This window comes from Saccharothrix sp. BKS2 (assembly GCF_047689505.1).
In the GTDB taxonomy this organism is placed as follows: Bacteria; Actinomycetota; Actinomycetes; order Mycobacteriales; family Pseudonocardiaceae; genus Actinosynnema; species Actinosynnema lopnurensis.
Genome location: NZ_JAUQOL010000004.1, coordinates 1 through 54,882 on the forward strand (window position 1 = coordinate 1; position 54,882 = coordinate 54,882).

Annotated in this window: 59 protein-coding genes, 4 tRNA genes and 2 pseudogenes (1 of these 65 only partly in view); 27 read left to right on the forward strand and 38 right to left on the reverse strand. The window is 73.4% G+C overall.

The genetic code is table 11. The features are described from left to right. Positions 1-221: pseudogene (locus Q5530_RS08475) on the reverse strand (Crp/Fnr family transcriptional regulator); the annotation flags it as partial. Between the two features lie 342 nt (positions 222-563). On the opposite strand from Q5530_RS08475, the gene Q5530_RS08480 reads away from it, so the two are divergent. Continuing rightward, positions 564-1,628 (forward strand): NADH:flavin oxidoreductase/NADH oxidase, encoded by a 1,065-nt coding sequence (locus Q5530_RS08480; protein ID WP_415361691.1) that lies wholly within the window; start codon positions 564-566, stop codon positions 1,626-1,628. A gap of 78 nt (positions 1,629-1,706) precedes the next feature. On the opposite strand, the gene Q5530_RS08485 is transcribed toward Q5530_RS08480, so the two are convergent. Next, positions 1,707-1,892, reverse strand: coding sequence for a DUF3073 domain-containing protein (locus Q5530_RS08485; RefSeq protein ID WP_415361692.1), 186 nt, complete (start codon positions 1,890-1,892; stop codon positions 1,707-1,709). 162 nt (positions 1,893-2,054) lie between these two features. Here Q5530_RS08485 and Q5530_RS08490 point away from each other — a divergent pair, with 162 nt between their 5' ends. Next, entirely contained in the window at positions 2,055-2,936 is an 882-nt protein-coding gene (locus Q5530_RS08490; protein WP_380643328.1) for a hypothetical protein, read from the forward strand. Here Q5530_RS08490 and Q5530_RS08495 read toward each other — a convergent pair. From Q5530_RS08495 to Q5530_RS08515, 5 genes are all read right to left on the reverse strand, one after another. Then, positions 2,889-4,073: an MFS transporter gene (locus Q5530_RS08495; protein ID WP_415361693.1), complete on the reverse strand. Its 1,185-nt coding sequence runs from the start codon at positions 4,071-4,073 to the stop codon at positions 2,889-2,891. The two genes, Q5530_RS08490 and Q5530_RS08495, sit on opposite strands and share 48 nt — an antisense overlap. Before the next feature lie 46 nt (positions 4,074-4,119). After that, the gene (locus Q5530_RS08500; RefSeq protein WP_380643332.1) at positions 4,120-4,701 is read right to left on the reverse strand and encodes an aerial mycelium formation protein; all 582 of its coding nucleotides are present in this window, start codon (positions 4,699-4,701) and stop codon (positions 4,120-4,122) included. A gap of 60 nt (positions 4,702-4,761) precedes the next feature. Then, positions 4,762-5,610, reverse strand: coding sequence for a 3-keto-5-aminohexanoate cleavage protein (locus tag Q5530_RS08505; RefSeq protein WP_415361694.1), 849 nt, complete (start codon positions 5,608-5,610; stop codon positions 4,762-4,764). 128 nt (positions 5,611-5,738) lie between these two features. Then, positions 5,739-6,863: a YgfZ/GcvT domain-containing protein gene (locus Q5530_RS08510; RefSeq protein WP_415361695.1), complete on the reverse strand. Its 1,125-nt coding sequence runs from the start codon at positions 6,861-6,863 to the stop codon at positions 5,739-5,741. After that, the gene (locus Q5530_RS08515; protein WP_415362077.1) at positions 6,860-7,255 is read right to left on the reverse strand and encodes a Fur family transcriptional regulator; all 396 of its coding nucleotides are present in this window, start codon (positions 7,253-7,255) and stop codon (positions 6,860-6,862) included. Before Q5530_RS08515 ends, Q5530_RS08510 begins: the two co-directional genes overlap by 4 nt. A gap of 87 nt (positions 7,256-7,342) precedes the next feature. Between Q5530_RS08515 and Q5530_RS08520 the strand changes: the two genes are divergently transcribed. Beyond that, positions 7,343-8,185: an aminodeoxychorismate lyase gene (locus Q5530_RS08520; protein ID WP_415361696.1), complete on the forward strand. Its 843-nt coding sequence runs from the start codon at positions 7,343-7,345 to the stop codon at positions 8,183-8,185. A 22-nt stretch (positions 8,186-8,207) separates the two neighbouring features. Here the strand turns inward: Q5530_RS08520 and Q5530_RS08525 are convergent, their stop codons facing one another. From Q5530_RS08525 to Q5530_RS08570, 10 genes are all read right to left on the reverse strand, one after another. Continuing rightward, positions 8,208-9,050, reverse strand: coding sequence for a biotin-dependent carboxyltransferase family protein (locus Q5530_RS08525; RefSeq protein ID WP_415361697.1), 843 nt, complete (start codon positions 9,048-9,050; stop codon positions 8,208-8,210). 86 nt (positions 9,051-9,136) lie between these two features. Beyond that, positions 9,137-9,742, reverse strand: coding sequence for a 5-oxoprolinase subunit PxpB (gene pxpB / locus Q5530_RS08530; protein WP_415361698.1), 606 nt, complete (start codon positions 9,740-9,742; stop codon positions 9,137-9,139). A 236-nt stretch (positions 9,743-9,978) separates the two neighbouring features. Continuing rightward, entirely contained in the window at positions 9,979-10,614 is a 636-nt protein-coding gene (locus Q5530_RS08535; RefSeq protein WP_415361699.1) for an FABP family protein, read from the reverse strand. Positions 10,615-10,799: 185 nt separating this feature from the next. Further along, positions 10,800-11,102, reverse strand: coding sequence for a DUF1416 domain-containing protein (locus Q5530_RS08540; RefSeq protein ID WP_415361700.1), 303 nt, complete (start codon positions 11,100-11,102; stop codon positions 10,800-10,802). A 2-nt stretch (positions 11,103-11,104) separates the two neighbouring features. Then, on the reverse strand, positions 11,105-11,950 hold the full coding sequence (locus Q5530_RS08545) for a sulfurtransferase (RefSeq protein ID WP_415361701.1): 846 nt from the start codon (positions 11,948-11,950) through the stop codon (positions 11,105-11,107). Between the two features lie 24 nt (positions 11,951-11,974). After that, positions 11,975-12,427: a DUF4395 domain-containing protein gene (locus Q5530_RS08550; RefSeq protein WP_415361702.1), complete on the reverse strand. Its 453-nt coding sequence runs from the start codon at positions 12,425-12,427 to the stop codon at positions 11,975-11,977. 105 nt (positions 12,428-12,532) lie between these two features. Next, the gene (locus Q5530_RS08555) at positions 12,533-12,610 is read right to left on the reverse strand and encodes a putative leader peptide (RefSeq protein WP_415362078.1); all 78 of its coding nucleotides are present in this window, start codon (positions 12,608-12,610) and stop codon (positions 12,533-12,535) included. Between the two features lie 66 nt (positions 12,611-12,676). Next, positions 12,677-13,192 (reverse strand): TlpA family protein disulfide reductase, encoded by a 516-nt coding sequence (locus Q5530_RS08560; protein WP_415361703.1) that lies wholly within the window; start codon positions 13,190-13,192, stop codon positions 12,677-12,679. After that, entirely contained in the window at positions 13,192-14,031 is an 840-nt protein-coding gene (locus Q5530_RS08565; protein ID WP_415361704.1) for a DUF2993 domain-containing protein, read from the reverse strand. The genes Q5530_RS08560 and Q5530_RS08565 overlap by 1 nt, the downstream gene beginning before the upstream one ends. Further along, positions 14,028-14,714, reverse strand: coding sequence for an alpha/beta hydrolase family protein (locus Q5530_RS08570; protein WP_415361705.1), 687 nt, complete (start codon positions 14,712-14,714; stop codon positions 14,028-14,030). Before Q5530_RS08570 ends, Q5530_RS08565 begins: the two co-directional genes overlap by 4 nt. Before the next feature lie 228 nt (positions 14,715-14,942). On the opposite strand from Q5530_RS08570, the gene Q5530_RS08575 reads away from it, so the two are divergent. The 10 genes from Q5530_RS08575 to Q5530_RS08620 all read left to right on the forward strand — a co-directional run bounded on the left by Q5530_RS08575 (position 14,943) and on the right by Q5530_RS08620 (position 24,539). Next, a complete protein-coding gene (locus tag Q5530_RS08575) occupies positions 14,943-15,695 on the forward strand; it encodes a winged helix-turn-helix domain-containing protein (RefSeq protein ID WP_380643360.1) in 753 nt (250 codons plus the stop codon). A 63-nt stretch (positions 15,696-15,758) separates the two neighbouring features. Beyond that, positions 15,759-16,637: a mycothiol synthase gene (gene mshD, locus Q5530_RS08580; protein ID WP_415361706.1), complete on the forward strand. Its 879-nt coding sequence runs from the start codon at positions 15,759-15,761 to the stop codon at positions 16,635-16,637. 193 nt (positions 16,638-16,830) lie between these two features. After that, on the forward strand, positions 16,831-17,952 hold the full coding sequence (pstS, locus tag Q5530_RS08585; RefSeq protein WP_415361707.1) for a phosphate ABC transporter substrate-binding protein PstS: 1,122 nt from the start codon (positions 16,831-16,833) through the stop codon (positions 17,950-17,952). 34 nt (positions 17,953-17,986) lie between these two features. Further along, positions 17,987-19,042, forward strand: a complete 1,056-nt coding sequence (gene pstC, locus Q5530_RS08590) for a phosphate ABC transporter permease subunit PstC (protein WP_415361708.1) — start codon at positions 17,987-17,989, stop codon at positions 19,040-19,042. Beyond that, positions 19,039-19,956, forward strand: a complete 918-nt coding sequence (pstA, locus tag Q5530_RS08595; protein ID WP_415361709.1) for a phosphate ABC transporter permease PstA — start codon at positions 19,039-19,041, stop codon at positions 19,954-19,956. Before pstC ends, pstA begins: the two co-directional genes overlap by 4 nt. Positions 19,957-19,966: 10 nt before the next feature. Next, positions 19,967-20,743, forward strand: coding sequence for a phosphate ABC transporter ATP-binding protein PstB (gene pstB, locus Q5530_RS08600; protein ID WP_415361710.1), 777 nt, complete (start codon positions 19,967-19,969; stop codon positions 20,741-20,743). Between the two features lie 311 nt (positions 20,744-21,054). Beyond that, positions 21,055-21,423 carry a hypothetical protein gene (locus Q5530_RS08605; protein WP_415361711.1) on the forward strand — a complete coding sequence of 123 codons (369 nt, stop codon included), beginning with the start codon at positions 21,055-21,057 and terminating at the stop codon, positions 21,421-21,423. Positions 21,424-21,435: 12 nt separating this feature from the next. Continuing rightward, positions 21,436-21,978, forward strand: a complete 543-nt coding sequence (locus tag Q5530_RS08610) for a DUF3558 family protein (RefSeq protein ID WP_415361712.1) — start codon at positions 21,436-21,438, stop codon at positions 21,976-21,978. 162 nt (positions 21,979-22,140) lie between these two features. After that, complete coding sequence (locus tag Q5530_RS08615) at positions 22,141-23,745, forward strand: hypothetical protein (RefSeq protein ID WP_415361713.1); 1,605 nt, start codon at positions 22,141-22,143, stop codon at positions 23,743-23,745. Further along, a complete protein-coding gene (locus tag Q5530_RS08620; protein WP_415361714.1) occupies positions 23,742-24,539 on the forward strand; it encodes an ESX secretion-associated protein EspG in 798 nt (265 codons plus the stop codon). The genes Q5530_RS08615 and Q5530_RS08620 overlap by 4 nt, the downstream gene beginning before the upstream one ends. Before the next feature lie 81 nt (positions 24,540-24,620). On the opposite strand, the gene phoU is transcribed toward Q5530_RS08620, so the two are convergent. The 7 genes from phoU to Q5530_RS08655 all read right to left on the reverse strand — a co-directional run bounded on the left by phoU (position 24,621) and on the right by Q5530_RS08655 (position 33,076). Further along, the gene (gene phoU / locus Q5530_RS08625) at positions 24,621-25,289 is read right to left on the reverse strand and encodes a phosphate signaling complex protein PhoU (RefSeq protein WP_380643222.1); all 669 of its coding nucleotides are present in this window, start codon (positions 25,287-25,289) and stop codon (positions 24,621-24,623) included. Between the two features lie 79 nt (positions 25,290-25,368). Then, positions 25,369-28,062, reverse strand: a complete 2,694-nt coding sequence (locus Q5530_RS08630) for an LCP family protein (protein WP_415361715.1) — start codon at positions 28,060-28,062, stop codon at positions 25,369-25,371. 1,476 nt (positions 28,063-29,538) lie between these two features. Then, positions 29,539-30,402, reverse strand: a complete 864-nt coding sequence (locus Q5530_RS08635) for a GGDEF domain-containing protein (RefSeq protein WP_415361716.1) — start codon at positions 30,400-30,402, stop codon at positions 29,539-29,541. A 179-nt stretch (positions 30,403-30,581) separates the two neighbouring features. Beyond that, positions 30,582-31,040: a hypothetical protein gene (locus Q5530_RS08640; RefSeq protein WP_415361717.1), complete on the reverse strand. Its 459-nt coding sequence runs from the start codon at positions 31,038-31,040 to the stop codon at positions 30,582-30,584. After that, positions 31,033-32,181 (reverse strand): tRNA dihydrouridine synthase DusB, encoded by a 1,149-nt coding sequence (dusB, locus tag Q5530_RS08645; protein WP_415361718.1) that lies wholly within the window; start codon positions 32,179-32,181, stop codon positions 31,033-31,035. The genes Q5530_RS08640 and dusB overlap by 8 nt, the downstream gene beginning before the upstream one ends. 175 nt (positions 32,182-32,356) lie before the next feature. Further along, entirely contained in the window at positions 32,357-32,551 is a 195-nt protein-coding gene (locus Q5530_RS08650) for a hypothetical protein (protein ID WP_415361719.1), read from the reverse strand. Positions 32,552-32,605: 54 nt separating this feature from the next. Then, positions 32,606-33,076: a superoxide dismutase gene (locus tag Q5530_RS08655; protein ID WP_415361720.1), complete on the reverse strand. Its 471-nt coding sequence runs from the start codon at positions 33,074-33,076 to the stop codon at positions 32,606-32,608. 182 nt (positions 33,077-33,258) lie between these two features. Between Q5530_RS08655 and Q5530_RS08660 the strand changes: the two genes are divergently transcribed. Then, positions 33,259-33,334, forward strand: a tRNA-Lys gene (locus Q5530_RS08660). Between the two features lie 174 nt (positions 33,335-33,508). Next, positions 33,509-34,363 carry an exodeoxyribonuclease III gene (locus Q5530_RS08665; RefSeq protein WP_415361721.1) on the forward strand — a complete coding sequence of 285 codons (855 nt, stop codon included), beginning with the start codon at positions 33,509-33,511 and terminating at the stop codon, positions 34,361-34,363. On the opposite strand, the gene Q5530_RS08670 is transcribed toward Q5530_RS08665, so the two are convergent. Further along, the gene (locus Q5530_RS08670; protein WP_415361722.1) at positions 34,360-35,385 is read right to left on the reverse strand and encodes an FAD-dependent monooxygenase; all 1,026 of its coding nucleotides are present in this window, start codon (positions 35,383-35,385) and stop codon (positions 34,360-34,362) included. The genes Q5530_RS08665 and Q5530_RS08670 overlap by 4 nt on opposite strands. 57 nt (positions 35,386-35,442) lie before the next feature. Here Q5530_RS08670 and Q5530_RS08675 point away from each other — a divergent pair, with 57 nt between their 5' ends. Both Q5530_RS08675 and Q5530_RS08680 read left to right on the forward strand, forming a co-directional pair. Then, on the forward strand, positions 35,443-35,988 hold the full coding sequence (locus Q5530_RS08675; protein ID WP_415361723.1) for a TetR/AcrR family transcriptional regulator: 546 nt from the start codon (positions 35,443-35,445) through the stop codon (positions 35,986-35,988). 46 nt (positions 35,989-36,034) lie between these two features. Continuing rightward, positions 36,035-37,255 carry a hypothetical protein gene (locus tag Q5530_RS08680; RefSeq protein WP_415361724.1) on the forward strand — a complete coding sequence of 407 codons (1,221 nt, stop codon included), beginning with the start codon at positions 36,035-36,037 and terminating at the stop codon, positions 37,253-37,255. Positions 37,256-37,432: 177 nt separating this feature from the next. On the opposite strand, the gene Q5530_RS08685 is transcribed toward Q5530_RS08680, so the two are convergent. Then, positions 37,433-37,897, reverse strand: coding sequence for a hypothetical protein (locus Q5530_RS08685; RefSeq protein WP_415361725.1), 465 nt, complete (start codon positions 37,895-37,897; stop codon positions 37,433-37,435). Between the two features lie 138 nt (positions 37,898-38,035). On the opposite strand from Q5530_RS08685, the gene Q5530_RS08690 reads away from it, so the two are divergent. The 3 genes from Q5530_RS08690 (at position 38,036) to Q5530_RS08700 (ending at position 40,288) form a co-directional block, all read left to right on the forward strand. After that, on the forward strand, positions 38,036-38,881 hold the full coding sequence (locus Q5530_RS08690; RefSeq protein ID WP_415361726.1) for an oxygenase MpaB family protein: 846 nt from the start codon (positions 38,036-38,038) through the stop codon (positions 38,879-38,881). 161 nt (positions 38,882-39,042) lie between these two features. Then, the gene (locus Q5530_RS08695; RefSeq protein ID WP_415361727.1) at positions 39,043-39,870 is read left to right on the forward strand and encodes a glutamate ABC transporter substrate-binding protein; all 828 of its coding nucleotides are present in this window, start codon (positions 39,043-39,045) and stop codon (positions 39,868-39,870) included. Between the two features lie 214 nt (positions 39,871-40,084). Beyond that, positions 40,085-40,288, forward strand: a complete 204-nt coding sequence (locus Q5530_RS08700) for a cold-shock protein (RefSeq protein WP_380634580.1) — start codon at positions 40,085-40,087, stop codon at positions 40,286-40,288. A gap of 84 nt (positions 40,289-40,372) precedes the next feature. Here Q5530_RS08700 and Q5530_RS08705 read toward each other — a convergent pair whose 3' ends face one another. From Q5530_RS08705 to Q5530_RS08720, 4 genes and pseudogenes are all read right to left on the reverse strand, one after another. After that, entirely contained in the window at positions 40,373-40,612 is a 240-nt protein-coding gene (locus Q5530_RS08705; RefSeq protein ID WP_380634579.1) for a hypothetical protein, read from the reverse strand. A 270-nt stretch (positions 40,613-40,882) separates the two neighbouring features. Continuing rightward, positions 40,883-41,483: pseudogene (locus tag Q5530_RS08710) on the reverse strand (heavy metal translocating P-type ATPase); the annotation flags it as partial. A 147-nt stretch (positions 41,484-41,630) separates the two neighbouring features. Continuing rightward, positions 41,631-41,837 (reverse strand): heavy-metal-associated domain-containing protein, encoded by a 207-nt coding sequence (locus Q5530_RS08715; RefSeq protein WP_415361728.1) that lies wholly within the window; start codon positions 41,835-41,837, stop codon positions 41,631-41,633. 42 nt (positions 41,838-41,879) lie between these two features. Continuing rightward, on the reverse strand, positions 41,880-42,380 hold the full coding sequence (locus Q5530_RS08720; RefSeq protein WP_415361729.1) for a hypothetical protein: 501 nt from the start codon (positions 42,378-42,380) through the stop codon (positions 41,880-41,882). 163 nt (positions 42,381-42,543) lie between these two features. Here Q5530_RS08720 and Q5530_RS08725 point away from each other — a divergent pair, with 163 nt between their 5' ends. The 4 genes from Q5530_RS08725 to Q5530_RS08740 all read left to right on the forward strand — a co-directional run bounded on the left by Q5530_RS08725 (position 42,544) and on the right by Q5530_RS08740 (position 43,310). After that, the gene (locus tag Q5530_RS08725) at positions 42,544-42,789 is read left to right on the forward strand and encodes a hypothetical protein (RefSeq protein WP_380634572.1); all 246 of its coding nucleotides are present in this window, start codon (positions 42,544-42,546) and stop codon (positions 42,787-42,789) included. A 221-nt stretch (positions 42,790-43,010) separates the two neighbouring features. Beyond that, positions 43,011-43,083: transfer RNA gene (locus Q5530_RS08730), tRNA-Glu, on the forward strand. A gap of 40 nt (positions 43,084-43,123) precedes the next feature. Beyond that, positions 43,124-43,197, forward strand: a tRNA-Asp gene (locus Q5530_RS08735). Between the two features lie 36 nt (positions 43,198-43,233). Then, positions 43,234-43,310 (forward strand) — tRNA-Phe (locus Q5530_RS08740). Positions 43,311-43,353: 43 nt separating this feature from the next. Here Q5530_RS08740 and Q5530_RS08745 read toward each other — a convergent pair. Further along, positions 43,354-44,118, reverse strand: coding sequence for a protein phosphatase 2C domain-containing protein (locus Q5530_RS08745; RefSeq protein WP_415361730.1), 765 nt, complete (start codon positions 44,116-44,118; stop codon positions 43,354-43,356). A 65-nt stretch (positions 44,119-44,183) separates the two neighbouring features. Between Q5530_RS08745 and Q5530_RS08750 the strand changes: the two genes are divergently transcribed. Both Q5530_RS08750 and Q5530_RS08755 read left to right on the forward strand, forming a co-directional pair. Further along, a complete protein-coding gene (locus Q5530_RS08750) occupies positions 44,184-44,396 on the forward strand; it encodes a hypothetical protein (RefSeq protein ID WP_033428438.1) in 213 nt (70 codons plus the stop codon). Beyond that, a complete protein-coding gene (locus tag Q5530_RS08755; protein WP_415361731.1) occupies positions 44,393-44,926 on the forward strand; it encodes a Clp protease N-terminal domain-containing protein in 534 nt (177 codons plus the stop codon). The genes Q5530_RS08750 and Q5530_RS08755 overlap by 4 nt, the downstream gene beginning before the upstream one ends. Here Q5530_RS08755 and Q5530_RS08760 read toward each other — a convergent pair. Further along, the gene (locus Q5530_RS08760) at positions 44,895-45,524 is read right to left on the reverse strand and encodes a YczE/YyaS/YitT family protein (protein ID WP_415361732.1); all 630 of its coding nucleotides are present in this window, start codon (positions 45,522-45,524) and stop codon (positions 44,895-44,897) included. The two genes, Q5530_RS08755 and Q5530_RS08760, sit on opposite strands and share 32 nt — an antisense overlap. Positions 45,525-45,585: 61 nt before the next feature. Here Q5530_RS08760 and Q5530_RS08765 point away from each other — a divergent pair, with 61 nt between their 5' ends. Further along, complete coding sequence (locus Q5530_RS08765; RefSeq protein ID WP_415361733.1) at positions 45,586-47,037, forward strand: PLP-dependent aminotransferase family protein; 1,452 nt, start codon at positions 45,586-45,588, stop codon at positions 47,035-47,037. 798 nt (positions 47,038-47,835) lie between these two features. Here the strand turns inward: Q5530_RS08765 and Q5530_RS08770 are convergent. The 6 genes from Q5530_RS08770 to Q5530_RS08795 all read right to left on the reverse strand — a co-directional run. After that, complete coding sequence (locus Q5530_RS08770) at positions 47,836-48,819, reverse strand: hypothetical protein (RefSeq protein WP_415361734.1); 984 nt, start codon at positions 48,817-48,819, stop codon at positions 47,836-47,838. Positions 48,820-49,227: 408 nt separating this feature from the next. Then, on the reverse strand, positions 49,228-50,835 hold the full coding sequence (locus Q5530_RS08775) for a CHAT domain-containing protein (protein WP_415361735.1): 1,608 nt from the start codon (positions 50,833-50,835) through the stop codon (positions 49,228-49,230). Next, a complete protein-coding gene (locus Q5530_RS08780; RefSeq protein ID WP_415361736.1) occupies positions 50,832-51,458 on the reverse strand; it encodes a hypothetical protein in 627 nt (208 codons plus the stop codon). Before Q5530_RS08780 ends, Q5530_RS08775 begins: the two co-directional genes overlap by 4 nt. After that, positions 51,455-52,000, reverse strand: coding sequence for an RNA polymerase sigma factor (locus Q5530_RS08785; RefSeq protein WP_380634561.1), 546 nt, complete (start codon positions 51,998-52,000; stop codon positions 51,455-51,457). Before Q5530_RS08785 ends, Q5530_RS08780 begins: the two co-directional genes overlap by 4 nt. 87 nt (positions 52,001-52,087) lie before the next feature. After that, the gene (locus Q5530_RS08790) at positions 52,088-54,280 is read right to left on the reverse strand and encodes an FtsX-like permease family protein (protein WP_415361737.1); all 2,193 of its coding nucleotides are present in this window, start codon (positions 54,278-54,280) and stop codon (positions 52,088-52,090) included. Between the two features lie 156 nt (positions 54,281-54,436). Continuing rightward, on the reverse strand, positions 54,437-54,882 hold the final stretch of the coding sequence (locus Q5530_RS08795) for an FtsX-like permease family protein (protein WP_415361738.1). 1,858 nt of this gene lie beyond the right edge of the window; 446 of the gene's 2,304 nt are visible here — the last part of the coding sequence; the start codon falls outside the window, past its right edge; it ends in the stop codon at positions 54,437-54,439.

Consider the following 54,882-nt stretch of genomic DNA (forward strand, 5'->3'; position numbering starts at 1 on the left):
CCCGTCTCGTCCGTGGTCTGCACCTTCACCACACCATCGAGCAACAACAACACATGAGTGTCTTTCGCGTCCTGCTCTATCACCTCGCGGTCGGCGGTGTAGCGCACGACCGTCCCGATGTTCAGCAACTCTTGTCTGGTGTTCTCCCGGAGGCGACCCAGCAGGCTGTTGCTGGGCCACACTGGATCCTGTGTCATCGTCGTGGTCGGCATCGGCAGCATGTGGATCCTGTTACTGTTGTGACCGGCGGGATCTGGCAATGGGCCGACCCGCGTGGGGCGGCAAGTGATGGTCTCCCCGAACGTGTTGCGGACAGTACACCCGAATGGGCGTAACTGGCCCCCTTCTGTTCGGCGTTGTGCGCAGCCGCCCCCTCGTGAAGATCACGTGCTAATGCACGGGCAATACCGAATGGAATGGAATTCCCCAGCTCCCGGGACGTGGGACGTGCGGCACACCGGGAACAACTCGTCCGATCCGGGACCTTGGACCTGTTGACGCGCCGAACGGCCCGTTCCGGCCCCCGGAACGGGCCGGGACCCCCGGAACCACAGGAGACGCACGTGAGCCAGCTGTTCAGCCCGCTGACCACCCGGTCGGTCACCCTTCCCAACCGGATCGCGGTCAGCCCCATGTGCCAGTACTCGGCACGTGACGGCCACCCGGACGAGTGGCACCTCGTGCACCTCGGCTCGCGCGCCGTCGGTGGGGCCGGGCTGGTGTTCACCGAGGCCACCGCCGTGCAGGCGGTGGGTCGCATCTCGCCCGAGGACACCGGCCTCTGGGACGACGCGCACATCGCCTCATGGCGCCCGATCGCGGAGTTCGTCCGGGCCCACGGCGCGGTGGCGGGCGTGCAGCTCGCCCACGCCGGGCGCAAGGCGTCCACCTGGTCGCCGTTCGCCGACGGGCGCGGCGGGGTCGCCGACGCCGACGGCGGCTGGACGCCCGTCGCGCCGAGCGCGGTGGCGTTCCACGACAGCTACCGGACGCCGGACGAGCTGGACCGGGAGGGCATCGCGCGGGTGGTCGCCGACTTCGCCGCCGCGGCGCGCCGCGCGGTCGACGCCAGCTTCCAGGTCGTCGAGGTGCACGCGGCCCACGGCTACCTCCTGCACGAGTTCCTCTCGCCGCTCAGCAACTCCCGCACCGACGCCTACGGCGGCAGCCTGGAGAACCGCACCAGGCTCACGCGCGAGGTCACCGCCGCGGTCCGGGAGGCCGTGGGCGACGACGTGCCCGTGTTCGCGCGCATCTCCGCCACCGACTGGGTCGAGGGCGGCTGGAGCGCCGAGGACAGCGTCGTGCTCGCCCGCGACCTGGCGGAGCTGGGCGTCGACCTGGTCGACGTGTCCACCGGCGGCAACGTGCCCGCGGCGGACATCCCGGTGGGTCCCGGCTACCAGGTGCGGTTCGCCGAGACCGTGCGGCGGAAGGCCGACGTGCCCACCGGGGCCGTCGGCATGATCACCGACGCCCGGCAGGCCGAGCAGGTCCTCGCCGACGGCTCGGCCGACCTGGTGCTGCTGGGGCGCGAGCTGCTGCGCGACCCGTACTGGCCGCTGCACGCGGCACAGCAACTGGGGGTGCGGACCAACCCGCCGAAGCAGTACGCCAGGGCGTTCTAGTAGGACCCGCGCCCAAAGGTCGGGCTGCCGGTGTGAAAACCGGCAGCCCAACCTCCGAGCAGCGGGTGCGTGGACGTATCAGCGACGGTAGTCGTCGTAATCGTCGTCCGACGGGTCGTCGGAGCGCTCGTCGGTACGACGAACACCGCCGCCGCCCTCGCCGGACAGCTCGCGTTGCAAGGCCTCGAAGTCGGTGTTGTGGGAGCTGTACTTGAGCTCCCTCGCCACCTTCGTCTGCTTGGCCTTCGCTCGGCCGCGCCCCATGGCTCGACCCCCTCGCACAGGGACGGGGGCGGCCGGGGGAACGGCGGCCCCACTCGTCTCGACAACTAGTTCCTGGTAACTACCGTACCGTGCCGAAGGGGTTCCTCGCGACGCGGTAGGCGTGAGACGTGCCGTCAAATCCCGGCATGGGAGGATGCACGGGTGCCTCGACCGTTCGTCGCCTACCTCAGGGTGTACGAACCGCTGTCGGCTCTTGACGCACCGTTGGCCGACCAGGTGCGGAAAGCCCTGGAAAACGGGGTGTTGAGCCGCGCGGACGTCGGCGCGCGCGAGCGGGAGCTGTGGTTGCGATCACAGTTGGCCCGACCGCGCCGCCTCCTGCCCGGAGAGCGGTCCGACGGGCGCGTCGCGCCCGACGCGCCGTTCGACGTGATGACCATCAGCCCCGCCGAGGTCCCCGGCGAGGTCGGACCGGGACCACTGGTCTGCCCGCTGGACCTCCGCCCCCGCTCCGCCGCCGCCCTGGTGGGCTTCCTGGCCACGGCCACCGGTCCGCTGCGGGACGAGGCGGTGGCCGTGGGGCCGGAGACCGTCCGGGCCCGCGCGGCGGCGGTGATGGCGGAGCTGACCGGCGGCGCGGTGCACGTCATCTCGACCACCTGGACGGTGCCGCTGCCCTGGTTCGCGCTGGTCGACCCGGACGCGCGGCGCATCGTGCTCGCGCCGAGGGACGACCCCGAGCGGCAGGTGTCCTGGCGGGTGTCCATGGCCGACGCCCGCGCCCGGACCGCACGGGCGCACCGCGTGGTGTCCGGCTCCCTGGGCGAGGACGGGCCCGCCAAGGTGCTCGCGGACACCGGGCGCTGGCTGGACCACTTCGCGCCGGGCTCGGCGGTCGAGCTCGACTACGGCGGGCTGGTGCAGCTGGTCGACGACCAGGACCTGCTGGAGGACACCTCGGCGGCGGACGTGAACGCCATCGTCGACGCGCTGGAGGAGGGCGACGCCGAGGAGGTGGCGCTCCGCTACGAGCGGCTACGGGAGTTCTGGGGCGAGTTCGCGCGCCGGGAACGGCACGGTTAGCAGCAGCCGCGAGGCCACGGCCGCCACCGCGGCCAGCAGCAGGGCGGCGGGCCACCCCAGGGTCACGGCGACCCAGCCCGCCAGCGGCGGCGTGACGGTCGCGCTGAGGTAGTTCGCGGTGTTCTGCATCCCCAGCGCCGTGCCCGTGCGGCCGGGCGGGGCCAGCTCGCCCGCCGCGGTGACGGCCACCCCGTTCCAGCACAGCGCCAGCGCGGCGGTCGGCACCAGCGCGGCCGCCAGCAGCTCCACCGGCGCCCGGTCCAGCGCCGCGCACAGCGCGAACCCGACCGCCACCAGCACGCTCAGCACCTTCAGCGGGCGCACCCGGTCGGGCAGGCGGTCCGACCAGACCCCGACCACCAGCCGCCCCAGGCCACCCATGATCTGCGCGGCGGCGAACAGCCCGGCGGCCACGCCCACCGCGACACCCCGGTGGTCGTGCAGCAGCTCCACCATCAGCGCGGCCGCGGTGAACTGGGGCACGACCAGCAGCCCGCTCGCGGCGCTGAGCCGGATCAGGGCGGGGTCGGACAGCACCACCCCGTGGCCGCGCCGCGACCGCACCGCCCACGGTGGCTCCCGCACCCACAGGGCCACCGCGACCGCGACGAACCCGGTGGACCCGGCCAGCGCGAGGAACACCGCGGGCACCCCGGCGCCCACCGCCACCACCGGCAGCACGACCGCGGCCAGCGCCGCCCCCAGCGGCGTGGCGGTCTGCCGGATGCCCATCGCCAGGCCGCGCCGGTCCGGCGGGAACCAGGTGAGCACCGCCCGCCCGCCGGCCGCGTTCACGCTCGCCCCGAACAGGCCCACGCCGACCAGGGCGACCCCGGCCACCACGGCCCCGTCGAACGCCGCCAGGGCCAGGCACAGCGCCGCCCCGACCCCGCCGGTGGTCATCACCAGCCGCTCACCGCGCCGGTCGGCGGCCGCGCCCCACAGCACCAGGGTGAGCATCGTGCCCAGGTTGACCGCGCCGAGCAGCAGCCCGACCTGCGGCAACGACAGGCCGAAGTGGTCGCGCAGCTGCGGCGTGATCGCGGGCAGGCCGAGGAAGACCGCGGCGTTGGTGCCCTGCGCCACCGCGCCGACGGCCAGCACCACCCAGCGGTACCGCGTCGCTTCTCGGGTCATCAAGCGGCGACGTTAGGCGGCCTGTTCAAATAGCGGGAGTGGAATCCTATTCCTTGGAACGCCCGGGGTTCGTCGGCCACCCTCGCTCGGCCGCCAGCAGCTCGTCCACCGACGCGCTGCCGCTCTGGTAGCGGCCCGCGATCTCGGCGTTGAGCAGGTCGACCACGACCTGCACCTCGCGCCGCCGTCCCGACACCGAAGCCTCCTCGCCCACGAACACCCGCAGGGCCAGGTCCAGCTTGTCGTCGGACAGCGCGCTCACGTCCGACAGGTCGACGTCCGACACCAGCGCCTCGACGTGCCGCCGGTGCGCCTCCGCCCGCGACGGCTCCTGCGTCTGGTAGCGCCCCAGCCCGGTGGCCGGTCCCACCGCGTTCGACGACAGGATGGCCGCCAGCTGGTCCACCACCGCCGACCCGCCCGAGATCCGCCGCTCCTGCTCGGCCCGCACGATGTCGATCCGCGCGTGCAGCAGCCGCCGCAGGTACGACAGGTCGGTCTCCTCCTGCGCCGCCTCGTCGCGCAGGGCGCGCACCTCGGCGAGCGGGAGCCGCTCGACCCCCTCCGCGTAGTCGGGGGCGAGCACCCGGTCGATACGGCGGCGCCCGCCAGGACGCACCTCGATCACGTACTCATCCTGAGGTAGTTCCTGCCCACCCGCCAACACAAACCTGCTTCCAAAGTTGTCTCAAACCTGTACCGGACTGCGCACGCCCAGGAGTGCACGTGCATCCGCGGGTGACAGCGGCGGCCGCTGCGCGATCCGCGCCAACCCGGCCGCCCGCGCGACCAGCTGCGCGTTGTCCCGCACCGGCTGGCCCTTCGCGTAGGACAGGGTGTCCTCCATCCCCACCCGCAGGTGCCCGCCCGAGGCCAGCGCGGTCAGCATCACCGGCAACGTGGCCCGCCCGATCCCGGTCGCCGAGAACGACGCACCCTCCGGCAGCAGCCGCAGCGCCGCCGTGAGCGTCTCGGCGTCCCCGGGCATCCCACCCGGCACGCCCATCACCAGGTCGACGTGCACCTTGCCGCCGGCCGGCAACCCGTGCCGGTCCAGCAGCCGCCGCAACGACGCCAGCTGACCGATGTCGAAGATCTCGTACTCCGGCACGATGCCCCGCTCCCGCATGGCCTCGTGCAGCGCGACGACGAACCCCCACCGGTTCATGAACACGTCGTCACCGAAGTTCACCGTGCCCATCGTGCAGGACGCCGAATCGGGCAGCGCGTCCAGCACCCGGAGCCGGTCGGCCTCGGGATCGGTCACCGCCCCACCGGTGGACAGCTGCACGATCAGCCCCGTCCGCTCCCGGAGGGCCGCGACGGTCTCCTTGAGCAACCCCAGGTCGAGGCTGGGCCGGGCGTCCGCCCCCCGGACGTGCACGTGCACCACGGCCGCCCCGACCTGCTCACAAGCCTCGGCCGTGGCGACCAGCTCCTCCAAGGTGACCGGGAGCTGGGGGACGTCGACCTTGGCGTGCTCGGCCCCGGTGGGGGCAACGGTGAGCAGCGTGCCGTGGGATCCGGGTCGGGACATGCCCCTGATCCTGGCACAGAAGTGGGCTCAAGCCTCAGGCCGGAACCAACGCGAACGGGTAGCAGCGCAGGTGAGGACAGTGCCGACGCCCGGCGGCGAGCGCCGCTCCCAGCCCGTGGACCGAGAACTCAACGCCCCAGGTTGCGGGCAGCCTCACGACCCAACCCGGGCGTGTCCGGCGGCACCGAGTCCGGGTCCACCGAAGCCTGCACCCGCCGCTCCTCGGCCCCCACCGACAACTCCGTCTCCGGCGACACCGACCGCTTGACCAGCGCCAGCACCACCGGCCCCAGCTCGTGGTGCAGCGCCACGCTGCCGACCCGGCCCACCACCCGATCGCCCACCAGCACGGGATCACCGGTCTCCGGCTGCACCTCGCGCGTCCCGTCCAGGTGCAGCAGCAGCATCCGCCGGGGCGGCCGGCCCACGTTGTGGACCTTGGACACCGTCTCCTGCCCCCGGTAGCAGCCCTTGTCCAGGTGCACGGCCGCGCCGATCCAGTTCGCCTCGTGCGGGATCGTCTTCTCGTCCGTGTCGACGCCCAGCCGGGCCCTCAGGGACTCCACCCGCAGCGCCTCGAACGCCCAGCTGCCCGCCGGCCGCGCCCCCGCGTCGGTCAACCGCCGCCACCACCCGACCAGCGAGGCGCGCGGGACCACCAGGTCGACCGCGTCGTGACCGGGCCACGGCACCCGGCGCGCGAACCCGCCGCCGGCGAGCGCGACGACCCCGCCCACCTCACCCGGCAGCGGCGCGCCCACCCGCTCGAACACCCCCGCCAGCTCGGGCCCGACCGCCGTCAGCACCGCCAACTCGGCCGAGGCGTCCCGGGGCTCGACCTTCGACCAGAACACCATCCTGGTCAGGTAGCCCAGCAGGTCGGCCGCCCGCCCGGCCTCGGTGTCCAGGTACACGACCCCGCCGACGTTCGCCACCACCGCGTGGTGCTCGACCCGCCCCTGCACGTCCAGGATCAACGCCTCGGTGCCCCGCCCCTCGCCCAGCGAGGTGAAGTGCTGGCTGGTCAACGAGTGCAACCAGGTGAGCCGGTCGTCGCCGGGCACCGCCACGACCGCCCGGTGGGACCGGTCGAACACCGCGACCGACCGCGAGGCGGACCGCTGCTCGGCGAACGGGTCGCCGAAGTGCCACGGGACGCCCTGGTCCGGGTTGCCGTCGAACGGCGCGACCGCCCCGGGCTCGGACAGCAGCGGCGAGTTCTCGGGGACCGGGTTCTCCAGCGGTGAGTTCACTCGGACTCCTCATCGGCACTTCGGGCGAGGCAGTCGCGGCACGTGCCGGACAGCGCGAGGTGGCTCGCGTCCAGTTCGAACCCGTGCTCGGCCGCCAGTGTTCCCCCCAGGGGTGAGAGGAGCTCGCACGGCACCTCCTCCACGTGCCCGCAGCGGTGGCACACCAGGTGCACGTGGTCGTGCGGGTCCATCGAGTAGTTCGGCGCGCCGTGCCCGAGGTGGGTGTGCCGGACCATGCCGAGCCGGTCCAGCAGGTCGAGCGTCCGGTAGACGGTGGTGATGTTGACCGTCGGCGCGGTGCGCTGGACGTGCTTGCAGATCTGCTCCGGGGTGGCGTGGCCGAGTTCGCGCACCGCGTCCAGCACGAGCTGGCGCTGGGGCGTCATCCGCATCCCCCGGTCGTGCAGCGTCTTGCGCAGGGCCTTCGGTCCGGCGACGGTGTCCACCTCGTCGATGGTAGACGTGAGTAGTCTCACCCCATGCGCGTGCTCGTACTCCTCGACGGAACCCTGGCCGACCCCGACGTCCCGCTGATCCGGGTCGACGACCTGGGCCTCCTGCGCGGTGACGGCGTCTTCGAGACGATCCTGGTCGTCGACGGCGAGCCCCGCGAGCTGGGTCCGCACCTGGACCGCCTGGCCCGGTCGGCGGCGATGCTGGACCTGCCCGAGCCGGACCGCGCGGCGTTCGAGCGCACCGTCGACGTGGTGCTCGACAGGTGGGCCGGCGGCACGGAGATCGCGCTCAAGCTCGTCCACACGCGCGGCGTGGAGGGCGGCGACGGCACGCCCACCGGGTTCGCGCTGGCCACGGACATCTCGCCCAAGGTGCTGGCCCAGCGCGCCGAGGGCATCGCCGCGGTCACCCTCGACCGGGGCATCGAACCGGGCCTGGCGGAACGCGCGCCGTGGCTGCTGCTGGGCGCCAAGTCGCTGTCCTACGCGGTGAACATGGCCGCGGTGCGCGAGGCCGAGCGCCGGGGCGCCGCCGAGGTCGTGTTCACCACGTCCTCCGGCTCGGTCCTGGAGGGCCCGACGTCCACGCTGATCACGGCGCGGGGCAGGCACCTGACCACGCCGCCGGCGGAGCTGGGCATCCTGCCCGGCACCACGCAGGCCGCGCTGTTCCGGGCCGCCGAGCGCGAGGGCTGGACCACCGAGGTGGCGCCGATCGACGTGGCGGACCTGTACTCGGCCGACGGCGTGTTCCTGGTGTCGAGCGTCCGCAAGATCACCCGCGTGCACACGCTGGACGGCAAGGCGCTGCCCGACTCGGCCGAGCTGCACGCACGGCTCGACGCGCTGTACGAGTCGGAGTACTAGGAGCAACAGCTCACCCCGCGGCTCACCCCCGCGGCGCGAACCTCAACCGGGTCCCCGGCGGAGCCTGGCCGAGCAGCGGCAACGCACCCCCGTCGACCACCCCCACCACCGGGTACCCCCCGGTGGTGGGGTGGTCGGCGAGGAACACCACGGGCAACCCGTCGGGCGGGACCTGCACCGCCCCCGTGACCAGCCCCTCGCTCGGCAACTCGCACCCCACCCGCGCCGGCACGCGCTCCAGCGCGGTCCCGTCCAGCCTGATCCCCACCCGGTTGCCGCGGTCGGACACCGTCCACCGCCCCGCGCGCAGCTGCCCGACCGCCCCGGCGAACCAGTCGTCGCGGGGTCCCGGCAGGACCGGCACCACCAGCTCGTCCGGCACCAGCACCGGCACCAGCACGTCCACCCCGACCGGTACCCCCACCGGCACGCCCAGCGGCAGCTCGTCACCCGCCGCCAGCGGCGCGGGCCCCAGGCCGGAGAGCACGTCGGCTGCCCGACTGCCCAGTTCGGCGGGCACGTCGACCCCGCCCGACACCGCGACGTAGGCGCGCAGCCCGCCGCTGGGCGTCCCCAGGGCCAGCACGTCACCGGCGGCGAGGTGACGGGGGAAGTCGCACACCACGCCGTTGACGCGCGCGGGCGTGTGGGGACCGGTCACCGCCACCGTGCACGAGGCGTTGGCGCGCAGCACCAGCCCGCCCATCAGCACCTCCAGGCCGGCCGCGCCCTCGGGGTTGCCGACCAGCCGGTTGGCGAGCCTGAGCGACGGGGCGTCGAGGGCGCCGGAGGGCGGCACGCCGAGGTGCGCGTGACCCGGCCGGCCCAGGTCCTGGACCAGGGTCTGCGGGCCGGTGCTCACCACGGTCAGGGCGCGCGAACGTGCGACTCGGGGGGTCTGGGCGTACGACTCGTGACCGCTGGGCGTACGACTCGCGACGTCCGGGGGGGTCACGGGGTGGCCTCGAAGCGGACGCGGTGGCCGGGGGCCAGCAGGGCGGGGGTCGGGCGGCGCGGGTTGAACAGGGGCGCGTCGGTGCGGCCGATCAGCCGCCAGCCGCCCGGGGTGGCCCGGGGGTAGGCCGCGGTGAACTCGCCCGCCACGCCCACCGAGCCGGCGGGGACCCTCGTGCGCGGGGAGTCCAGGCGGGGTTGGCGCAGCGGCTCGGGCAGGCCGGTGAGGTAGGCGAAGCCGGGGGCGAAGCCGCAGAACGCGACCTGGTACTCCGCGCCGGTGTGCAGCTCGACCACCTCGGCCGGGGTCAGGCCCGCGGTGGTGGCGACCAGCTCCAGGTCCGGGCCGTCGTAGGCGACCGGGATGACGACCTCCTCGGTGGCGGTCGCCGCCCGGTGGGCCAGGTCGGCGGAGGCCAGCACCTCGCGCACGGCGGGCAGGCCGCCGGGGCGGGTGGCGACCAGGACCGTGCGCGCGGCGGGCACGAGCTCGACCACGTCCGGCAGCGCGGCCGCCTCCACGGCGGCGCGCACCGCCTCCACCTCGTCGAGCGAGTCCACCTCGACGAGCACCGCGTGGGTGCCGCAACGCCGCAGCCGCATGGGCACAGCCTACGTCCTGTGAGTGGATTGTTGAACAATCCAGGGCGGGAGCGCCCCGGAACTCCGGGGCCGGGACGGGAGGGCCTGGCGCGGTCAGGTCGGCCGGCGAGCCGACGAGCCCGGCGTGCTCCACGAACCCGACCAGGTCGACAGGCCCGCCGTGCCCGGCAAGCCCGTCGTACCCGACGAACCCGTCGTACCCGACGAACCCGTCGTACCCGACGAACCCGCTGTGCTCAGCCGACGACGCGCTTGAGGTGCGCCGAGGTGTGCGGCTGGAGCGGCTGGCCGACCATGGCCCGCTCCTCCACGTAGGCCAGGTCACCGTTGTTCACGATGCCGTACAGGCGCTTCGCCCCGACGACCTCCTTGGCGGTCGCCGTGCGGACCACCGCGTCGGTGCCGAACTCCCAGGACGTCTGGTTGCGCGGCTTGCCGTAGTACAGCTCCATGATCCCGGTGTTGTGCGCCAGCAGCACCTCGATCGTGTCGTCCGGCTTCGGCCGCCAGAAGCCGGTCTCGCGGGCGGCCTGCCGGATGACGTTGCCCTCGGCGTCCAGCAGCCAGGCCCGCGCCTCGTAGTACAGGAACGGCCGGCCGTCGTGCGCGAAGGTGATCTGCTGCCCGAAGCGGTACGGGCCCTCGATCGTCGGGTACACGACCTCGCCCTCACCGCGCCACACGCCGACCAGCGGCAGCAGCGCCAGGCAGGCGTCGTGCAGCGAGGGTCCCTCGCGCAGGTTCGCGGTGTCCGCCGGGATCGGCAGGTCGTCGAACTGCGGCAGGTTGAGGGCGCGCGTCACCTCGGCGCGTGCCGCGGCGGCCTGCACGGCCGCGTCACCACTGCCCGGAACGGGCTCTTCGGCGCTCACCGCTGGTCGGAGAACAGGCGGTACACCACGTAACCGGCGAACCACACCACCAGCAGGGACACGAGTACCAGCAGCCCGGTGAAGAAGTGTTCCACCACCCCAGTTTAGGCCCCGGACCCGGGAAGCCGCCGACCCCGGTGGCGAACGCCACCGGGGTCGGCGGGAACAGACCCGCGAAAAGCGGCTCAGGCCACCGCGACCTCGACCGGGTGCACGCCCGGCCCGTCGGCGGTGACCGACGCCTGCCCGTTGCCGGACCGGTGCAGCGCGCGGACCGTCCACGCGCCCGGCGCGGCGTAGAACCGGAAGTCGCCCTCCGGGGAGGACACGACCTCGGCGGTGAACTCGCCGGAGGAGTCCAGCAGCCGCACGAACGCCCCGCCGACCGGTCCGCCGGCCGACCTGACCTTGCCGGTGAGCACGACCTGGTCGTCCCCCACCGCGAGGTCCACGCCCTGCTGCGGAGCCCCGCAACCGTCCAGGCTCATCGTCACGCCCCCTTGCCGTCGCCGAGCTCGACCGGCACGCCGACCAGCGAGCCGTACTCGGTCCAGGAACCGTCGTAGTTCTTCACGTCCTCGTGGCCCAGCAGCTCGTGCAGCGCGAACCACGTGTGCGACGAGCGCTCGCCGATGCGGCAGTAGGCGATCGTCTTGCGCGAGCCGTCGAACCCGGCGTCGCCGTAGATCTCGGCCAGCTCCTCGTTCGACTTGAACGTGCCGTCCTCGTTGGCCGCCTTGCTCCACGGCACGTTGATCGCGCTGGGGATGTGGCCGCCGCGCTGCGCCGCCTCCTGCGGCAGGTGGGCGGGCGCGAGCAGCTTGCCCGAGAACTCGTCGGGCGAGCGCACGTCGACCAGGTTCTTGTTGCCGATGGCGTCCACGACCTCGTCGCGGAACGCGCGGATCGACAGGTCCTGCTCCTGGGCCTTGAAGTCGGTCGGCTCGCGGTCGACCTGCTCCTTGTCCAGCGGGCGGCCGTCGAGCTCCCACTTCTTGCGGCCGCCGTCGAGCAGCTTGACCGCGTGGTGGCCGTACAGCTTGAAGTACCAGTACGCGTACGCGGCGAACCAGTTGTTGTTGCCGCCGTAGAGGATGACGGTGTCGTCGTTGGAGATGCCCTTGGCCGACAGCAGCTTCTCGAAGCCCGCCCGGTCGACGAAGTCGCGGCGGACCGGGTCCTGGAGCTCGTTCTTCCAGTCGATCCTCACCGCGCCGGGGAGGTGGCCCCCGTCGTAGGCGGTCGTGTCCTCGTCGACCTCCGCGAACACCACACCGGGCGTGTTCAGGTTCTCCTCGGCCCACGCGGCCGAGACCAGGACGTCTTCACGGCTCATCGAGCTGCTCCCATTTCTTCGTTCTTACTGCGACGGTGTCGACTGGGGACGGGCGAGGAACGGCGCGCGGCGGCGCAGGACCAGGAACACCTCGCACCCGAGGCACAGGCCGAACGCCGCGTTGAGCAGCGCGGCCACCAGGGCGGCGGAGGTCGCGACCATGCCCAGGGCGGTCAGGCCGGTGGCGAAGCCGACCGTGCCGACCAGGGCGAAGACGAACCCGACGCCCTGCGCGAACCGCAGCGGGGCGGCCTCCTCGCGCACGGCGGTCGGCGTGATCCTGGGCTGGACGGCGAACCGGTAGACGTGACCCCACGGGTTGAGCTTGAGCGAGATGAACGCGCACATGGCGAACAGCACGGTCTGCGCCGCGAGCAACCGCCACGACCCGGTGAGCAGCACGGTGGCGAGGATCGCGGAGGTGATCCAGGCGCTGAACCGCGGCCCGCGCGGGTCTACAGGGGCGTTTTTGGACACGGCGACCTCCTGACGGTGGACGAAGACGGGCAGTCCGTCTTCAGGCGGTGTTAGGGCAGGCGCGCACGCGAGTCAAGGTCGTGCCCGCCGCCGGGAACCGCCCGGTCAGCTCGCCGTGCGACACAGGCTGCTGCGCACGCGGCAGAGGTCCACCGCGAGTCGCTTGGTCAGCAGCGTGGTCATGGGTGCGAGGGTAGCCGCTCGTCCCTGCTGTCGGGAGTACCGCCCAGCAAGTGGGAAATACCAGGTTCACCCGTTCGGTGGAGGCAGGTGTGGGCGCAAAGCCGCAGCGAGCGTGGCCGGTTCGGGCACGCCGCCGACGCGCAGCAGCTCGACCCCGGCCGGGTCCAGCGCCAGGGTCGTGGGCGCGCGCCACACGCCGAGGGCGCGGGCGACCTCGGGCAGGTCGGTGACGTCCAGCTCGACGTGCCGCATGCCCCCGGTGCGCTCGGCCAGGTCGACCAGCACCGCCCTGGTCCGCTTGCAGTTGGCGCAGAAGTCCGTGGACAGCTGCACCAGCGTGACGGGGGTGCGCGCGTCGAGCAGGTCGCGCACGGGCCCCGGCAATTCGGGGGCACCCCCAGCCGCGCCGCCCGCAACCCCGCCGCCCGCAGCACCCGGGGCCCCCGGCCCCGGGACCCCCGCGTCACCACCCACCACCGTGCGCGGCGGCGCGTGCCGGATGCGGCCCTCTCGTGCCCGCAGCACCAGGCCGATCACCACCACCGCGGCGACCGCGGCGACCAGCGCCCACACCCCGCTCATCAGCCGGTGCCCTGGTCCAGCGGGATGTCGTTGACCGTGCCCTCCACGATGAACGCGCCGCTCTCCACCTTCACCGCCGTCGGCGTCGCGGTGAACGGCAGCTGACCGGGGTCGATGACGACCCCGAGCGCCTGGCGGACCGTGCCGAGGACCGCGTCCAGGCCCTCCAGCGAGGTGTCGTCCAGGTCGATGTCGTTGACCGCGATCGCGATCTGGCCGTCGATCAGCGACACCGTGCCGTAGGCGGCGATCCGGATCTTGCGGCCGGCCACCGTGGTGCTGCCCGCCAGCTTCACCGCCGCCACGGTCGGGTCCGGCTTCCGCGCGGCGGCGGCCTGCTCGGGCGCGGGCTCGCCCTCCAGCTCGGCCTCCCGCTTGGCGCGGTTGTCCGGCTCGATGGTCATGTCGTTGAACGGCGTGACCCTGTTGACCAGCCGGTTCAGGTCGCTGGACTTGATCTTCACGCTGCCCCGGACCTGGTCGATCCGGGCGTTGGCGGTGTTGCCCGCCAGCAGGTCGGACAGGCCGATGCGCACGTGGCGCAGGTTCGCCCGGATCTCCAGGTTGCGCAGGTCGTCGCCCACGGGCACACCGGCCGCGCTGATCTCGATGTCCCGGTAGTCGCCCGCCAGCGCCTGGGTGGTGAACGGGAAGCCGTTGATGCGGACCGCCGGGTCCTCGCTCAGGCCGAACTTGTGCCGCATCCGCTGGGCGACCTGGTACTCACCCGCCGCGGCCAGCCCGTAGTCGGCGGCGACCAGCACGGCCCCCACCACCAGGGCGGCGATGATCAGCTTGCGCCCGCGGGTGGGACGGCGCTTGGACTCGTTGGCGGTCATGGTCGGTCGGTGCTCCCCGGGGAGTGGTGGTCGAGCCAGGTCGCGATCCGGTCTACCAGAGCCGGCGTCATGGCCGACTCGGCGTGCCGGACGCCCGGCTCCAGCCACAGCTCCGCGTCGCCGCCCGCGGCCCGGTGGAGGGCGACGGCGTGGGCCGGGCCGAAGTAGTGGTCCCGCTCCCCGTGCACGATCAGCAGCGGGGTCGGCGCGATGCGGTGCGCCACCTCCAGCGGGCTCTCCGGGGGCGCGGTCCACGGCGGGCCCAGGCGCACGCCCAGCGCGCGGGCGGCCAGCCGGCCGTGCGGCTGCTCCAGCAGCCAGTGCACCCGGCGCATGGCCGGCGTGTCGCGCACCCACCAGCGGGAGGGCGCGCTGACCGCGGCCACGGCGTCCGGCCGGTCCTCGTGCAGGGCCGCGTGCCGCAGCGCCACGGAGGCCCCCATGGAGAACCCGACCGTCACCACGCGCCGGTACCCCAGGTCGCGGGCGAGCGAAACGCCGGCCGCGAGGTCGTGCACCTCGTCCAAGCCGACGGTGGAGGTCCCGCCCGAGCGGCCGTGGCCCCGGAAGTCCAGCGCGACGACGCCGCCGTGCCGGGCGAACCGGTGCAGCACGCGCGAGACGAAGGGCTTGCGCACGTGGTTGGTGAAGCCGTGGCCGACCACGAACGCCAGTTCCGTCACGGAGCGCGCGGACCTCACGTGCAGGCCGTGCAACACGACGGCGTCGTGTGACACGGATGTAACAGGCGTGACGCTTGTGGAAACAACTGTGACCCTGTCCTGCTGACCTGGGTCTTTTGTGGCGTGCACCGGTATCGTCTCCGTCATCCGCAGGCAACGGGGCCCGGTCACCGTACTTCGCTCGCCTGGTCCGGTGACCACGCACCGGCCGAACGAGAGGGCGCCGCGATGAGCATCGACGTGCTGCTGCTGACCACCGACTCCGACCCCGAGGCGGTCCTCCCCGCGCTGTCGCTCCTCCCGCACGAGGTGCGGCCGCTGCGCCCCGAGGTCTCGGCGCTGCTGGAGGCCGGCCCGCACGACATCGTCCTGGTCGACGCCAGGTCCGACCTGGTCGCCGCCCGCAGCCTGTGCCGGCTGCTCGACTCCAGCGGCGTGGACGTGCCCGTGGTGGCCGTCGTCACCGAGGGCGGTCTGGTCGCGGTCAACTCCGACTGGAGCGTGGACGAGATCCTGCTGCCCACCTCCGGCCCGGCCGAGGTGGAGGCCCGGCTGCGCCTGGTGCGCTCGCGCCGCGGCGCCGCGCAGACCGGCGGGGACGGCTCGATCCAGCTCGGCGAGCTGGTCATCGACGAGGCCACCTACACCGCGCGCCTGCGCGGCCGGCCGCTCGACCTCACCTACAAGGAGTTCGAGCTGCTGAAGTACCTGGCGCAGCACGCCGGCCGGGTGTTCACCCGCGCCCAGCTGCTCCAGGAGGTCTGGGGCTACGACTTCTTCGGCGGCACCCGCACCGTGGACGTCCACGTCCGGCGGCTGCGCGCCAAGCTCGGCCCCGAGCACGAGTCGCTGATCGGCACCGTGCGCAACGTGGGCTACAAGTTCGTCCGCCCCCCGCGGCCGGGCAGCGCCCGCCGGGTGGAGCAGGTCGACGTGGCGGACGCGAACCTGGACGACGCCGAGCTGATCTTCCGGATGTGACGCCCACCGGGTGCGGCGTGCGCCGTCGCGCCCGGCGGCGCCGGGCCCAGTAGGTTCGACGACGTGGAACCGATCTGGTCCGAAGAGCTTTCCCCCGAGCAGGTCGGTGAGGTCACCGACCTGCTCGGTGCCGTCGAGGGGGCCGACGGCGTGGCCCCGGTCGGGGAGGCCGTGATCCTGCGGCTGCGCCCCGGCGCGCGCGGGAGCGCCCACCTGCTGGCCCGCCGCGACGGCGCCCTGGCCGGCTACCTGCACCTGGACGCGCGCGGCGACGCCGACGGCAACGGGGTCGCGGAGCTGGCCGTCCACCCCGACCACCGCCGCCGGGGCGTCGGCACGGCGCTGCTCAAAGCCGTCTCGGAGCGGGCCCGGCCGCTGCGGGTGTGGGCCCACGGCGGCCTGCCCGCCCAGGAGGCGCTGGCCGCGGCGCTCGGCGCGCAGAAGGTGCGCGAGCTGCTGCGCATGGGCCGCCCGCTGGGCGCCGACCTGCCCGAGCCGGTGCTGCCGCCGGGCGTGCGGCTGCGGGCGTTCGAGCCCGGTCGCGACGAGGAGGACGTGGTCCGGGTCAACCACCGGGCCTTCTCCTGGCACCCCGAGCAGGGCGCGATGAGCGTCGAGGACCTGCTGGGCAAGCAGCGGGAGCCGTGGTTCGACGCGGCCGGGTTCCTGCTGGCCGTCGACGCCGACGACCGGCTCCTGGGCTTCCACTGGACCAAGGCGCACCCGGCCGGGCTGGGTGAGGTGTACGTGGTGGGCATCGACCCGGACGCGCAGGGCGGCGGCCTGGGCAAGGCGCTCACCCTCGCGGGCCTGGCGCACCTGCGCGCCGCCGGGCTCGCCGAGGTGATGCTCTACGTCGAGGCCGACAACGCTTCGGCACTGGCCGTGTACACCCGGTTGGGATTCACCCGGTGGGGAGCGGACGTCCAGTACGCCGGGTAGTGACAAACCCGTCACGTCCTGCAAACGCGCAGGTCACGGATCACTCAAAAGGCGGTGTGACCCGTCACCTCCCGTGTGCTGTTCACCTCCCGTTCACCTTTTCCTGGTGGCGCGTCCACCCTCGCTCCCTACCGTCCGTGTCGAGCGGCGGCACGAGCGCCGCGGTATCCGCCCTTGTAGCTGGAGGACCCAGGTGAAGACCAAGCGACACGGCGCCGTAGTCGGCCTGATCGCGGCCGGTGCGCTTCTGCTCACCGCGTGCGGCAGCGACAACAACGCCCCCGCCGGCGGCGCGGCCCAGACGACCGGCGAGTCGTCGACGTCCGTCGAGTGCGGTGGCAAGTCGAAGCTGAGCGCAGAGGGCTCCTCGGCGCAGAAGAACGCGATCGACACGTTCGTCCAGGCGTACCAGCAGCGGTGCTCCGGCTCCGACCTCGCCTACAACGCCTCGGGCTCCGGCGCGGGCGTCAAGCAGTTCATCGCCGGCCAGGTCGACTTCGGCGGTTCCGACTCGCCGCTGTCGGAGAGCAAGGGCGAGGTGGCGGGCGCCGCCGAGCGCTGCGAGGGCAACCCGGCGTGGAACCTGCCGCTGGTCTTCGGGCCGGTCGCGCTCGGCTACAAGCTGGGCGGCGTGAGCGACCTGACCCTGAACGGCGAGGTCGCCGCCAACATCTTCAACGGCACCGTCAAGAAGTGGAACGACCCGGCCATCGCCGCGCTGAACTCCGGCGCCTCGCTGCCCGACAAGGACATCACGGTCATCTACCGGTCCGACGAGTCCGGCACCACGGACAACTTCCAGCAGTACCTGGAGGCGGCCTCGAAGGGCGCCTGGACCCAGGGCGCGGGCAAGCAGTTCAAGGGCGGTGTCGGCGAGGGCAAGGAGAAGTCCGCCGGTGTCGCGCAGGCCGCGGGCGCCGTCGACGGCGCCATCACCTACGTCGAGCTGTCGTTCGCGCAGGACAACAAGCTGTCCATCGCCAAGATCGACAACGGCTCCGGCGCGGTCGAGCTGAACGAGGAGTCGGTCGGCAAGGCCATCGACGGCGCCACCATCAAGGGCACCGGCAACGACCTGGTCCTGGACCTGGAGTCGATCTACGGCGCGAGCACCGCGGGCGCCTACCCGCTGCTGCTGGCCACCTACGAGATCGTCTGCTCGAAGGGCTACGACGCCGAGACCGCGAAGGCCGTCAAGGCGTTCCTCACGGTCGCGGCGACCGACGGCCAGGCGGGTCTGGCGGACGCGGGCTACGCTCCGCTGCCGACGGCCTTCCAGGAGAAGCTGCTGACGGCCATCGAGGCCATCGCCTGACCAGGCCGGCAGACTCCCCACCAGCGCCAGCGCGATGAACGAACGCACAGTGGCCCAGCGCCCCGCGGGCACCGGATCGACCGGTGCCCGCGGGGGCGTCCCGGCCGCCCGACCCGACTCGGAGGCTCCGATTCCCCCGACCGCGGAAGCCGACAACAAGTCCCACGTCCGGCCGGGCGACCGGATCTTCAAGGGCCTCGCCACGGGCTCCGGCATCTTCATCGTGGTGCTGATCGCGGCGATCGGCGTCTTCCTGCTGCTCCAGGCGATCCCGTCCCTCGGCCTCAACCACGTCAACTTCCTGACCAGCCGCGAGTGGTCGACCGGTGACGTCGGCGACATGCGCTTCGGCATCCTGGACCTGTTCCTGGTGACCGTGGTGTCCTCGGCGTTCGCCCTGGTCATCGCGATGCCCATCGCCCTGGGCATCGCGCTGTTCCTGACCCAGTACGCGCCGCGCCGGCTCGCCCGGCCGTTCGCGTACCTCATCGACCTGCTGGCCGCCGTGCCGTCGATCATCTTCGGCCTGTGGGGCCTGCTGGTGCTCGGCCCGGTGCTCACCCCGGTCGGCGAGTGGCTGACCACCACCCTCGGCTGGCTGTTCCTGTTCGACGAGGGCAACGTCAGCATCGAGCTGGGCGGCACCATCTTCACGGCGGGCATCGTGCTGGCGGTGATGATCCTGCCGATCATCACCGCGGTCAGCCGCGAGGTGTTCGACCGCACCCCCGTCACCCACGTGGAGGGCGCCATCGCGCTCGGCGCGACCAAGTGGGAGGTCGTGCGGACCACCGTGCTGCCGTTCGGCAAGGCCGGCTACGTCAGCGCCTCCATGCTCGGCCTCGGCCGCGCGCTGGGCGAGACGATCGCGTTGATGATCATCCTGAGCGGCACCGGCGCGGCGTTCGCCTGGAGCCTGTTCGACGGCGGCGCCACGTTCGCCTCCAAGATCGCGCTCGCCGCGCCCGAGTTCAACGACCCGCGCACCGCGGGCGCGTACATCGCCGCCGGTCTGGTGCTGTTCGTGCTGACCTTCGGCGTCAACGCCATCGCCCGGATGATCGTCGCCGGTCACAAGGAGTACGAATGACAGCGACCGACACGGCGGACCTGAACCGCCTGGCGACGCCGCCGACGTTCCAGAGCATCAGCGGGACCCGCAAGCTCAAGAACGGCGCCGCCACCGCGCTGGTGTGGGCGGCGTTCCTGATCGCGATCGTGCCGCTGGTCTGGGTGCTCTACGTGGTCGTCCAGCGCGGCTTCCCGGTGGTCCTGGACCCGGACTGGTGGCAGAAGTCGCTGTCCGGGCTGCTGTCCCGCCAGCAGGGCGGCGGTGTCTACCACGCGATCTTCGGCACCCTGGTGCAGGCCCTGGTGTGCGGCCTGCTGTCCGTGCCGCTCGGCCTGTTCGTCGGCGTCTACCTGGTGGAGTACGGCGGCCGGTCCAAGCTGGCCCGCGCCACCACGTTCATGGTCGACATCCTCACGGGCGTGCCGTCCATCGTGGCCGCGCTGTTCGTCTACACGCTGTGGATCACCTACTTCGGCTTCGGCCGCAGCGGGTTCGCGGTGTCCCTGGCGCTGGTGCTGCTCATGGTGCCGGTGATCGTGCGGACCACCGAGGAGATGCTCAAGATCGTCCCGGACGAGCTGCGCGAGGCGTCCTACGCGCTGGGCATCCCGAAGTGGAAGACGATCATGAAGATCGTCATCCCGACCGCGCTGTCCGGCATCGTCACCGGCATCATGCTCGCCCTGGCCCGCGTGATGGGCGAGACCGCGCCGGTGCTCGTGCTGGCCGCGTACGCGCCGTACATCAACTACAACCTGTTCGACGGCCCGATGGCGTCGCTGCCGCTGCTGATGACCTCGGAGCGGAACAACCCCACGCAGGCGGGCTTCGAGCGGATCTGGGGCGCGGCGATCACCCTGGTCATCATCATCACGCTGTTCAACCTGCTGGCGACCGTGGTCTCGCGGTGGCTGGCTCCGAAGACGAAGTGAGCGGGCGGTCATGGCCAAGCGCATCGACGTGAAGGACCTCAACCTCTTCTACGGCAAGTTCCACGCCGTCCAGGAGGTCTCCCTGGCGGTGCCGCCGCGCAACGTGACGGCGTTCATCGGCCCGTCCGGCTGCGGCAAGTCCACCGTGCTGCGGTCGCTGAACCGCATGCACGAGGTGGCGCCCGGCGCCCGGGTCGAGGGCAAGGTGCTGCTGGACGGCGAGGACATCTACGCCTCGTCCGTGGACCCGGTGCAGGTGCGCCGGACCATCGGCATGGTGTTCCAGCGGCCCAACCCGTTCCCCACCATGTCCATCCGGGACAACGTGGTGGCCGGGCTGAAGCTCGCCGGGGCGAAGAACAAGAAGAACCTCGACGAGGTGGCCGAGCGCTCGCTGCGCGGGGCCAACCTGTGGAACGAGGTCAAGGACCGCCTCGACCGCCCCGGCGGCGGGCTGTCCGGTGGTCAGCAGCAGCGGCTGTGCATCGCGCGGGCGATCGCGGTGCAGCCGGACGTGCTGCTGATGGACGAGCCGTGCTCGGCGCTGGACCCGATCTCCACGCTGGCGATCGAGGACCTGATCACGGAGCTGAAGAAGGAGTACACGATCGTCATCGTCACGCACAACATGCAGCAGGCGGCCCGGGTCTCCGACCAGACGGCCTTCTTCAACCTGCTGGGTGTCGGTCAGCCGGGTCAGCTGATCGAGGTGGACGACACGGAGAAGATCTTCTCCAACCCCAGCCAGAAGGCGACGGAGGACTACATCTCCGGCCGCTTCGGCTGAGACCCCGCGGTGCCGGTGCCGATTCCCGGTCGCCGGTCCCCGGAGCCCTCCCGCCAGGAGCGGGAGGGCTCCGGCGCGTCGGGGGACCGGTCGCACCCGGGATCACCACCGCCACCGGCCCACCCCGCCCCGGCCGGCTCCACCGCAGGTGGGGGAGCTCCGACGCGTTCGGGTGACCGTGGAACCCACCGCGCGCGGCGGCCGTCAAAGTCAAGACACCGTCCCCCTTTCGGGGGTACCTTGGCGGCCGGGATCGGCTGAACTCGCAGGGGGTAACCGTGGCGCCGGAAGGTGCGTGGAGCGCACAGTCCATGCAGGCGATGACGGCCAACATGGCCGGTCTCAAAGCGGCTGCGGAGTCCGGCTCGTTCGCGATCAGCGAAGAGGGCGCCAGGGCCTACGTGGCCGCCATCGAGAGGGCCCAGCAGGACCTGGTCGACATGGAGCTGGACCTCGGCATGCTCCGCCAGGAGACGAGGCTCGGTACCAGCCCCGACGCCCAGGCGATGGCCCGGTACAACCTCGACGGGGCGCTGGGCGGCGCCGGCACGACGGGCATCATCCCGGCCGTCGAGCAGCTGAAGTCGGCGCTGGAGGAAGCTCGGCTGGCCGTGCTGAAGGCCGTCGAGAACTACGGTCAGGTGGACGGCTCCGCCGCCGACGGCCTCAGGCGCTACTGAGATGGAGAAGCTTTGACCAGCAAGCTGGTTGTCCGGTCCGCACTGCCGATCGTCCTGCTGGGCGCCGTGCTCGCCGGGTGCTCGGGCACGCCGGGCACGCCGTCGCCGGAGACCACCGGGACCGCCCCGACCCAGGACGGCCCGACCTCCACCACGACCTCGGCGCCGGCCGGTGCCGCGCTGGCGGACTTCGACGCCTGCGCCGAACTGGAGCGGATCGCGCCCGAGCTCGGCCTCACCCAGGTCGAGGAGCAGGGCGACCGGGACTGCCAGGCCCGGTACGACGGCCGGGTCGGCGTCCGGGTCAAGGCGTGGCCCGAGCTCGGCACCGACGAGTACGTGGGCGGGTCCGCCTCGGAGATCTCCGACGTGACCGTGGGCGGCCACCGGGCCAAGCGGATCACCGCGCCGGTCACCACCAGCTCGTGCGCGATCACCATCGAGATCACCCCGACCTCCCGGGTCGATGTGCTGTCCTCGTCGCCGGCGACCCAGGAGCAGGCGTGCGAGGCGGCCACCAAGGTCGCGACCGCGATCGAGCCGCAGCTGCCCTGACCGGTGCGGGCCGCCTCCCGCCGCAGGTGGGGGGAGTCCTCCCACCTGCGGGTGATCCGGGGAACCGGTCGTCGGCCTGCTCCGTCATAGGCGGGACACGGCTCGCCGGCACCCGGTACCGTGAAGCCCGCGACCGGGTCGGCTGCGGTGATCGAGGCCGAGTTGTCGAAGCAAGCAGGGGAGGACGTCGTGACGCCGCCGAACTCGAACCACAACAGCGACGCTAGCGAGATCGACTACTCCGGCGACCAGCAGGAACAGCTCGATCAGCAGCAGCAGCAGAACCTCGACGACGCGAGGCAGCAGGGCGGCCTGTTCCCGACGCTGGGCGCGGTGGTCGAGAACGTCCGCGACCAGGCGGCGCTGAACCAGCAGTTCCAGGACCAGCAGCAGCGCCTGGCGCAGACGGTCGAGCAGTACCGGCCGCCGATGTCCTCCTCGTGCCAGCACTACCTGGGCCACGACCACCCGGCGCTCAAGGCCATGGTCAACGAGAACATGGACCCGGCCTCGGCCAACCTCCAGGGCGATGCCTGGAACAAGGTCGGCAACACCCTGGCCAGGCTCCAGACCGACCTGACCGGCGCCACCAACGCGAGCAAGGACGCCTGGCAGGGCCAGGCCGCCGAGTCCGCGCGCGGCTACTTCGCCGGCGTCTCCACCTGGGCCGGCGACGCCGCCCAGGGCGCGCAGCTCACCGGCACCAAGCTGTTCGACCAGAGCCGAGCCGCCGAGACGGCGAAGAACACCATGCCCGAGCCGGTCGACTTCAGCACCGCCGACGCCTACCGCATGTTCTTCTCCGAGCCCAACCCGTTCAAGTGGGCCGAGACGATCGACCAGATCGAGCAGAAGTTCGAGGAGAAGCAGCAGGCCCACGAGCGGGCGGCCGAGGTCATGACCACGATGGCCACCAGCTTCCAGGAGTCGGGCGCGGCCATGCCCGCCTTCACCCCGCCCCCCGCCATGACGGGCACCGGCGGCAGCGGCGAGAACAACCCTCCCGGCACCGGCGAGGTCAACGGCCGCCCCACCGTGCCCAGCGGCACCGGCACGGGGACCGGGACGGGCACCGGCACCGGGCCGAGCGACTTCTCCGGCGGCGGCAACACCACCAACCAGTCCGGCTGGGGCGGTCCCGGCGGCTACACCCCGCCCGGCGGTGGTGGTGGCGGTGGTGGCGGCTACACCCCGCCCGGTGGCGGCGGAGGCATCAACCCTCCCGGCATCTACCCGCCGGGCACGTACCCGCCCGGCCGCGGTCCGGGCAACGGTCCCGGCACCGGCCCCGGCAACCGTCCCCCCGGTTACCGCCCGCCCGGCCTGACCCCGCCCGGCGGTCGTCCCGGTGGCGGCGGTCCCGGCGGCCTCGGAGGTCCGGGCGGCGGTCGTGGTGGCGGCGCGGGCGGCGGTGGCGCGGGTGGTGGCCTGGGCGGTCCCGGCGGCCTGGCGGCGGCCGGACGCGGCGCGGGCGGCCTGGGCGGTCCCGGCGGGTTCGGTCCCGGCGGCAGCGCGGGCGCGCTCGGCGAGGCCGGGCGGACCGGTGCCGGTGCGGGCGGCGCGGGCGCGGGCGGTTTCGGCCCCGGTGGCGGCGCGGCGGGTCGCGGTGGCGCGGCGGGCGCGGGCGCCGTGGGTGGCATGGGCGCGGGCGCCGGCGGTGGCCGCGGCGAGGAGGACAAGGACCACAAGGCCGCCTCGTACCTGGTGGAGACCGAGGACGTCTTCGGCGACGGCACCATGGTCGCCCCGCCGGTCATCGGCGGATGAGCGTGTTCTCGTTCTCCCTGTCCCACGCGGCGGCCGACGTGCTCTGGGAGGACCTGGAGCTCGGCAGCCGGCCCTACCCGTTCGACTTCCCCTACCTCGGGCGCACCGTGGACGAGCGCGGCGGCATCCGCGCCGCCGTCCACCGCGACCTGGAGTCGCGCGGCCTGGCCCGCCGCGGCCGGGTCGCGCCCGAGGTGGCGGAGGGGCTCACCCTGCTCGTGCGGTTCGACTTCTGCCTCAACGCGGTCGCCTCGCTGGACGCCCGCAACGTCGAGCGCCAGCTGCTGGCCCGCGGCGGCGCGGTCGGTGAGCGCGCCGCGGTCGCCGTGATGGACGACCGGCAGATCAAGGTCGACCTGATCCGCTCGGCCGCGCTCGTGCGCACCTTCGTGGACCTCGTCCCCAACAGCCGCCCCGGCCCCGGCCAGTCGGTCACCGTGCCGGTGCCGTCCGCCGCGCCACCGCCGCGGCCGACCCGCGACGAGGACTTCGGCGGCGCCACCTTCACCCGCGCCATGGCCCCGCGCTCCACCGCGGGCACGCAGGTCCGCGCCCTGGAGGCGGTGTTCGAGCGGCCCCGGCTGCGCGCCGGCCAGTTCGGCGTCACGGTGCGCGGCAGGCACGGCCGGGAGCAGCGGGCCCCGCAGGTCGCCTGGTTCGACAACGACCAGGGCCGCTACATGTCGCAGACGCGGCAGGGGCAGGACGGCCAGAAGTGGCTCACCCACGCCCCCGCCGACAACGCGCGCATCGCCGCCCAGCTCGCCCAGGAGCTGGGCGCCCTGCTCACCTAGCCAGACCGGCGCTCACCGAGCCCGACCGGCTCGACCGAGCCCGACCCGGCTGGTCCGCAGCCGGGTCGGAGCGGCGTCGGACTACGCCTCGTCGGTGCCGCCGCCGTAGCCCGGCATCCGACCGGTGACCACGAAGACCGTCCGCTTGGCCACCGACACCGCGTGGTCGGCGAACCGCTCGTAGAACCGGCCGAGCAGGGTGGTGTCCACCGCCGACGGCACGCCGTGCGCCCACTCCTTGTCCATGATCATCGTGAACAGGTGGCGGTGCAGGTCGTCCATCGCGTCGTCGGCGTCCTCCAGCGACCGCGCCCGCGCCACGTCCTGCGTGCGGATGATGTCGGTCGCCTCCCGCGCCAGCTCCACCGCGATGCGGCCCATCTCGGCGAAGTACGGCCGCACCGTGTCGGCGAGCACGGGGTTGGGGTGCCTGCGGCGCGCGGCCTTGGCCACGTGCAGCGCCAGGTCGCCCATCCGCTCGACGCTCTCCGCGGCGTGGATCACCGCGAGCACGGTGCGCAGGTCGGTCGCGACCGGCGCCTGGAGAGCCAGCAGCGCGTAGGACTGCTCCTCGATCCCCGCGCGCAGGTCGTCGATCTTGATGTCGTCGCCGATCACCTGCTCGGCGAGGGCGAGGTCCGCCCCGAGCAGCGCCCGGGTGGCGTGCTCCATCGCGTCGCCCGCCATCGCGCACATGTCCGCGAGCTGGCCGGCGAGTTGTCCGAGCTGGTCGTGGTAAGCCTCGCGCATGGCCGTCAGCCTACGGACCGGTCATCGCGGTAGCGACCCACCCCGGTGAACCGGTGGTGAACCCGGGACGTCCAGTCGACTAGCCCGCGCACGGGTCGACGGCCGCGTTCACCACGGACAGGTCCTCGGGCGGGGCCGCCTTGCCGGGATCGCCGGCCGGGGCGCCCTGCGGCGCCTGGACGACCCCGTCCCAGCCGGGACCGATCAGCAGCTCCACCGCGCCGCCCATCGACGGGTCGACCACCAGCGTCGCGCCGGGCACCGACGCCTTGAGCGTCTCCGCGATGTCCTCGCCGCCCGCGCTGTACTTGATGATCGTCTTGTCGACGGCCTCGCCGTTGCCGCTGAACACCACCTGGTAGCCCAGGTCCTCCAGCTCGCCGGTCGCCTGGCCCGCCGCGCCGTCGGCGTCCTCGTCGCCGTTGCGCACCTGGATCTTCAGGCCCCTCGGGTCGACCACCTTGCCCTGGCGCGGGCCGGGGGCAGGCGCCTGCTGCTGCGCCTGGTCCGCGGGCGCGCTGGTGTCGGCCTTCTCCTTGGGCAGCGGCGTGCCGTCGATGATCGCCTGGAACAGCGCCTTGGTGTCCTCAACCCGGAGCACCTCGACGTTGTCCTCGTGCGAGAGCGTCTCGCCCTCCTCGGTGTCGTGCGGGACGGTGACGAAGCTGACCCGGCCCGCCTCCAGGCTGCGCAGCGACTGGGCGAGCGTGAGCATGTCGTTCACGCCGATGTTGTCGCCGACGGTGGCCGAGGCGAACGCGTTGAGGAAACCGTTGAGCTTGCCCGGGTTCAGCAGGATCTCCGACGACATCGCCTTGCGCAGCAACGCGGACAGGAACTGCTGCTGCCGCGTGACGCGGTCGTAGTCGCCGAGCACCTCGCCGGACACCTTGCGGGCGCGCACGTAGTCCAGCGCCTTGGTGCCGCCGATGTCGTACTTGCCCGCCTTGTCGAAGATGGTGCCCAGCTGCTCGTCGACCATCGGCTTCGGCACGCACACCGTCACCGCGCCGACCGCGTCGACCATGCCCTTGAAGCCGTTGAAGTCGACGCTGATGAAGTGGTTGATCTCCAGGCCGGTCAGCTCGGTCATGAACTTGGCCACGCACTGCGGACCGCCCACCGCGTAAGGCTCGTTGGCCTTCACGTCGGACTCGCGGGCCAGCTGCTCACCGGTGTACTCGCCGGTCGACGGGTCCCACCGCTCGCAGTCGGGCCGCTCGATCAGCAGGTCGCGCGGCACGGAGACGACGACCATGCGCTTCCGGTCGGCGGGGATGTGGGCGAGCATCAGCACGTCGGACCGCGCGCCCGGCTCCGCCTCCGAGTCGCCGACGCCGTCCTCCGGTCGGGCGCCCGCGCGGGTGTCCGAGCCGACGATGAGGAAGTTCTCGTCGCCCAGCTGCTTCTCGGCCTGGTGCACGGCGGCCGAGTTCGAGCCGAGCGCGTCCACCTCGACGATCTTGCTGTCGATGTAGAGCATCGCGCCCCACCCGACACCGGTGGACACGAACACCAGCACCGCGGCGGCCAGCGCGACCGCCTTGACGGACTTGACGATCTTGCTGTGCTGGGCCGTCCGCACGTGCCCGCGCGGCCGGTCGTCGTCACCGTCGTCCGGGCCCTCGACCGGCGAGGCGTACTCGGTGGCGTCCTCGTCGTGGTCGGCCTTCCACGGCATGAGCTTCTGGCGGCGCTCCTTGCGCTGCCGCTCCTGCTCGGCCAGTTCGTCGTGGACGGCGGAGAAGCGCGCCAGGGTGTGGTCGACCTCGCGGCGCTTCTTGACGTCGTCGCTGATGGCCTCCATCTCCGTGGTGAGGCTCAGGTCGATCTGCGCGCGCGCCGTCGGACCGGCGGCGACGGGACCGGGAACCGAGGGACCGGGGACCGCGGGGCCCTGGTCGAGCGCCGCGGCGGGGTCCTCGGCGAACCGGCGACCGGGCGCGTCGACCGCGGGGTGCGTCGCGCCGCCCTCCGCCAGGCGACGCGGGCCGTCGGCGTCCTCGGGTCGGTTGCGGGGGCCGTCGCCGGGTGCGGGGCGTCGGCCGGTGCCCTCAGGTCCCGGACCGTCGACGGGTCGGCGCGGTGCGCCCGGGAGGTCGGTGCGCGGGCGCGGGCCGCTGCCGTCGGGGAGGCGGTGGCCGGTCGCGTCCTCGCCGAAGCCGTCGACCGGGCGGCGTCCGCCGGGCTCGACGGTCGCGCCCTCGACCGGACCGGGCCTGCCGGGGACCTCGGGACGTGGGCGTCGGCCGGTGCCGTCGGGCGCGGGGCCGTCCGCGAGGCGGCGCGGGCCGCCCTCCGCGGGACGGCGGCCGGTGCCTTCCGGTCCGGGGCCGTCGACCGGGCGGCGGGGGCCGTTCAGGTCGTCGGGCCGCGGGCGCGGACCGCTGCCGTCGGGGAGTCGGCGGCCGGTGCCGGGGACGTCGTCGCCCGGTCGGCCGGGGAGGTCGGTGCGCGGGCGCCGGCCGGTGCCGTCGAGGGGCGGGCCGTCGAGACGCGGGCCCTCGGGTGCGGGCCCGTCGGCCAGGCGGCGGGGGCCGTCGACCGGGCGGCGGGGACCGTCCAGGTTCTCGGGTCGCGGGCGCGGGCCGCTGCCGTCGGGAAGCCGGTGGCCGGTCACGTCCTCGCCGGGACGTCCCGGGACCTCGGGGCGCGGCCGGCGGCCGGTGCCCTCGGGGCCGGGACCCTCCGCCGCGCGACGCGGGCCGCCGAGGTCGTCCGGGCGGGGGCCGCTGCCGTCGGCGGGCCGACGGCCCGGAGCGCCGTGGGGCACTCCTTCGCCGGGGTGGGGTGCGTCGGGGCGCGGTGCGCCCGGGTGGGGCCGGCGGCCGGTGCCCTCGGGGCCGGGGCGCGGTCCGACGCCCTCGCCCGGCACGGGCGGACGCGCGCGCCGGCCGGTGTGCTCGCCGGGACGCGGTCCGTCGACGGGCCGTCGACCGGTGCCCTCGCCGGGGTGAGGTGCCGGCGCGCCGGTGAAGTGCTCGGGTCGCGGGTGCGGGTCTACGGGTACGGGTTGCCGTAGGCCGTCGTCCACGGGGCGGCGCGGTGCGTCCGGGGTCCGGCGGTCGAACCCGGCCTCCGCCCTGCGGTCCTGGCCGGCCTCCGGCCTCCGGTCGACATCGCCTTCCGGCCTCCGGCCGGGGCCGCCCGTCGCGGGGTCGTCGGCGAAGCGCCTGCCCGCGCCGTCGGGGCCGGGGGCCTCCGGTCGGGCGCGCCGGCCGGTGCTCTCCGCGTTGCGGCCGGGAGCCGGGAACCGCCTGCTCGCCTCGCCACCGACGCCGCCGGGTCCTGCGTTGCCGGGTCCGGGATTACCCGGTCCCGCACCGCCCGGTCCCGCGTTGCCGGATGTCGCGCCGCCGGGTCCTGCGCCACCAGGCCCCGCGTTACCCGGTCCCGCACCACCGGGTCCCGCACCACCGGGTCCCACGCCGCCAGGTCTCGCGTTGCCGAATCCCGCCGCGTTGCCGAGGCCCGCGTTGCCCAGACCCGCGTCGCCAGGTCCCGCGTCGCGCCGGTGCTCCGGCCCGCCCGCGTAGCCGTTCGCCGGTCGCGGTCCCTCGGCGAAGTCGCCGGGGCGCTCCTCGGCACGCCGACGTCGCCCGGTGTCCTCCGGGTTCGGTCGGGGCGTCCGGGTGCCGGTGCCCTCGCCCGAGGGGGAGAAGAAGTCGTTCGCGGGGGGAGGCGCACCGCGCCTGCGGTCCACCGGCGGTGCGCCGTTGGCCGGTCCGGGGTGGGTGCCGGTGTCCCCGGGGGCGAAGTGGTCCGGCCCGCCCGGTCGCTCCGGCGCCGGTCGCTCCGGCGCGGCCCGCCGCCCGGTGCTCTCCGCGGACCGACCGTTCTGCGGTCCGCGGGGCTCCTCGGGGCCGGTGCGCGGGGGGACGGGGCGGGGCAGGTCCGTGCGGCTGTGCTGCTCCAGCAGGTCGGACACGCTCAGTCCGCCGTCGTCCAGCGACCTGCGTCGACGGCCGGTCGGCTGGTCGTCCTGCGGGGCCTGGTCACCTCCGGGTCCGGTGCCGCCACGGCGGGGCTCGTCGGGCACCCGGTCTCCCTTCAGCGTCTGTCACTAGTGGGTCGTCATCACGAGTTGACGACAGCAAGGACACAGTGGTTGCACCAACGGCGTGTCACTTGCCTTGGCGATACTACGGATGACCGCCAGTCCTGACGACCACTCCCGGTGATACAGGGGTCGGCAGTGCTCGGTTACGCGCAGCAGACTACGCCTGAAAGGGTGAGTGGCCGTCTGGTGTCAGTAACCGGCGACCCGGGGTTCGGCGATCCCGCGTCGCCCGGAAGCGGCACCCGCCAGCCGGACCCGGCCGTTCTCCCGGTAGGCGACCGCGTTGCGTCCGGACTGCTTGGCCGTGTAGAGCAGGCTGTCCGCGCGCAGCAGCTGCTGCTCGGGGGCGACCGGAGGACGCGTCGACGAGTCCCCGGCGGGCGGTTCGTAAGCCAACCCGATGCTGACCGTCACCCGCAAACCGGGGGCCAGCGAAGCCCAGGCGTGACGCTCGACACGCAGCCGCGCCGATTCGGCGATCTCGACCGCCACCGACGCCGGGGTGTCCGGCAGCACGAGGACGAACTCCTCGCCGCCGTAGCGGGCGCAGAAACCGCCCTCCGGCAGGTCCTCCTGGAGCAGCTCGACCACGCGTTGCAGCACGCGGTCGCCCAGCAGGTGCCCGAACGTGTCGTTGACCTGCTTGAACCAGTCGAGGTCGATCAGCGCGATGGCCAGCCCGGCCGCCGTCGAACCGCGCGCGGCGACGATGTCCACCAGGCGCTCGTCGAGGTAGCGGCGGTTGTAGCTGTCGGTGAGGCTGTCGCGCAGGCTCTGCTCGCGCGCCTCGGCGTGCTCCCGGCGGAGCCGGTCGACCTCCCGGCGCAGCTGCTCGGGGACCTGCGGCGGGTCGTCCTGGTCGGCGTAGACCAGGTCGAACGCCGAGCGCAGGTGCTGGTACGCCTGCCGCCACTGCCCGCGGGAGGCGAGCAGCGTGGCGATCGACTCGTGCAGCTGGACCAGTCCCGGCCCGTCGTTCTCGGCCACGGCGGTATCCGCTTCGTGTCGACCGTCGCGGTCGAACTCGGCGACCTCGGGTCGCAGTGCGGTCATCGTGCTCACCTCCCTACTTGCCAAGGTGTCGTCTGATCCGACGCGGCGCTTGAGCCGGCGGGACGCGTCATAGAGGGATTTCCCCCTACTGGTTGACCGTGCACTGCTCCGAAGTGGTGACTTTGCGTGATAGAGGTGTCATCTTGCTCGCTCAGCGTGGTCAACGGGCGCCCATCGGCTCAATTGACGCAGGGCGCGAAGCCGTACACCTTGCCGTTGAGCAGCACGACGTGCTGCGAGCCGATCTGGCTGCCGACCTCGGCGCCGTCCTGGAGCACGGTCAGCGTCACCGCCACCACCAGCACGACGCCGCGCGGGTGCTCGTCCTCACCGGGCGGCGTCCACGTCGGGTCCAGGCGCAGCGTGGACATGGTCGGCCGCACCCTGAGGGTGCCCGCGGGCGGCTCGCACTCCTCGTCCACGAAGTCCGGGTGCTGGGTGTCGCGCAGCAGGTCGTGCTGCTCGGACCCGCCCTGCGCGCCCGCGTCGTTGAGGTCGGTGAAGTAGCCCGAGACCAGCTCGCGCTCCACGTCGGTGACCTCCAGGGGGCGCGGCGTGCCGGCGACCTGCGCCCCGCAGGCGGTCAGCGCCAGTGCGCACGCCGCGGCCAGCACGCCGCGCAGGACCACGTCAGCCACCCGAGTGCAGCTCGTCGGCGCCGACGGGCACCGTGGCGTCCTCGGGGTCGTCCAGCCAGCCCTCGGGCAGCACGACCCGGGCCGGCGAGCCCTGGCGGCCGCGCGGCTCGTCGGCGCTGTCGGGGAACCCCAGGGTCGGGTCGAGCCGGCCGACCAGGTCGTCCAGCTCGGTGAGGGTGGAGACCATGGCGAGCGAGCGGCGGAGCTCCGCGCCGACCGGGAACCCCTTCAGGTACCAGGCCATGTGCTTGCGCAGGTCGCGGACGCCCTTGTCCTCGCCGAGGAAGTCCGCGAGCAGCCGGCCGTGCCGGCGCAGGATCCCGCCGACCTCGCCCAACCGCGGTCCCGGCGGGATCGGCTCACCCCGGAAAGCCGCCTGGAGCTCGCCGAACAGCCACGGCCTGCCGAGGCAGCCGCGCCCGACGACCACGCCGTCGCAGCCCGTCTCGGCGACCATGCGCAGGGCGTCGTGGGCGCTGAAGATGTCGCCGTTGCCGAGCACCGGGACGCTCGTGACGGCCTCCTTCAGGCGCGCGATGGCGGACCAGTCGGCCCGGCCGGAGTAGCGCTGGGCCGCGGTGCGCGCGTGCAGGGCGACGGCGCGCGCCCCCTCGTCCTCGGCGATGCGGCCGGCGTCGAGGTAGGTGAGGTGGTCCTCGTCGATGCCGATGCGGAACTTGACCGTCACCGGCACCCCGGCGGGTTCGGCGGCCCGCACCGCGGCGCGCACGATCTGCCGGAACAGCTGCCGCTTGTAGGGCAGCGCCGCCCCGCCGCCCTTGCGCGTCACCTTGGGCACGGGGCAGCCGAAGTTCATGTCGATGTGGTCGGCGCGGTCCTCGGCGACGATGATTTTGGCGGCCTCGCTCATGGACCGGGGGTCAACCCCGTAGAGCTGCATCGACCGCGGCCGCTCACCCTCGCCGAAGGTGATCATCTGCATGGTCTTGGAGTCGCGCTCGACCACGGCCCGAGCGGTGATCATCTCGCACACGTAGAGCGAGCTGGGACTGCCGAACTCCCGGCACAGCTGTCGGAAGGCGACGTTGGTGATCCCCGCCATCGGCGCGAGCACGACGGCGGGATCGACCTGGTACGGGCCGATCCTCAGGGGCTGGGTGGTGTGCAGGGCGGTGGACATCGCCGTCCATTGTCGCCCAGCACGGGCAGTGGCGGGTACCACACGGGCAATCCCCGCCCCGGACCGCGCTCCTCGGGCCGGGCAGCACCTCGGCCGGACGACCCCTCAGCCGGGCAGCACCCCAGCCCGGCGTCCAAGCCCGACCCGATCACCCCCACCGCACCTCACCGTGCGATCACAGCTCCACCCCCCAGTCGTTGCACCGCATCGGCCGACCGGCCGGGTACTCGAAGTCCACCTCTCCCAGGAAGGCGAACCCGGCCCGCCGGCACACCGCGTTGGACGCCGGGTGGTCCACCGACGGGAACGCCCGCGCCCACCGACGCGTCCCCTCCACCCGCGCGAACCCCACCGCGGCCAACGCCGCCACCCGGGCCACCCCGCGCCCCCCGGAACTCCGGCAGGACACCCAGCCGACAGGAATTCAGAACGGCACGGTCAGGCACCCCAGCCGAGCCCCCGCGGTGCCCGCCTGCCCCGGTTCGGTGTGCGTGTGCTCCTCGTGCAGCACCACGGAGCCCGGACGCCGCTCACCGAACCGCCAGTCGAGGCGCGCGTACGCCCAACCCCGCCCCCGCGCGTCGGTGGTGAAGTCGAGCCAGATCTCGTTGCGCGGGTTGGCGAACGCCGGATCGGTAGCCCCACCCGGCACGTGCTGGTAGTGCGGCCCGGCGTCGGCGGGCGAGGGACCGCAGGCGTTCACGTGGGCGTGCGCGCCGTAGTCGCGGTGAGGCAGGAGCCCGGTGGCGCGCAGCAGCACGTAGGTCCCACCGGCCACCGGCGTGGACAGCACGGAGGCGCGGGCACCGTCCGGCACGCGCGGGTCGTAGCTGGTCAGATCACCGGAGACGGGCAGCAACGAGCCCGCGAGGGCGAGCGCCATGGCGAGGTGCATGGAACCTGCTTAACCGGCGGAACGACGGCCTTCCAGCATGATCACCCGTTCCGGTGGACTTGAGCCGACGCCCACCGCCCAGCCGAGAACCGCCGCCCACTCCACCCGAAGGCCGGGTGTGGCGCGCGCCACGCCCCAACCACCGTCGAACGAAAGCGCCGCCGTCCACTAGCCTGGACCACGGGCCGCTAGCTCAACTGGCAGAGCAGCGGACTTTTAATCCGCGGGTTCAGGGTTCGAGCCCCTGGCGGCCCACCACAGCCTCAGGTCCCAGACCTGGGGCTTCAGTCATGCCTTTGCCGCACCCAACACCGACCCGGTAGCAGCCCGACAGGCCGGGCTGGAGGAGCGGATCAGCCCCCGTCCCGTGCCGACAACCAACCAACGCGTCCTGTGCAGCACAAGCACCCGCACGCCGCTAACGTTGACCAAGTGCGCGTGGCTACCTGGAACGTGAACTCGGTCAAGCAGCGGGTACCGCGGTTGCTGCCCTGGCTCGACGAGAGGCGCCCCGACGTGGTGTGCCTCCAGGAGTTGAAGCTCGCCGACGCCGCCTTCGACGACCTGCTGGGCGAGGAGCTGGCCCGTCGCGGGTATGAGGCCGCGGTCCACGGGCAGACCCAGTGGAACGGGGTGGCGATCCTCTCCCGGGTCGGGCTGGAGGACGTGGTCAAGGGGCTGGCGAATGGGCCCGGCTTCCCCGACCAGGAGGCCCGCGCGGTGGCCGCCACCTGCGGTGGGGTGCGGGTGCACTCCGTCTACGTGCCCAACGGGCGTGAGGTCGACTCCGACCACTACCGCTACAAGCTGGAGTGGCTCAAGGCGCTCAGGGACGTGGTGGCCGAAGGGCCCGGGGACGTCATGGTGTGCGGGGACGTGAACATCGCGCCCGCCGACGCCGACCTCTACGACCCGGCCGCGTTCGCGGGTCACACGCACGTCACCCCCGCCGAGCGCGCGGCGCTGGGCGAGTTCCACGCGCTCGGCCTCCGGGACGTGGTGCGGGACCGGTGGCCTACCGAGCGGGTCTTCAGCTACTGGGACTACCGCGCCGGCATGTTCCACCGGGACCTGGGCATGCGCATCGACCTCGTCCTGGCCTCCGATCCCGTGGCGGCGCGGGCAAAGGCCGCGTGGGTGGACCGGCAGGCGCGCAAGGGCACCGGGCCCAGCGACCACGCGCCGGTGTTCGTCGACCTCGACGAGGCGCCGGACGGGGACATCGGGCCGGTGGTGCCGCCGCCGTCGGCTCCGCGCAGCGGCAAGTCGATCAGGGCGCCCCGCTAGCCGGCCAACTCGTCCGGCTCCAGGTCCTCGCTCCACGACGACCCGGGCTTCGGCGCGAGGGCCAGCGCCAGGCGCAGACCCAGGTCGCGCGCGCCGGTGAACCTGCGCACCCGGGCCAGGTCGTTGAGCCGTGACGACAGGAACGCCAGGCGCTGGGTGGCGCGCCGCCGCCTGCGGTCGTACTCGCGCAGGCCCGCCTCGACGGACGGGCCGGTCAGGCACTCGGCCAGCACGAGGCCGTCGATGATCGCCTGGCACGCGCCCTGCCCCAGGTCGGGCGTCATGGCGTGGGCGGCGTCGCCGAGCAGCGCCACCCGACCGCTGACGTAGGACGGCAGCGGCGACAGGCGCAGCAGGTCGTGCCGCAGCACGTCGCGCGCCTCGGCGACCACCCTCGGGATCGGGTCGTGCCAGTCCCGGAACACCGACAGGTCACCGGTCGGCGGGGTCATCGCGTACCAGTTGGTGCGGCCGTCGGCCTGCGGGGTCAGGCCGAACTTCACGCCCCGGCCCCACGTCTCGCCGCCGACCTCGACCGGCACGTCCACGGTGCCCCGCAGGCCGACCGCGCCGCAGGTCAGGACTCGGGCGTCGAACAGGGCGGAACGCACCCGGCTGTGCACGCCGTCCGCCCCGACCACCAGGTCGTGCCCGGAGCAGGAACCCGGGTCGGCGTCCGAGCCGAAGCGGATCACGTCCGCCGGCAGGGCGTCGGCCAGCACGCGCAGCAGCGCGGGCCTGGTGATCAGGCGCACCCCGTCGACTCCCAGCCGGCCCAGGATCATCCCGTCGGGCCTGCGCACCACCCCGCCCGATTGCCGCCGACCGGCCCGGCGCGCGGCGTCGCCCACGCCGAGCCGGTCGAGCGCCCCCAGCGCGGCCGGCCAGATCCCGAGTCCCGTGCCGACATTCGGCAGCGCCGCCGCCCGCTCGTGCACGACGACGCGCCACCCGGCCCGCCGCAACCCGATGGCCGCGGCCAAGCCGCCGACCCCGCCCCCGATCACCGCGGCACTCCTCATGCCGGCCACCGTACTACACCTGTAGTGCCAGTGACTACGGGTGTAGTGTCCAGGCCGATGACCAGGCAACGACAGGTGCTCGACGCCGCGATCCGGGTGCTCGGCGCGGGCGGCACGCGGCAGCTGACCCACCGGGCCGTGGACGCCGAGGCGGGGCTGCCGCAGGGTTCGACGTCCAACCACTTCCGCACCCGCGACGCCCTGGTCGCCGCCGTGCTGCGCCGGCTGCTGGAGCGCGAGACCGGGATCTGGGGCGCGCTGGCCCGCGACGTGACCACGCCGGAGTCCTTCGCGCGGGCCGTGGGCGGCCTGGTCACCGAACTGGTCGCGGAGCGGACGACCACCCTCGCCCGCCACGCCCTGTTCGTCGAGGTCGCCCGGCGCCCGGAACTGCGCGAGCACGTCGACGCGGCCCAGCGCGAGCTCGCGTCCTGGGCCCTGCCCCTGGTCACGGCCCTGGGCTGCCCGGACCCGCCCGCCGACCTGGCCGTGCTGCTCGCCGTGGTCGACGGCCTGCTGTCCAACCAGCTGGCCAACCCGCGGGCGGGGTTCGACCCCGAGCGGGCGATCCACGCGGTGCTTCGGGGGATTCTCGCCGGCTGACCGCTCCGACATCATGTGCCGCGACCCGACCCAGCGAGGAGCAGCCGTGACCGACCGCGTGACCCAGTCCTACCTGTCCGACGAAGGCGTGCACGGGGCGATGGGCCGGCTCGACCTACCCCCGTGCTTCGAGGCCAACTACGGGCACCGGCTGGTCGGCCGGCCGTTCTTCCTCCAGGACTCCGTCGCGCACGAGATCGCCGCCGACGTGCTCGCCCTGTTCGACCTGCTCTCCACCCTGCCCGCCCGGTTCTTCGGCGGCAGCTTCACCCGCTACGCCGCCGCGCTCGGCATCCCGCCCGAGGAGGCCGCGCTGATGAGCGCCGACCGGCCCCCGAGGCACGGCCGCGCCGACCTCTACCGCGTGGGTGACCGGTTCCGGTTGCTGGAGCTGAACGCGGGCGCGCACCTGGGCGGCGTGGACCTCGGCGAGCTGGCGCGCGTCATGCAGGAGACCCCGGACTTCAAGCCGTTCGCGCAGGCGCACGGGCTGGGCCACCACAACCCGATCGAGAAGCTGCTCGACGCCGTGGGGCGGGACCGGACCATCGCCTTCCTGGAGGAGGGCGGGATGCTCGCGCGGTTCGCCAAGGGCTTCGCGAGCATCCAGGAAGCGTGCGCGCACCACGGCGTGGACGTGCTGCTCGGCGAGCTGCACGAGCTGACCGTGCGCGAGGGCCACCTCCACCTGCGGGGCACGAAGCTGGACGTGGCCGTGCGGTACTTCTCCGCCAAGCAGGCCGTCGGGTACGCCGACGTGCTCACCAAGGGCCACAAGACCGAGCTCTACACGCCCCTGTCGTCCTACTACTACGACAACAAGTCGACGCTCGCCCTGCTGTCGGAGCGCCGCGAGGAGCTGACCGACGCGGAGAAGGCGTTGGTGGACAAGCTGTTGCCGTGGACGCGGTACCTCAAGGACGTGCCGCGCGACCAGGTCCGGGCCGACCGGGAGAACCTGATCGTCAAGTCGGCGGGCGAGTTCGCGGCCAAGGGCGTGCACCCCGGCTGGCTCGTCACCGACCGGGAGTGGGCCGCGCTGCTCGACGAGGTCGAGGGCGACGCGTACGTGGTGCAGGAACGCGTGCGGCCCACGCCGGACGAGGTGCCCGGCGACGACCGGCCGTGGTTGACCACGTGGGGCTGGTTCGTCACCGACGCCGGGTTCGCGGGCATGAGCATCCGCGCCATGCCGTTCGAGGACGGCGCCGTGGTCAGCTACGCGGGCAACCCGCTGACCCGGGTCTCGGGGCTGCTCACCTACTGACCGGAGCGTCCCACCCGCGCGAGTCGAACGCCCAGACCCACCGTGTCGAACACCCGGGACCCCCGAGTTCTGCGTTCGGAACGCGGTGGCGGGGGTCCGAGGGGTGCGCGAATGACGAACTCGGGGGTCCTGAACGTTCGACACGGTCGTCTTGAGCGTTCGACTCGCGCGGGTTCCCTAGGGACGGGTGCGGCAGAGGTCGTGGGGTGGGCGGGGGTGGCGGCCCGCTGCGGAGAGGTCCGGGAGGCCGTGCTCGCGCAGCCGGTCGCAGTGGCGCCGGGGGTGGTCCGGGCCGTGGTCCGGGCGGCAGGGCTTGCCGGGCGGGTGGGTGCGGGTGCAGGTCTGGTGGTTGGGAGGGGGAGGTGGGGGAGGAGGGGGTGGTGCGGGGGCGGTGGTGGAGTCGGGGTTCGGGGGCGCCGGGCGCGGTGCCGGTGGGGCGATCACCTCGACGGCGGTGGAGGAGCGCTGCGCCACGATGGTCGTGGTGTAGGTGGCGCTGAGCACGCCGGGCTCGACCGGGCCGAGGTCGACCCGCCGCACGTCCACCGGTCGCGGCTCGACCGAGAGCACCACGACCACCACCGCGCCGATCGCCAGCGCGAGCGCGGTGCCGGCGAAGGCGGTCCGTCTGCCACTGCTCATCCCAGCACCCGATCCCACGGTCCACGGTGTCACGTGGAATCGTCCGCGCGGCGGAAGTCGTTACCCGGCAGCCCCTTCGGGAAGGTGGAGATTCCCCGACCGTGGACCCGCGACCACCACCGGTGCCACGATCGGGGGATGGACGTCGGCATCCTGGGCCCCGCCACGGTGACCTGGCAGCTCCACGCGGACCCGGCGATGTGGGTGGCCGGCATCGCGAGCCTGCACCTCCAGTCGCTGCACCCGGGCGCGGTCGCGGGCGTGGTGCAGAACTCCGACTTCCGCCGCGACCCGCTCGGTCGCCTGCGCCGCACCGCGAGCTTCGTCGGCACGGTCAGCTACGGCCCCACCGCGCGGGTCCACGAGGCCGCCGCCCGCGTCCGCGGCCTGCACCGGACCCTCCGCGCCACCGACGCCTCGGGCCGCACGTTCCGCGTCGACGACCCGGAGCTGCTGCTGTGGGTGCACTGCGCCGAGGTGCACTCCTTCGTCGAGGTGGTGCGCCGCGCCGGCTACCGGCTCACCGACGCGCAGGTCGACCGCTACTACGACGAGCAGCGCCGCACCGCCGCCCTGGTCGGCCTGCACGAGGACGAGGTGCCCGGCAGCGCCCGCGCGGTGGCCGACTACTTCGCGGGCGTGCTGCCCGAGCTGCGCCGCACCGCCGATTCCGAGCTGGTGCGCCGGTTCCTGCTCCGCCCGCCGCTGACCGGCCCGCCGCGCCTGGCCCTGGGCGCCTACGAGCCGCTGCTCGGCCGGCTCGCGTACTCGCTGCTGCCGCCGTGGGCCACCGCGCTGCACGGCCACCGCCCCTACCCGGAGCCGGTCGCGACCGCGCTGCTGCGCGCCACCCGCGCCGCCGCCCTGGCGGTGCCCGGCCCGATCAGGTGGAGCGTGCCCGAAGGTCACGTGAACGAAGCGGTGCGCCGCCTCGGCCGCCTCGGCCGCCACGCCGCGCCGAGGCGCGCGCTGCTGCCGTCATAGGGATCACACATCGCCCCCACGAGGAAAAACCTGGTGGTTCGGACCAGTGCGACCTTCGTCGCATAAGGCGTCTCAATGGGTTTGCCTAGCATGGATGACGTCCGGCGCGCCGATCCGCGCCGCGCCCGAGCGTTACCGAGCCCCCGAGAGGTACGCAGCTGATGCTGTTCCGACGACTGCTGCCCGCGACCGCGTTGGTGGCGGCCCTGGCCCTCGGCGCCGCCTGCGGCGGACCGGGCGACGACACCCTGGCGGGCAAGGCCCGGGACGGCACCCTCACCGTCGGCATCCGGTTCGACCAGCCCGGCATGGCGCAGCGCCGGCTCGACGGCAAGTACGTCGGCTTCGACGTGGACGTCGCCAAGTACATCGCGGGCCGGCTGGGCGTCGAGGAGTCCGGCATCACCTGGCGGGAGGCCCGCTCCGCCGACCGGGAGCGGCTGATCGCCGAGGGCCAGGTGGACTTCGTGGTGGCCACCTACTCCATCACCGACAAGCGCAAGGAGCAGGTCACCTTCGCGGGTCCGTACTTCCAGACCGGCCAGGGGCTGCTGGTCCGCTTCACCGACACCGACATCTCCGGCCCGGAGACGCTCAACGGCAAGAAGCTGTGCTCGGTGACCGGGTCGACCTCCGCGCAGAAGGTGAAGGACGAGTTCGCGCAGGACGTGCAGCTGGTCGAGTACGGCCAGTACTCCGACTGCGTCGTCGCGCTGCTCGCCGAGAACGTGGACGCGGTGACCACCGACGAGGTCATCCTCGCAGGTTACGTGGCCGAGAACCCCGAACTGCTCAAGGTCGTGGGCCAGGCGTTCACCACCGAGCGGTACGGCGTCGGGCTGGCCAAGGACGACCTGGAGGGCCGGTCGGCGGTCAACGCCGCGATCGAGCGGATGGTCGAATCGGGCGAGTGGCGGGCCGCGCTGGAGCGCAACATCGGCCAGTCGGAACTGGAGCTGCCGGAGCCACCCCAGGTGACCGAGAAGTAACCCACCGGTTGACGGATGCCATCCGAGTGGTAGTGCTCGGGCATGGCCTACCGATACGCTCGGTGGTGCAGGCCGTGGTTTCTGTGTTCGTGTCTCACGCTCGCGGAACGACACGCGGGCGTGCCGCCCCCCGCTGCAGGTAGCGGGGGAGTCGCCCGGGACGGCCGGGGCTGCACGGTGCAGCCCCAAGCATCCCTGCGATGGAGGCAGGTACATGGCACTGGGCACGGTCAAGTGGTTCAACGCCGAGAAGGGCTTCGGCTTCATCGCCCAGGAGAACGGCGGGCCCGACGTCTTCGTCCACTACTCGGAGATCCAGGGCTCGGGCTTCCGGACCCTGGACGAGAACCAGCGGGTCGAGTTCGAGATCGGTCAGGGCACCAAGGGCCCGCAGGCCCAGAACGTGCGCAAGGTCTGACCCTTCCGGTATGGCGCGGGCCCCCGACCGGCAACGGTCGGGGGCCCGGGTCGTCTCGCGCGGGTGGTGGGTCCCGCGGGTGTCCTAGAAGCCGCGCTGACGGGCTTCCCACTCCAGCCGCTGCATGACCCACTCGGTGGCCAGCGCCTGGGGGGAGGTCTGCCGCTCGGCGGCCAGTTCCTTCAGCTGCTCGTTCGCCACGAGCTGGAGGCGGAGCTGGTAGACCTGCGCGTTGCCGAAGCTGGTTCCGGCCCCGGTCGTCTCCGGGTCGGCGGTTTCGGGGGCCAGCGCCGCGAGGTAGGTCTGGAGCTCCTCGTCGGGCACGAGCTCATCCTGTTCGCGCTGAGGCGGGCGGTGACGGCCCGACTTCGAGCGTCCAAGCGATCCAAGAGGCACGGCGACACGATAACGGTTGGATTGCGGACGGGCACGAACTGTGGCGTGGGTCACAAATGTGTGCAGGGAGAGGCCCCCGCGCCAGGGGGAGGAACGCGGGGGCCGGAGGGGATCTCCACAGGTGCTGACCGGGGGTGTGTCAGCAAAACGGATTGTTGCACGCGCACGCGGGCCTGGGGAGTGGGTTGGCTCGAAATTTCAGCCGACCGATGCCCGGAACCCGCGCGGGCGCAGGCTGTTGGTGACCACGAACAGGCTGGAGAACGCCATCGCCGCGCCCGCGAGCGCGGGGTTGGGCAATCCGGGCGCCGCAAGTGGCAAATCCGCAACGTTGTAGGCGAACGCCCGGAAAAGATTTCCCTTCACGGTGCGCGGGGTCCGACGGGACAACCGGATCGCGTCCACCACCACCCGCAGGTCGCCCCGCGCCGGCGTCAGGCCGCTCGCCTCGATCGCCGCGTCCGCGCCGGTGCCCACCGCCGGCCCCGGGTCGGCCGGCGCCGGCGCGTCGTTCATCCCGTCGCCGGTCGTCAGGATCGGCTCCAGGCCGAGCGCGCGCGGCCCGGACCGCCTCGGCGCTGGTCGGCTTCACCCGATCGGTCAACGCCGGCAGGCCCGGCGGCCGGTCCTCGACCACGACGGCGATCACCGTTCGGCCCAGCCCGCGCCACTCCCGGACCAGCGCGGCCAGGTCGTCGGGCAGCTCCACCCCGTCGGGCCGCCCCGCGAACACCGCGCGCCCGTCCAGGACCGCGGTGACGCCGACGCCCGCGTGGTTGGCGAAGTCGACGACCGGGGGCGGCCCGCACCGCGGCGACCGGGTCCGCCACCTCCACGCCCGCCGGGAGCTCGACGCTCGCCCACCCGGTCGTGTAGTTGACCGAGGCGGTGACCCCGTCCAGCCGGTTGCGCTCGACGCGGTGCCCGGCGCCGGTGGTGGTCGGGCTCACGCCAGCTGGTACCCGGCCTCGGTGACGGCCTCCCGGACCTCGTCGCGGGACAGCTCGCGGGAGCTGGTCACGGTGACCGCGCCGCTGTCGAGCCGCACGTCCACGTCGGTGACGCCGTCGACCGCGGTCAGCTCCTCGGTGACCGAGCTGACGCAGTGACCGCAGGTCATGCCGGTGACGGTGTAGGTGCTGGTGACGGACATGAGCCCCTCGTTCCTCTTCGGTTCCTGCCGATGAGGATACCCCTAGGGGGTAGTGGTGTCGTCGCGCGGGGGCTCCAGGTGCGTGATCTCCCCCTCCAGGCGCTGCACCAGTTCCTCCAGGCCCGCCAGCATGCCGTCCAGCTCGCTCATCTTCTCGGTCATCAGGCGGTCGATGTCCGCCTCGATGTCGGCCAGGGAGAGGGTGCCGAGCAGGTCGTGGGGGTCGGCCCCGGCCTGGCCGAACGCCCCGGCGGTGGTCGGATCGCCGGTGTCGGTCGGATCGCCGGTGCCGGTTGGTGTGCCGGTGCCCGACGGTTCCCCGGTGGCGGTCGGCGCGGCGGCGTCCCCGCGCCCCGCCGGCGGCTGCTCCACGGGCGCGGCCTGCCCCGCGCCGGTGGTGCCCGGCAGCGGTTCGGCGGGGTCGGGCTCGCGCGGGGCGCTCGGCTGTTCGGCCGGCGGCTGTTCCGCCGCCCGCCCACCTGCGGCCGGCGGTGTCCCGGTTGCTGCATCCGCCGACGTCCGCTCCGGTACCGGTTCGGTCATGGATTCACCCTCCTCGTTCGCGTCAAGCAGACCACGCGGTGCTCGACACCAAGTGGCCTACACGGAAAGTGACGCTGTGTCGCCCTCGAATCACTCTGCGGGGGGCTGCGGTGGTTCGTCGGGCTCGCTTAGCCTCGCGCCAACCTCAAGTCGGGGAGGCGTCATGAGCGGGTCCCTAGAAGTACGTCAGTTCCTGTGGAACCAGGACGACATCATGTCCAGGCCGGGCGGCGGTGGGGTGCCCGCCCAGCGGACCGGTGAACCATCGCGGATCTCGGACGACCAGGTGCACCGGGCGCGGCTGTCGGTCGCGCGGGGTGCCACCAGTGCCGAGGACTGCCGGTTGCTGCTCGAGATGCTCGGGCTGTCACCGGGCGAGGACGGGGGTCCGCCGCCCGTTCAGCGCTAGGACGTCCGGCCGGCCCGGTCGGGTCCGCGATCGCGCGGGCGTCGGCCGGGTCGCCGCGACGGGGTTCCAGGGTGTCCGGCGGGGTAATTCGCGCAGGTCAACGCGAAGTGCCACCCCCGTTTTGGAAGTGCGCACCCTTGTGCCCTATGCTTACGATGCTTCCACCGGACAGCGTGGAGGGCCTGGGAAGAAGGTGGCCCAAGAGGCTGCTGGAGGAACTGGTCCCCATCGTCTAGCGGCCTAGGACCCCGCCCTTTCAAGGCGGTAGCGCGGGTTCGAATCCCGTTGGGGGCACGTAGTACAGTAAGATCGGCAAGGCAGAGCAGTGCAGCAAGGCCCAGTGGCGCAGTTGGTTAGCGCGTCGCCCTGTCACGGCGAAGGTCGCGGGTTCGAGTCCCGTCTGGGTCGCAAGAGCAGTTCGGCTACACGGCCGGGTTGCTACCTGGCCAGGTAGCTCAGTTGGTACGAGCGACCGCCTGAAAAGCGGTAGGTCGGCGGTTCGACCCCGCCCCTGGCCACCACTACATCGGAGAAAGCCCCTCGCGATCGCGCGAGGGGCTTTCTTCATTTTCCGTCCCCGAATGCGACGACCGCGAGCGCCTGGTCGTCGTGCACTTTCGACCGACGCCACGCGGTGCGGTCCGGATCGCCGGCCTCGGCCGCGCGAATGGCGTCCAGGACGGCTTCCGCGCCTTTTTCCCGCGTGATCTCCAGCACGTCCGGCCAGTCGAACAGGCCGTAGTCGTCCACCCCGCACGAGACGCCGTCGGTCGCGACCAGGGCGGCGCGCACCTCGTGGCGCGGCCACCTGCGCCGCACCGCCCGGTGCGCGGCCGCCGGGTCGGCCTCGGCCACCCACCAGCCGTGCTCGCGGTTGCGCCAGTCGGTGATCCGGTCGACCTCCCCGCGCAGGTCGCGCAGCCGGGTGTCGGCGAGCACGTCCACCCCGCGATCGGTGAACACCACCACCGGGCTGTCGGCCAGCACCAGCGCGTCCACCGAGGTGTCGGTCCAGCGGAGGACGGCGACCGTGCTGGACGGGGAGTCGCCCGGGGTCAGGCCGTGCTCGCGCGCGAGCCGTTCGATCGCCCGCGCGAGGGCGTCGGCCAGGTCGACCGGTGAACCGGTGGGTGCGCGGGTCAGCTCGGTGGTCAGGGCCGCGGCGAGGTGCCGGGAGTGCCAGCCGCCGTCGCGTGCGCGCGGGGTCGGCGAGGTGGCGCCGTCCAGCAGCACCACGACGTCGGGGAGGACGACGACCCGGTCCTCCGTGGGGCGCGGCAGGCCGTCCAGGCCGACGCCGGCGCGTTCGGCGGTGGTGATCTCGGGCATCGGTCCCGAGCCTAGCCCGTCAACCTGGGTTGACAAGAGCGCGCATGTCAACCAGAGTTGACGCCATGACGGAGGCAACCGAACTCGCCTCGGCGGCGGGCGACCAGGACCCGAGGGTCGGGCTGCGGGCGGTCAGCGCACTGCGTCGGCTGCTCGAAACGCTCGAAGCGGTCCAGGTGCGCAACGCCCGCGCGCGCGGCTGGTCCTGGCAGGAGATCGCGGCCGAGCTGGGGGTCACCCGGCAGGCCGTCCACAAGAAGCACGGGGGAGGACGATGATCGCGGAACGGTTCACCAGGGAGGCCCGGCAGGCGGTGCACGACGCCGTCGTCGAGGCCGAGCGGCTCGACGCGCCCGAGATCGGGCCGGAGCACCTGGCGCTGGCGCTGCTCGACGCGCCCGTGCTCGCGGGCTTCGACCTGGCGCGCGACGAGGTGGTCGGCGCGTTCGCCGCCGCCCGGCGCAAGGGCGGCCTCAGCGACGCCGACGCCGAGGCGCTGCGCGGGCTGGGCATCGACGTCGACCAGATCGTGGCGTCGGTCGAGCGCACCCACGGCGAGGGCGCGCTGGCCGCGGCGCCCAAGCGGCGACGGCGGTTCTTCGGCAACCACCTGCCGTTCACCGCCGCCGCCAAGCAGACGCTGGAGCGCAGCCTGTTCGAAGCCCGTGACCTCGGCCACAACACGCTCAGGCAGGAGCACGTGCTGCTGGCGCTGCTGTCCCAGCGGGGGCTGGTGGCCGAGGTGCTGGGGGCGCGCGGCGTGAACTACGTCGAACTCAGGAAGCGGGTCGTGAACCAGCCCACGTGACCAGCGGGAGGAACGCCTGGGTCAGCGGGCCGATCGCGGCGGCGTAGAGGACGGTGCCCACGCCGATCGTGCCGCCGAGCAACCAGCCCGCCGACAGCACCACCACCTCCACGACCGTGCGCACCAGGCGCACCGAGGTCCCGGTCCGCGCGCAGAAACCGGTGGTCAGGCCGTCGCGCGGACCGGGGCCCAGCCGGGCGCCGATGTAGGTGGCGGCGGCCAGGCCGTTCAGCACGATGCCCGCGACCAGGAACAGGACGCGCGGCAGCAGGGCCGTCGGCCCCGGCAGGAACGCCAGGGTCACGTCCACCGCGACACCGATGACGACGACGTTGGCCACCGTGCCGACGCCCGGTCGCTGTCTCAGCGGGATCCAGCAGAGCAGCACCAGCGCGCCCACCAGGCCCGTGACCAGGCCGAAGGAGAACCCGGTGAGCTCGGTCAGACCCTCGTGCAGCACGCCCCACGGTTCCAGCCCGAGGCCCGCGCGGAGCTGGAGGGCCGTGCTCGCGCCGTAGAGCCAGAGCCCGACCAGGAGTTGCGGGACGCGGCGGAGCGGCGAAACGGAGACGGGCACCGGGATGAGCGCAGCAAGCATGTGGCCATCTTCTGTTGCCATTGGCCTTGTACTCCAGAGCCAATAACCGATAATTGGCCTCATGACCGTACCCGGTGGACGCATCTCCGGTATTCGATTGGCCCGCCTGCTGGGGGAGTGGCGTCGTCGAGGAGCGCGCCAGGGCTCCGCGGACCTGGCCGCCGCCATCCGCCTGCTCGTCCTCGACGGCCGACTGCCCGCTGGCACCCGGCTGCCCGCGGAGCGCGAACTGGCCGAAGCCCTCCCGGTCAGCCGCACCATGATCACCGCGGCCCTCGACCAGCTGCGCGCGGAGGGCCTCGTCGCCAGCCGCCGCGGCGCCGGGACGTGGATCAGCCTGCCGAGCGGGACGATGGGCATCACCCCGGACACCCCGCTCGTCGGCCACAGCATGATCGACTTCGCCCGCGCCGCCCCACCCGCCCTGCCCGGCGTGCTGACCGCCTTCGACAACGTCCGCCGCCGCCTCCCCGAGCAGCTGGCGGACCACGGTTACTACGAGCACGGGCACCCGGACCTGCGCGCGCGCATCGCCGCCCGCTACGAGATGCGGGGCGTGCCCACGACACCGGATCAGATCGTGGTCACCAGCGGGGCCCAGCACGCGCTGGCCATGACGCTGCGCCTGCTGACCGGCCCCGGCGACCGGGTGCTGGTCGAGCAACCGAGCTACCCCAACGCCCTGGACGCGATCAAGGCCGTCTCGGCGATCCCCGTCCCGGTGGCCATGACCGACACCGGCTGGGACCTGCCCGGCATGGCCGCCGCGCTCCGCCAGGCCGCGCCGCGGATGGCGTACGTGGTGGTGGACTTCCACAACCCCACCGCGCACCGCCTGGACGCCGAGGGGCGCGTCGAACTGGCCGACATCGCCCGCCGCGCCAGGACCCCGCTGGTGGTGGACGAGACCATCGTGGAACTGGACCTGGACGGCGACCCCCTGGACGGCCCACCCGCGATGGCCGCCCTCGCCGACGACGTGGTCATCACCCTGGGGTCGGCGAGCAAGTCCCACTGGGGCGGCCTGCGCATCGGCTGGATCCGCGCGTCGGCCGAGGTGGTCCACCGGTTGATCTCCACGCGAACGGCCCTGGACCTGGGGTCCGCGGTGGTCGACCAACTGGTCCTGGCCGACCTCCTCGCGGATCCGGACCCCGCGCTCCGCGAGCGTCGCGCCCAGCTGGCCGCCCACCGCGACGTCCTGATGGCCGGCCTGCGCGAGCACTGTCCGACGTGGCGCTTCACCCGCCCGGCGGGTGGGCTGAGCGTGTGGTGCGAGCTCGACGCGCCGGTCAGCACCCGGATCGCGGTGGTGGCCCAGAACCACGGTCTTCGTCTGGCGCCGGGGGCCCGCTTCGGCGCCCACGGCGGCTTCGAGCGCTGGCTGCGACTGCCCTATGTCCAGCCGCCGGACGTCCTGCGCGATGCCGTTCGCCGGCTCGGGGTGGTGGCGGGGTCGGTCAACGGCACGGGGTTGGTGAGCGAGGAGGACATCGCCATCCCGGTCGCTTGACCGGGTCTGGATCACCCTGTGCTCCGGCTCCGGCTGCCCGACCCGGTCAGCTGGCCGTCTGGCTACCCGACTCGCTCGGCCGGCTGCCTGGCTACCCGGCCCTGCCAGCCGGCCGTCTGGCTACCCGACTCGCCCGGCCGGCTGCCCGGCCCTGCCAGCCGGCTGCCTGGCTACCCGACTCGCCCGGCCGGCTGCCCGGCCCTGCCAGCCGGCTGCCTTGGCTACCGCTCCGGCCACCTGCTCCGGCTTCCGGCTCGGCTCGTGTGACCGTTCGGTGCGGCAAGCTGGTCGGCCCGGCTGCTCGATCACCCCGCCGCTTTGCCTGCCCGCTCGGGTCGTCTGCCCCGCCTGGTCCTCCTGCCGACTCGTCCAGTGGACGGGAGGGGCGGTCGGCTCGTGGGGTGGCGGTGGTGGTCGCTCGGGGTTCCTCATGTTCAACCGATGCGCGAGGGGCCCGTTTTCGTACATGTTTGGGCGTTGATCACTCCATCGTGTGATCAACCGCCCCGTCGGGTTCCGGCGCAGCCCCTCGATGGGCCGGAACCCGACGGTGGTCTTTGGACCTGCGGTGGGAGACGCTCCAGGGAGTGGCATCCCCCACCGCAGGCTCCCGTGCGATCCCATCGCTGCGGGGGCAGCGCTGCGACGGGATCCATGCCCGTTCCTGCCGGGGCGCGGTCGGCAGGAACGGGAAGCCTGTTGGTGTGCTGGGGCGCGTCGGCGCCGGACAGCGGCTTCGTTCTCAGTGCCGGATGACTGCGGCTGGCGTGTGCTCGGGGCACACGGGTCCCGCGGAACTCAGTCGGGTGACGTGCTGGGCAGACCTGGCACGCTGCCGGGCGACCGCCCGTCGTCGCGGCGTTCTACCGACCAGGAGGTCGTCCGCTCCACGCCGGACTGGCCGGTGAGGGAGGCGATGAGGCCACCTCGGTGACCGCCGCCGTTGTCGGCGCTGGAGGAGGAGGCCGTCGGCGCGCTGGGCGCGGGGGCCTGCTTCGGGGCCGGGGCGGGCACGTTGTGCTCCGGCGCTTCCCAGGTCACCTCGGTGATCCTGGTGGACTGCGCGTCCGGTGCTGCGGTCGAGAACGTCGTGGCGATCGCCCAGGGTGCCGGGTCCGCTGTGGGGGTGGCCGGTGGGGTTGGGGGCGGGTCCTCGATCGGTGAGGCGGGGGTGGCCTCGGCTGCCGCTCGGGCGGCTGCCTTCGCGGCCACCTTCGCCTCGTACATCGGTGCGGGCATCGTGTTCGTCGCCGAGCCCGAGTGGCTGTAGGTGGAGTGGGTGGAGCCCGAGTACGACTGGCCCTCGTCGGTGAAGGGGTCGTCGGCGAAGGGGGTGTCGGCGAAGAACGCCTCGTTCGCCAGAACCTGGCTCACCCCCGCGGGCTGCTCCACCGGCTGCGGGACGACGAGCTGCGGGACGAAGAACAGTGGGGGGATCTCGAAGATCTCCGCCGACTCGTGTGCCGGCACCGCGGCGTGGAGCAGTGCGTCGGCCTGCGTCCGCTGCTCGTCGAACCCGAGGTCCGCAGCCGTGGACGGGAAGTCCGTGCCGAACGCGAAGTCCGCGGCGGGGGAGTGGGCGCCGGGGGAGTAGGCACCCGGGGAGTAGGCACCCGGGGAGTGGAGGTCCGGTGCGGCGAGGAGGTCCGCCACGTCGCCGGGGTGGTCCTCCGCCGCCGCCGAACCGGCGCACACCAGCCAGGCCGCCGTCGCCAAACCGCCTACGGTCAGGGCCCGCACCAGCAGCGATCCGCTGCGGCGCACCGCGTCGGGAACTGCCACTGGGGATCACCACCGTTCCGGTTACGGCGAACGGGACGGACCGTTCGAGGTCGACGTTTCGCTATGTCTATCACTGGTCACCGCATTTTCGAACTTTCTCCGGCGGAACCCACTCGGAAGGGCGGTGCGGTGCGGCTGTCCGGGTTGTCGCACCCCTCCGTGAACACCGTCCGTCGCCTCCACCGCATCGGGTGAGAGTTTCTCGGGTACGGGTCGGGTGGTGGTGGTTTTGTCCTGTGTGGACGGAGGTGTGCGCCTTTTGCTGCCTGAACTCGATCGACGTTGTGGGGTTCGATGTGCTGCGGGTGGCGTGGGGTGATCCTCGGTACCAACGAAATGATTAAGCTGATCAGGTGAATATGTGTCGGGGCCAACCGGCGTACCCGAAGGTAGCTCGTGTTCGGCTGCTCATCCGGCCCCCACGCACACGAAACCCAGGTCCCCGTGTCGCGCCTGGGCATCCGCAAGCGCTTGCGCTGGATGTTTCAGCCCAGCGTGCAGATCGATCATGACGTCGACCACCCGGTCGTCGGGCACGGACCGCACGCTTTCCACGACCACGCGCGCTCCCCGGCGCAGCAGGACCCGCGCCAAACCGGACTCGCACGCGGACAGCACCACTATCGGGGGAACTTTGGTCAGGCTGTCCAGGTCATGTCCGTGCAAAGGGCCATCGTCAAGTTGCAAATAGGAAAACAGCTCATCTTGACGCACCCCGTGCGCGGCGATGTGGGCGACGTCCACGTGCGCCATTCCCGCCAGCGTTTCGTCCACGGTGGAGCGGAACCCGCCACCGTGCAATTGCTGCAAAGCCTCAACCTCGCGCCACGCGTGCCGGAGCTCGGGACCGGCCACCCACAACCTCTTGTCCAGCGCCAACGGTCGTGAGGCGGCCCGGAACCAGCAGCCGGCCGACGGCGCCACGGACACCGCCCGCCCCCGCGCCGACGGCAGCGCCGCCCACGGCACCCGCGCCAGCTCCGGGCTCGGCACGATCACCAGCCCCCGGTCCCCGGCCGGCCGCAGCAGGCCGTCGAGCTCGGCCACCGCGTGCGGTGCGGCGGATCCGGTCCCTGGGGAGCCGGCCACTGCGCGTGAGGTGGCGGCGAGGGAGATCGCTCGAACGTGTCGAGCCGCGGTGCGGGCGTCGCCGCGGTCGTGGAGCCTGACCCGGCCGCCCGCGACCGACACCGCGACCAGGCGACCGCGGTGGCTGATGAACATCAGCAGGGCCCGGTCGCCCAGTGCGTCCACGACGTCCGCCAGCGGCACGACCGGGTCGTGGGCGGTGCCCGCCGCGAACGACAACCTGCGCACCTCCCGCTCCAGGTACGCGATCCGGTCGTGCTCGCCCCGCACGCGCGCCAGCCTCAGCTCGGCGCGCACCTCGCCCACCTCGGGCGTCGGCACGGGCGGCGCGCCGTGGCGGCGCTCACCCCAGTACCGCACCGATCGGGCGTCCCGGCTGGTCAGGGCGTGGTCGAGGGCGAGGTCCACCAGGTCTCCGCGGGTGTCGGTGTCTGGGCCGGTTTTGGTGAGGGCGAGTCCCGCGCGGCACGCGGCGACCGCGTCCCGGCGCGAGGTGGCCAGGCGGGCTCGGGCGAGCCAGCCGACGGCCCTGGACCGCGCGGTGCCCCGGTGCCGGTGCGCGGCGGCCTCCGCCGGCACGAGGGCCAGCCGCAGTTCGGCCGCGGCGTCGTGGTGGCCCTGCTCGTCGCACGCCGCGGCGACCGCGCTCGCCGAACCCGGTGCGCCGGCGCGCAGGGCGAGCGCCCGTGCGACCGGCACCCAGGACGGCCGGTCCTCGGCGCGGAAGGAGGTTTCCGCTTCCGCTGCCAGGGCGCGCGCCACGATGGCGTTGCCGTCGCGCAACGCGCAGCGCGCCGCGAGCAGCAGGGCCTCCGGCAGGCGCGAGGTCACGGCGGCCCGGAGCACGGCGTTCGCCTCCCGCACCAGGCCGGTGCTGAGCAGCGCTTCCGCCCGGTCGACCAGGGCGCGGGTGCGTTCGGGCGTCATGCGACGAACCACGGGGTGGCGTGGCGGGTCGCCGGTCCGAGCAGCAGGAACCGGACCGGTCCGGACGGCACGCCGTCCAGGTGGAACCAGCCCGCCCGGTCCACCGGCGTCCGGGCCTCGCCGCCGGGCCACCGGACCACGGCCACCGCGCCGGGGACGAGGAGGGCGGAGGTTGGGAGGCGGGGGTGGACGGAGCCGGGGTGGACGGAACCGGGCGCAGGGGCGTCGGCGGGAGCGGGAGCGAAGTGGTGTGGGTGGGGAGCGTTCGCGGGACGGGGGATGGAGTGGTGCGGCTGGGGAGCGCCGGCGTGGTGGAGCCCGGTGTCGGCGTTGGCTGGTCCGGTGCCGGTGAGTCCGGCGCCGGCGAGTCCGGTGGCGTGCAGGCCGTTGATGGCCTGATCGAGCAGCAGGTCCAGGCCGACGAAGCGCAGCGTTCGGGTGGCGCACCGACCGCGCGTCCCCGGCGGCGTGACCAGGGCCGAGTCGGTGAGCATCCGCATCGGGGTCGCCTCGACGCGTTCGGCGAGGGCCCCGGCGGCTCGCCCTGCCAGCTCGTCGGGCGTGGGGTCGAGGTGGTCGACCAGGTGGGCGAGGGCGTCGAGCAGCAGGCGGTCGGCGGTCACCGGGCCACCTCCACGCCGATGCGCCGGCGCAACGCGGCCAGGCACCGGGAGCGCGTAGGCCCGAGGCTGTTGACCGGCAGCCCCACCGCCTCCGCGACCTGCGTGAACGACAGTTCCGGCGCGAACGCGGCCAGCCGCAGGATCTCCCGGCACCGGTCGCCCAGCGTCGCGTACGCCCGCCACAGCCGGGCGTCGGCCTCGTCGGCGAGCACGGCGTCCTCGGGCGTCGGCGCGTGGTCGGGTGGTGGCCACAGCTCGGCGGGCGCTTCGCGGCCGCGCAGCCGCAGCACGGTCAGCGACTCGTGCCGGGCCGTGGTCACGAGCCACGCGCCCAGCCGTTCCGGGCGGCGGATGCGGGTCAGGTTCTCGGCCAGCGCGAGCCAGGTGGTCTGGCAGACGTCGGCCGCGTCCTCCGGGCCCAGGCGGTGCGAGCGGGGCACCGCCCAGACCAGGCGCACGTGCCTGCGGACGATCTCCTGCCAGGCGGTCTCGTCGCCGGCGTGGGCGAGAGCGAGCAGTTCGGTGTTGGTTCGATCTTGCACACCAGCAAAGGCCGCCGGTCTGACCTGGGGATACTCCTACCGCTCGATGGTGTGGTGCTGGGAACCGAAGATCGTTCCGGTGCGTCGCTACTCGGTTCTCAGGGCGGTCGGGTGGATCGCCGAGCGCAGCGCGGGCAGCGTGCACACCGACATCGCGAGCACGACGACCGCCGCCGAGGCCACCGGGGCGGCGATCTCGGTCCACTCGACGCGGAACGACGAGGTCGGCACCACCAGCCACGCCGTGCCGACGCCGACGGGCACGGCCAGGCCGGTGCCGAGCGCCGTGGGCACGGCCGACTGCCACAGCGCGGACACCGCGAGCACCCGGTGCGGCACGCCGTTCGCCGCCAGCACGGCCGTCGGTCGGGCGCGCTCCAGCACCTGGTCGACGGCCGCCGCCACGAGCCCGACCACGGCCAGCAGGGTCAGCAGCACCGAACCGCCGATCACGCCGCCGCGCAGCGACGTGAACAGCTCGACCTGGCCCGCCTCGAACGGCGCGCGCAGCGTGACGGCCCGGTCGACCCGCCCGGTGGCGGCCAGCAGCCGGTCGCCGAACGACTCGTCCGGCGCGCCGTGCACCACCAGCTCGGCCGGGGGGACCGCCGCCAGCACGGGGTCCGCGCCACCCGCGACGTACAGACCCCACCGGACGTCGTCGACCTCGACCCGCCGGTGCTGCGGGACCACCCACCGCCGGCCCTCGACGGTCAGCGCGGTGCCCGGCGCGGGACCCCGGCCGCCGACCAGGTAGGCCGAGCCGGGCGCGCAGTCCTCCACCCGCAGGCGCTCGGTCAGCTCGGCGCAGTCCGCGCTGACCAGGGAGGTGCCCGGCACCTCGCGCGGGTGGTACCGGCGGACCTCGTCGACCCGCTCCACCCCGCCCACCAGGGAGATCGCCTCCTCCAGCGAGCGGACCGGCGTGTGCCCGGACAGGTCGAGCACCCAGCGGTCGGGGTCGTCCACGGGCGGGGCGGCGGTGATCTGCGCGGCCACGCCGAGCAGCACCTGGAGCGTCAGCGACCCGGTCAGCACCACCACGACACCGGACAGGACGCGGGCCGTGCCGGCGTCGAACCGCAGCGCGCGCAGGGCGAGCATGGGCGCGACGCCGTCCGGTTGCACGTGGTGGGCGACCTTCCCGACCAGCCACGGCAGCACCGCGCCGGTGCCCGCGAGGACCAGCGCGATGCCCAGACCCATGCCGACGGCCAGCCGCGAGTCGGTCATGACCTCCCAGAACCCGCCGACCGCGGAGATCACCACGAGCACCACGGCCCCGGCGCCGACCAGCGCGAACCGCCACCACGCCCGCCGGGCGGGCACCTCGACCGCGGGGACCAGGCCCAGCGGCCCCGGTTCCTCGGCCCGCAGGGCGAGCAGGGCCGACACCACCGCGACCACCGGCACGCCCAGCGCGATCAGCGCGCCCAGTAGCGGGTCGGGCAGCAGGTCGGTGGGGAAGAAGCCGACGCCCTCGACCTCGATGAACCGGGCCAGCGGCCGGGCGGCGAAGAACAGCGCCACGCCGACGAACAGGCCCAGCACCGCCCCGGTCAGCGTCTCGCCGCCGGCGATCCACCGCAGCTGCCGGCGGGACGCGCCGACCAGGCGGATCGCGGCCAGGCGCCGGGCGCGGCCGGTGGCGCCGAGGCGGGTGGCGACCACGACGAAGATGCCGAGCGGCACCAGCAGGGCGCTGATCGCGGCGACCATCAGCAGGCGGTAGGCGGGCAGCAGCGTCGTGCCCGGCAGGTCGCTGCCGAACCCGGTGGCACCGTCGGCGGACTCGACGTGCGCCGGTGGCAGCCCGGCGTAGAAGAGCAGCGACTTCGGCCTGGGCAGGCCCGCGTCGGCGATCACGCCGATCACGCTCTCCGGGAAGCGGGCGCGGACGGTGTCGTCGGTGCGCATCAGCTCGAACAGCTCCGGCGAGACGACCAGCTCGCCCGGACCGGGGACGCGGCCGACCCCCGGCGGGGCGGGCGCGTCGGGCGCGGTGGCGGCCAGCTCCACCCCGTTGATCACGCGCCCCTGCCACGGGACGGTGACCCGGCGGACCTTCAGCGTGGCCGCCCGGTCCTCGGCCGAGGTGACCGCCGCGGCCCGCACCCGCTCGGACTTGGCCTCGCGGGCCGGTCCGATCGAGGCGGCCAGGAGGAGCACGGTCACACCCAGCCCGACCCCGGTGGCGGTGAGCGCCAACCTGGCCCACGACGTCCGGCTGCCCCCGACAGCCAGCCGGACGCCCAGGACCAGATCGGCGACCCACCTCATCGGAGCGCACCCCGCGCGCTCCGGCCGCCGGCTCCCACGATGTCGTCCAGGAAAGAGATCACGTCCTTAAGACGCCGCGGAGCCGGGTCGCGTGGCCTGGGGAGGCGCCGCCGTCGCGAGAAAGTCGTGGGACGGCGGCGCCGGTGGTGTCGTGCGTCACTCCGATCGCAGGCCTAGGGCACCGGTCGCCCGGCGCAACGACGGCAGGGACAGCAGCGTGACCACCACGACCATCAGGGCCGCCGTGCCGCTGAGCACGCCGATGCCCGCCCAGTCCAGCACGATCGGTTGCGTGATGATCTTGAGCAGCAGGGCCGCCAGGGTGCCGCCCACCGCGATGCCCACCACCAGGGCGAGCAGGAGCGGCACGGCGTTCTGCCACAGCAGCGACCGCCCCAGGGCGCCCCGGGGCACACCGCTGGCGGCCAGCACCGCTAGGGGCCGCCGGCGTTCACGCACCTGCTCCAGGGCCAGCACCAGCAGGCTCGCACCGGCCAGCAGCAGGGTGATCAGCGAGCCCGCCAGCAGGGCGCTCCGGATGCTCTGGAACTCCTCCACCCGCTGCGAAACGCCGGTGTCGCCGAAGTACGACGTGTAGACCT

Coding starts and splice junctions, on each gene's coding strand:
- Q5530_RS08485 (WP_415361692.1), bottom strand. CDS start 1,892: ATGGGGCGCGGCCGAGCGAAGGCCAAGCAGACGAAGGTGGCGAGGGAG.
- Q5530_RS08495 (WP_415361693.1), bottom strand. CDS start 4,073: ATGACCCGAGAAGCGACGCGGTACCGCTGGGTGGTGCTGGCCGTCGGC.
- Q5530_RS08505 (WP_415361694.1), bottom strand. CDS start 5,610: ATGTCCCGACCCGGATCCCACGGCACGCTGCTCACCGTTGCCCCCACC.
- Q5530_RS08515 (WP_415362077.1), bottom strand. CDS start 7,255: ATGCGGATGACGCCCCAGCGCCAGCTCGTGCTGGACGCGGTGCGCGAA.
- Q5530_RS08520 (WP_415361696.1), top strand. CDS start 7,343: ATGCGCGTGCTCGTACTCCTCGACGGAACCCTGGCCGACCCCGACGTC.
- pxpB (WP_415361698.1), bottom strand. CDS start 9,742: ATGCGGCTGCGGCGTTGCGGCACCCACGCGGTGCTCGTCGAGGTGGAC.
- Q5530_RS08540 (WP_415361700.1), bottom strand. CDS start 11,102: ATGAGCCTGGACGGTTGCGGGGCTCCGCAGCAGGGCGTGGACCTCGCG.
- Q5530_RS08545 (WP_415361701.1), bottom strand. CDS start 11,950: ATGAGCCGTGAAGACGTCCTGGTCTCGGCCGCGTGGGCCGAGGAGAAC.
- Q5530_RS08555 (WP_415362078.1), bottom strand. CDS start 12,610: ATGACCACGCTGCTGACCAAGCGACTCGCGGTGGACCTCTGCCGCGTG.
- Q5530_RS08560 (WP_415361703.1), bottom strand. CDS start 13,192: ATGAGCGGGGTGTGGGCGCTGGTCGCCGCGGTCGCCGCGGTGGTGGTG.
- Q5530_RS08565 (WP_415361704.1), bottom strand. CDS start 14,031: ATGACCGCCAACGAGTCCAAGCGCCGTCCCACCCGCGGGCGCAAGCTG.
- Q5530_RS08575 (WP_380643360.1), top strand. CDS start 14,943: ATGAGCATCGACGTGCTGCTGCTGACCACCGACTCCGACCCCGAGGCG.
- pstC (WP_415361708.1), top strand. CDS start 17,987: ATGAACGAACGCACAGTGGCCCAGCGCCCCGCGGGCACCGGATCGACC.
- pstA (WP_415361709.1), top strand. CDS start 19,039: ATGACAGCGACCGACACGGCGGACCTGAACCGCCTGGCGACGCCGCCG.
- pstB (WP_415361710.1), top strand. CDS start 19,967: ATGGCCAAGCGCATCGACGTGAAGGACCTCAACCTCTTCTACGGCAAG.
- Q5530_RS08605 (WP_415361711.1), top strand. CDS start 21,055: ATGCAGGCGATGACGGCCAACATGGCCGGTCTCAAAGCGGCTGCGGAG.
- Q5530_RS08620 (WP_415361714.1), top strand. CDS start 23,742: ATGAGCGTGTTCTCGTTCTCCCTGTCCCACGCGGCGGCCGACGTGCTC.
- phoU (WP_380643222.1), bottom strand. CDS start 25,289: ATGCGCGAGGCTTACCACGACCAGCTCGGACAACTCGCCGGCCAGCTC.
- Q5530_RS08635 (WP_415361716.1), bottom strand. CDS start 30,402: ATGACCGCACTGCGACCCGAGGTCGCCGAGTTCGACCGCGACGGTCGA.
- dusB (WP_415361718.1), bottom strand. CDS start 32,181: ATGTCCACCGCCCTGCACACCACCCAGCCCCTGAGGATCGGCCCGTAC.
- Q5530_RS08655 (WP_415361720.1), bottom strand. CDS start 33,076: ATGCACCTCGCCATGGCGCTCGCCCTCGCGGGCTCGTTGCTGCCCGTC.
- Q5530_RS08670 (WP_415361722.1), bottom strand. CDS start 35,385: ATGAGGAGTGCCGCGGTGATCGGGGGCGGGGTCGGCGGCTTGGCCGCG.
- Q5530_RS08675 (WP_415361723.1), top strand. CDS start 35,443: ATGACCAGGCAACGACAGGTGCTCGACGCCGCGATCCGGGTGCTCGGC.
- Q5530_RS08685 (WP_415361725.1), bottom strand. CDS start 37,897: ATGAGCAGTGGCAGACGGACCGCCTTCGCCGGCACCGCGCTCGCGCTG.
- Q5530_RS08690 (WP_415361726.1), top strand. CDS start 38,036: ATGGACGTCGGCATCCTGGGCCCCGCCACGGTGACCTGGCAGCTCCAC.
- Q5530_RS08695 (WP_415361727.1), top strand. CDS start 39,043: ATGCTGTTCCGACGACTGCTGCCCGCGACCGCGTTGGTGGCGGCCCTG.
- Q5530_RS08700 (WP_380634580.1), top strand. CDS start 40,085: ATGGCACTGGGCACGGTCAAGTGGTTCAACGCCGAGAAGGGCTTCGGC.
- Q5530_RS08715 (WP_415361728.1), bottom strand. CDS start 41,837: ATGTCCGTCACCAGCACCTACACCGTCACCGGCATGACCTGCGGTCAC.
- Q5530_RS08720 (WP_415361729.1), bottom strand. CDS start 42,380: ATGACCGAACCGGTACCGGAGCGGACGTCGGCGGATGCAGCAACCGGG.
- Q5530_RS08725 (WP_380634572.1), top strand. CDS start 42,544: ATGAGCGGGTCCCTAGAAGTACGTCAGTTCCTGTGGAACCAGGACGAC.
- Q5530_RS08745 (WP_415361730.1), bottom strand. CDS start 44,118: ATGCCCGAGATCACCACCGCCGAACGCGCCGGCGTCGGCCTGGACGGC.
- Q5530_RS08750 (WP_033428438.1), top strand. CDS start 44,184: ATGACGGAGGCAACCGAACTCGCCTCGGCGGCGGGCGACCAGGACCCG.
- Q5530_RS08755 (WP_415361731.1), top strand. CDS start 44,393: ATGATCGCGGAACGGTTCACCAGGGAGGCCCGGCAGGCGGTGCACGAC.
- Q5530_RS08760 (WP_415361732.1), bottom strand. CDS start 45,524: ATGCTTGCTGCGCTCATCCCGGTGCCCGTCTCCGTTTCGCCGCTCCGC.
- Q5530_RS08765 (WP_415361733.1), top strand. CDS start 45,586: ATGACCGTACCCGGTGGACGCATCTCCGGTATTCGATTGGCCCGCCTG.
- Q5530_RS08775 (WP_415361735.1), bottom strand. CDS start 50,835: ATGACGCCCGAACGCACCCGCGCCCTGGTCGACCGGGCGGAAGCGCTG.
- Q5530_RS08790 (WP_415361737.1), bottom strand. CDS start 54,280: ATGAGGTGGGTCGCCGATCTGGTCCTGGGCGTCCGGCTGGCTGTCGGG.